This is a genomic window from Azospirillum tabaci, from assembly GCF_014596085.1.
In the GTDB taxonomy this organism is placed as follows: domain Bacteria; phylum Pseudomonadota; class Alphaproteobacteria; order Azospirillales; family Azospirillaceae; genus Azospirillum; species Azospirillum tabaci.
Window position 1 is genome coordinate 1 of sequence record NZ_JACCJY010000041.1, and the last position, 51,307, is coordinate 51,307.

Annotated in this window: 50 protein-coding genes and 2 pseudogenes; 17 read left to right on the top strand and 35 right to left on the bottom strand. The window is 66.7% G+C overall.

Going from position 1 to position 51,307, the window contains the following annotated elements:
• The 8 genes from H0B54_RS26495 to H0B54_RS26530 form a co-directional block, all read right to left on the bottom strand.
• A partial coding sequence (locus H0B54_RS26495) for a pyruvate formate lyase family protein (RefSeq protein WP_425490093.1) occupies window positions 1–1,253 on the bottom strand: 1,253 nt, incomplete at its 3' end.
• A gap of 322 nt (window positions 1,254–1,575) precedes the next feature.
• On the bottom strand, window positions 1,576–2,172 hold the full coding sequence (locus H0B54_RS26500) for a PqiC family protein (protein WP_246472834.1): 597 nt from the start codon (window positions 2,170–2,172) through the stop codon (window positions 1,576–1,578).
• Between the two features lie 8 nt (window positions 2,173–2,180).
• Window positions 2,181–3,875, bottom strand: coding sequence for a PqiB family protein (locus H0B54_RS26505; protein ID WP_246472836.1), 1,695 nt, complete (start codon window positions 3,873–3,875; stop codon window positions 2,181–2,183).
• Window positions 3,868–5,139: a paraquat-inducible protein A gene (locus H0B54_RS26510; protein WP_188262813.1), complete on the bottom strand. Its 1,272-nt coding sequence runs from the start codon at window positions 5,137–5,139 to the stop codon at window positions 3,868–3,870. Before H0B54_RS26510 ends, H0B54_RS26505 begins: the two co-directional genes overlap by 8 nt.
• A 160-nt stretch (window positions 5,140–5,299) precedes the next feature.
• Window positions 5,300–6,001, bottom strand: coding sequence for a hypothetical protein (locus H0B54_RS26515; protein WP_188262814.1), 702 nt, complete (start codon window positions 5,999–6,001; stop codon window positions 5,300–5,302).
• Between the two features lie 110 nt (window positions 6,002–6,111).
• On the bottom strand, window positions 6,112–7,806 hold the full coding sequence (locus tag H0B54_RS26520; protein ID WP_188262815.1) for a tetratricopeptide repeat protein: 1,695 nt from the start codon (window positions 7,804–7,806) through the stop codon (window positions 6,112–6,114).
• 65 nt (window positions 7,807–7,871) lie between these two features.
• Window positions 7,872–10,190 carry an NADP-dependent malic enzyme gene (locus H0B54_RS26525; RefSeq protein WP_188262816.1) on the bottom strand — a complete coding sequence of 773 codons (2,319 nt, stop codon included), beginning with the start codon at window positions 10,188–10,190 and terminating at the stop codon, window positions 7,872–7,874.
• Between the two features lie 176 nt (window positions 10,191–10,366).
• Window positions 10,367–11,668: a dicarboxylate/amino acid:cation symporter gene (locus tag H0B54_RS26530; RefSeq protein ID WP_188262817.1), complete on the bottom strand. Its 1,302-nt coding sequence runs from the start codon at window positions 11,666–11,668 to the stop codon at window positions 10,367–10,369.
• Window positions 11,669–11,961: 293 nt separating this feature from the next.
• On the opposite strand from H0B54_RS26530, the gene H0B54_RS26535 reads away from it, so the two are divergent.
• Complete coding sequence (locus H0B54_RS26535) at window positions 11,962–13,716, top strand: sensor histidine kinase (protein WP_188262818.1); 1,755 nt, start codon at window positions 11,962–11,964, stop codon at window positions 13,714–13,716.
• Window positions 13,713–15,092 (top strand): sigma-54-dependent transcriptional regulator, encoded by a 1,380-nt coding sequence (locus H0B54_RS26540; protein WP_211109572.1) that lies wholly within the window; start codon window positions 13,713–13,715, stop codon window positions 15,090–15,092. The genes H0B54_RS26535 and H0B54_RS26540 overlap by 4 nt, the downstream gene beginning before the upstream one ends.
• 7 nt (window positions 15,093–15,099) lie before the next feature.
• Here H0B54_RS26540 and H0B54_RS26545 read toward each other — a convergent pair whose 3' ends face one another.
• The 6 genes from H0B54_RS26545 to H0B54_RS26570 form a co-directional block, all read right to left on the bottom strand.
• Window positions 15,100–15,792, bottom strand: coding sequence for a DUF2161 domain-containing phosphodiesterase (locus H0B54_RS26545; RefSeq protein ID WP_188262819.1), 693 nt, complete (start codon window positions 15,790–15,792; stop codon window positions 15,100–15,102).
• A 72-nt stretch (window positions 15,793–15,864) separates the two neighbouring features.
• Window positions 15,865–16,047, bottom strand: coding sequence for a type II toxin-antitoxin system CcdA family antitoxin (locus H0B54_RS30585; RefSeq protein WP_425490095.1), 183 nt, complete (start codon window positions 16,045–16,047; stop codon window positions 15,865–15,867).
• Entirely contained in the window at window positions 16,047–18,200 is a 2,154-nt protein-coding gene (gene scpA, locus H0B54_RS26555; protein ID WP_188262821.1) for a methylmalonyl-CoA mutase, read from the bottom strand. The genes H0B54_RS30585 and scpA overlap by 1 nt, the downstream gene beginning before the upstream one ends.
• A gap of 185 nt (window positions 18,201–18,385) precedes the next feature.
• Entirely contained in the window at window positions 18,386–18,979 is a 594-nt protein-coding gene (locus H0B54_RS26560; protein WP_188262822.1) for a biotin transporter BioY, read from the bottom strand.
• 38 nt (window positions 18,980–19,017) lie between these two features.
• A complete protein-coding gene (gene accC, locus H0B54_RS26565) occupies window positions 19,018–21,018 on the bottom strand; it encodes an acetyl-CoA carboxylase biotin carboxylase subunit (RefSeq protein ID WP_188262851.1) in 2,001 nt (666 codons plus the stop codon).
• 23 nt (window positions 21,019–21,041) lie between these two features.
• Complete coding sequence (locus tag H0B54_RS26570; RefSeq protein WP_137141242.1) at window positions 21,042–22,574, bottom strand: acyl-CoA carboxylase subunit beta; 1,533 nt, start codon at window positions 22,572–22,574, stop codon at window positions 21,042–21,044.
• Between the two features lie 219 nt (window positions 22,575–22,793).
• Between H0B54_RS26570 and H0B54_RS26575 the strand changes: the two genes are divergently transcribed.
• The 8 genes from H0B54_RS26575 (at window position 22,794) to H0B54_RS26610 (ending at window position 31,108) form a co-directional block, all read left to right on the top strand.
• A complete protein-coding gene (locus H0B54_RS26575) occupies window positions 22,794–24,242 on the top strand; it encodes a helix-turn-helix domain-containing protein (protein ID WP_188262823.1) in 1,449 nt (482 codons plus the stop codon).
• A gap of 61 nt (window positions 24,243–24,303) precedes the next feature.
• Window positions 24,304–25,032, top strand: coding sequence for an aspartate/glutamate racemase family protein (locus tag H0B54_RS26580; RefSeq protein WP_188262824.1), 729 nt, complete (start codon window positions 24,304–24,306; stop codon window positions 25,030–25,032).
• 207 nt (window positions 25,033–25,239) lie between these two features.
• Window positions 25,240–26,175 carry an RNA polymerase factor sigma-32 gene (locus H0B54_RS26585; RefSeq protein WP_188262825.1) on the top strand — a complete coding sequence of 312 codons (936 nt, stop codon included), beginning with the start codon at window positions 25,240–25,242 and terminating at the stop codon, window positions 26,173–26,175.
• Window positions 26,176–26,722: 547 nt separating this feature from the next.
• Window positions 26,723–27,796 carry an ABC transporter substrate-binding protein gene (locus tag H0B54_RS26590; RefSeq protein WP_281390124.1) on the top strand — a complete coding sequence of 358 codons (1,074 nt, stop codon included), beginning with the start codon at window positions 26,723–26,725 and terminating at the stop codon, window positions 27,794–27,796.
• A 65-nt stretch (window positions 27,797–27,861) separates the two neighbouring features.
• The gene (locus tag H0B54_RS26595) at window positions 27,862–28,755 is read left to right on the top strand and encodes a branched-chain amino acid ABC transporter permease (RefSeq protein WP_188262826.1); all 894 of its coding nucleotides are present in this window, start codon (window positions 27,862–27,864) and stop codon (window positions 28,753–28,755) included.
• Window positions 28,748–29,638, top strand: coding sequence for an ABC transporter permease subunit (locus H0B54_RS26600; RefSeq protein WP_188262827.1), 891 nt, complete (start codon window positions 28,748–28,750; stop codon window positions 29,636–29,638). The genes H0B54_RS26595 and H0B54_RS26600 overlap by 8 nt, the downstream gene beginning before the upstream one ends.
• On the top strand, window positions 29,631–30,389 hold the full coding sequence (locus tag H0B54_RS26605) for an ABC transporter ATP-binding protein (RefSeq protein WP_188262828.1): 759 nt from the start codon (window positions 29,631–29,633) through the stop codon (window positions 30,387–30,389). The genes H0B54_RS26600 and H0B54_RS26605 overlap by 8 nt, the downstream gene beginning before the upstream one ends.
• Window positions 30,386–31,108, top strand: coding sequence for an ABC transporter ATP-binding protein (locus H0B54_RS26610; RefSeq protein WP_188262829.1), 723 nt, complete (start codon window positions 30,386–30,388; stop codon window positions 31,106–31,108). Before H0B54_RS26605 ends, H0B54_RS26610 begins: the two co-directional genes overlap by 4 nt.
• A 141-nt stretch (window positions 31,109–31,249) precedes the next feature.
• Here H0B54_RS26610 and H0B54_RS26615 read toward each other — a convergent pair whose 3' ends face one another.
• The gene (locus H0B54_RS26615) at window positions 31,250–31,711 is read right to left on the bottom strand and encodes an Lrp/AsnC ligand binding domain-containing protein (protein ID WP_094305433.1); all 462 of its coding nucleotides are present in this window, start codon (window positions 31,709–31,711) and stop codon (window positions 31,250–31,252) included.
• 141 nt (window positions 31,712–31,852) lie between these two features.
• Complete coding sequence (locus tag H0B54_RS26620; protein ID WP_188262830.1) at window positions 31,853–33,112, bottom strand: Glu/Leu/Phe/Val dehydrogenase dimerization domain-containing protein; 1,260 nt, start codon at window positions 33,110–33,112, stop codon at window positions 31,853–31,855.
• Between the two features lie 365 nt (window positions 33,113–33,477).
• Here H0B54_RS26620 and H0B54_RS26625 point away from each other — a divergent pair, with 365 nt between their 5' ends.
• Window positions 33,478–34,125, top strand: coding sequence for a GntR family transcriptional regulator (locus H0B54_RS26625; RefSeq protein WP_188262831.1), 648 nt, complete (start codon window positions 33,478–33,480; stop codon window positions 34,123–34,125).
• Between the two features lie 9 nt (window positions 34,126–34,134).
• Here the strand turns inward: H0B54_RS26625 and H0B54_RS26630 are convergent, their stop codons facing one another.
• The 13 genes from H0B54_RS26630 to H0B54_RS26685 form a co-directional block, all read right to left on the bottom strand.
• Window positions 34,135–34,578 carry a VOC family protein gene (locus H0B54_RS26630; protein WP_188262832.1) on the bottom strand — a complete coding sequence of 148 codons (444 nt, stop codon included), beginning with the start codon at window positions 34,576–34,578 and terminating at the stop codon, window positions 34,135–34,137.
• A gap of 42 nt (window positions 34,579–34,620) precedes the next feature.
• Window positions 34,621–35,526: an EamA family transporter gene (locus H0B54_RS26635; RefSeq protein WP_188262833.1), complete on the bottom strand. Its 906-nt coding sequence runs from the start codon at window positions 35,524–35,526 to the stop codon at window positions 34,621–34,623.
• Window positions 35,527–35,684: 158 nt separating this feature from the next.
• Window positions 35,685–35,981 (bottom strand): hypothetical protein, encoded by a 297-nt coding sequence (locus H0B54_RS26640; protein WP_188262834.1) that lies wholly within the window; start codon window positions 35,979–35,981, stop codon window positions 35,685–35,687.
• Window positions 35,978–36,658, bottom strand: a complete 681-nt coding sequence (locus tag H0B54_RS26645) for a GntR family transcriptional regulator (RefSeq protein WP_211109576.1) — start codon at window positions 36,656–36,658, stop codon at window positions 35,978–35,980. Before H0B54_RS26645 ends, H0B54_RS26640 begins: the two co-directional genes overlap by 4 nt.
• Before the next feature lie 14 nt (window positions 36,659–36,672).
• Entirely contained in the window at window positions 36,673–37,452 is a 780-nt protein-coding gene (locus H0B54_RS26650; RefSeq protein ID WP_188262836.1) for an amino acid ABC transporter ATP-binding protein, read from the bottom strand.
• Window positions 37,453–37,469: 17 nt separating this feature from the next.
• Window positions 37,470–38,216, bottom strand: a complete 747-nt coding sequence (locus H0B54_RS26655) for an amino acid ABC transporter permease (RefSeq protein WP_211109577.1) — start codon at window positions 38,214–38,216, stop codon at window positions 37,470–37,472.
• A gap of 107 nt (window positions 38,217–38,323) precedes the next feature.
• Window positions 38,324–39,229, bottom strand: coding sequence for an ABC transporter substrate-binding protein (locus H0B54_RS26660; protein WP_211109578.1), 906 nt, complete (start codon window positions 39,227–39,229; stop codon window positions 38,324–38,326).
• A gap of 132 nt (window positions 39,230–39,361) precedes the next feature.
• Window positions 39,362–39,862 (bottom strand): gamma-glutamylcyclotransferase family protein, encoded by a 501-nt coding sequence (locus tag H0B54_RS26665; RefSeq protein ID WP_188262838.1) that lies wholly within the window; start codon window positions 39,860–39,862, stop codon window positions 39,362–39,364.
• A 410-nt stretch (window positions 39,863–40,272) separates the two neighbouring features.
• Window positions 40,273–40,656, bottom strand: coding sequence for a type I CRISPR-associated protein Cas7 (locus tag H0B54_RS26670; RefSeq protein WP_246472838.1), 384 nt, complete (start codon window positions 40,654–40,656; stop codon window positions 40,273–40,275).
• Window positions 40,574–40,984: a type I-E CRISPR-associated protein Cas5/CasD gene (locus tag H0B54_RS29555; protein ID WP_343069036.1), complete on the bottom strand. Its 411-nt coding sequence runs from the start codon at window positions 40,982–40,984 to the stop codon at window positions 40,574–40,576. The genes H0B54_RS26670 and H0B54_RS29555 overlap by 83 nt, the downstream gene beginning before the upstream one ends.
• Window positions 40,985–41,596: 612 nt before the next feature.
• Window positions 41,597–42,400, bottom strand: coding sequence for an IS630 family transposase (locus H0B54_RS26675; protein WP_188262853.1), 804 nt, complete (start codon window positions 42,398–42,400; stop codon window positions 41,597–41,599).
• Entirely contained in the window at window positions 42,370–42,696 is a 327-nt protein-coding gene (locus H0B54_RS26680; RefSeq protein ID WP_188262840.1) for a COG3415 family protein, read from the bottom strand. The genes H0B54_RS26675 and H0B54_RS26680 overlap by 31 nt, the downstream gene beginning before the upstream one ends.
• 117 nt (window positions 42,697–42,813) lie before the next feature.
• Window positions 42,814–43,674, bottom strand: coding sequence for a LysR family transcriptional regulator (locus H0B54_RS26685; RefSeq protein ID WP_188262841.1), 861 nt, complete (start codon window positions 43,672–43,674; stop codon window positions 42,814–42,816).
• 266 nt (window positions 43,675–43,940) lie between these two features.
• Between H0B54_RS26685 and H0B54_RS26690 the strand changes: the two genes are divergently transcribed.
• The 5 genes from H0B54_RS26690 to H0B54_RS26710 all read left to right on the top strand — a co-directional run bounded on the left by H0B54_RS26690 (window position 43,941) and on the right by H0B54_RS26710 (window position 48,084).
• A complete protein-coding gene (locus tag H0B54_RS26690) occupies window positions 43,941–45,098 on the top strand; it encodes an NAD(P)-dependent oxidoreductase (protein ID WP_246472840.1) in 1,158 nt (385 codons plus the stop codon).
• Entirely contained in the window at window positions 45,098–45,922 is an 825-nt protein-coding gene (locus H0B54_RS26695; protein ID WP_188262842.1) for an oxidoreductase, read from the top strand. The genes H0B54_RS26690 and H0B54_RS26695 overlap by 1 nt, the downstream gene beginning before the upstream one ends.
• Window positions 45,923–45,972: 50 nt before the next feature.
• Entirely contained in the window at window positions 45,973–46,821 is an 849-nt protein-coding gene (locus H0B54_RS26700) for an alpha/beta fold hydrolase (RefSeq protein WP_188262843.1), read from the top strand.
• Between the two features lie 101 nt (window positions 46,822–46,922).
• Entirely contained in the window at window positions 46,923–47,453 is a 531-nt protein-coding gene (locus tag H0B54_RS26705) for a VOC family protein (protein WP_188262844.1), read from the top strand.
• A 172-nt stretch (window positions 47,454–47,625) separates the two neighbouring features.
• On the top strand, window positions 47,626–48,084 hold the full coding sequence (locus H0B54_RS26710; RefSeq protein ID WP_188262845.1) for a hypothetical protein: 459 nt from the start codon (window positions 47,626–47,628) through the stop codon (window positions 48,082–48,084).
• Between the two features lie 4 nt (window positions 48,085–48,088).
• Here the strand turns inward: H0B54_RS26710 and H0B54_RS26715 are convergent, their stop codons facing one another.
• Both H0B54_RS26715 and H0B54_RS26720 read right to left on the bottom strand, forming a co-directional pair.
• Window positions 48,089–48,577, bottom strand: a complete 489-nt coding sequence (locus H0B54_RS26715) for a hypothetical protein (RefSeq protein ID WP_188262846.1) — start codon at window positions 48,575–48,577, stop codon at window positions 48,089–48,091.
• A gap of 137 nt (window positions 48,578–48,714) precedes the next feature.
• Window positions 48,715–49,293 (bottom strand): TetR/AcrR family transcriptional regulator, encoded by a 579-nt coding sequence (locus H0B54_RS26720; protein ID WP_188262847.1) that lies wholly within the window; start codon window positions 49,291–49,293, stop codon window positions 48,715–48,717.
• Between the two features lie 284 nt (window positions 49,294–49,577).
• On the opposite strand from H0B54_RS26720, the pseudogene H0B54_RS26725 reads away from it, so the two are divergent.
• Window positions 49,578–49,904: pseudogene (locus tag H0B54_RS26725) on the top strand (transposase); the annotation flags it as partial.
• A gap of 4 nt (window positions 49,905–49,908) precedes the next feature.
• Here H0B54_RS26725 and H0B54_RS26730 read toward each other — a convergent pair.
• From H0B54_RS26730 to H0B54_RS30590, 4 genes and pseudogenes are all read right to left on the bottom strand, one after another.
• Window positions 49,909–50,172 carry a hypothetical protein gene (locus H0B54_RS26730; RefSeq protein ID WP_188262856.1) on the bottom strand — a complete coding sequence of 88 codons (264 nt, stop codon included), beginning with the start codon at window positions 50,170–50,172 and terminating at the stop codon, window positions 49,909–49,911.
• 102 nt (window positions 50,173–50,274) lie between these two features.
• Complete coding sequence (locus H0B54_RS26735; protein ID WP_188262849.1) at window positions 50,275–50,586, bottom strand: HigA family addiction module antitoxin; 312 nt, start codon at window positions 50,584–50,586, stop codon at window positions 50,275–50,277.
• Entirely contained in the window at window positions 50,586–50,840 is a 255-nt protein-coding gene (locus H0B54_RS26740) for a type II toxin-antitoxin system RelE/ParE family toxin (protein WP_188262855.1), read from the bottom strand. Before H0B54_RS26740 ends, H0B54_RS26735 begins: the two co-directional genes overlap by 1 nt.
• Before the next feature lie 105 nt (window positions 50,841–50,945).
• Window positions 50,946–51,307, bottom strand: a pseudogene (locus tag H0B54_RS30590) (IS701 family transposase); the annotation flags it as partial.

Sequence of the window (51,307 nt, forward strand, 5' to 3'; positions counted from 1 at the left end):
ATGCCGTAGTCGTCGCCCCAGTAGGGCCGCATCAGGTCGTCGTTCTCGTACTGCACCGAGCAGGTCTTGATGGAGGTCTCCGCACAGAACGTCTTGAAGCCTTCCGGCAGGCTCTCCGACCACAGCACGGTCAGGTTCGGCTCCGGCGCCGGGCCGAGATTCTGGAGCGTGTGCAGCATGCGGAAGCTGCCCTTGGTCACCAGCGTGCGGCCGTCGAGCGCCATGCCGCCGATGCACTCCGTCACCCAGGTCGGGTCGCCCGAGAAGAGCTGGTCGTACTCCGGCGTGCGCAGGAAACGCACCATCCGCAGCTTGATGACGAACTGGTCGATCAGCTCCTGAGCGCCCGCCTCGTCCAGGCGGCCTTCGCGCAGGTCGCGCTCGATGTAGACGTCGAGGAAGCTCGACACGCGGCCGAGCGACATCGCCGCTCCGTTGGCCTCCTTCACCGCCGCCAGATAGGCCAGATAGGTCCACTGCACCGCCTCGAAGGCGTTGGTCGCCGGGCGGGTCACGTCGAAGCCGTAGGACGCCGCCATCGCCACGAGGTCGCGGAGCGCGCGGATCTGCTCGGTGATCTCCTCGCGCAGGCGCAGCGTGTGCTCGTCGATGCGGTCGACTTCCAGGCTCTTGTACTGGGCCTTCTTGTCGGCGATCAGGAAATCGGCGCCGTAGAGCGCCAGCCGGCGGTAATCGCCGATGATGCGCCCGCGGCCGTAGGCGTCCGGCAGGCCGGTGATGACGCCCGACTTGCGGCAGCGCAGCATCTCGTCGGTGTAGACGTCGAAGACGCCGTCGTTGTGCGTCTTGCGCAACGCCGGGAACACGTCGTCCAGCTTGGGCGAGGGCTTGAAGCCGTAGGCCTCCAGGCCCGTCTTGACCATGCGCCAGCCGCCGAAGGGCATGATCGACCGCTTCAGCGGCTTGTCCGTCTGCAGGCCGACGATGACCTCAAGCTCCCGGTCGATGTAGCCGGGGGCGTGGCTGACGATGGAGGACACCAGCTCCGTGTCGGCGTCGAGCACGCCGCCCTTGGCCGCGCGCTCCTCCTTCAAGAGATCACGCACCTTGTTCCACAGCGACAGGGTGCGGTCGCTGGCCGGGGAGAGGAAGCCGCCGTCGCCGTCGTAGGGGCGGACGTTCTTCACGATGAAATCGCGCAGATCGACCGTGGTCCGCCAGGAACCGGGCGCGAAACCGCGCCAGGGGTTCGGCGTCTCGGCTTCGGCAACGGGGATTTTCGGTTCGAACATCAGGGAATCCATGACGCGCCTCTATTGGTCTGCGGCGGTCCCTGCCCTCCCCGGCGGGGGCCGCGCCACGTTGCGCGGCGCCGGACCGGACGGACCCGCCCGGCCAAGCATCGCGCTTGCCCAATCAGTAGGCGCCCAAAGCTCCCCCACCTCATTGATCCCAATCAATCAATCTCTGCGAAATACGCAGAGCACCATCCAAGTCACGTCCTGTCACAAAAGTTGAAAAAATGTCCCACTTCTGCGGCGCAGCATTTGAGACAATCCACCGAAAATCGAATACTTTCATTTGGATCGCCCCATTTAAAACAGACGACCCGGATCAGCGCAGCGCGCTTGCGATATCTTGCGCCAAGCGGGCCAGGGTGCGGCTGAGGGCGTCGGCCACGGCGCCGGGATCGCCGGCCGCACTCACCGGTTCCTGCGCCGCGGTGTGGCCCAGCCGGCGCAGCCGGTCGCCGCCCTGGTCGAAGACCCGCCAGCGCGCCTCCAGAACCGCCGGCCCGTCCTCCGCCGCGTCGAAGCGGTCCAGCGTCACCTCCACCACCTGCGACAGCGGAAAGTCGCGCTGAAGCGGCAGGCCGACGACCTCCGCTCCCGGCAGGTCCGTCTCCAGGTTCCGCAGCAGCGTGCGGGTCACCATCTCGTCGAGGGGGCCACCCCAGCGGTCGAACTCCATGACGACCAGCCGGTTGCCCGTCGCCCGCATCACCAGTTCGGAGCGGTCGAGATAGCCGGGGACCTTGACGCCCTCCAGCCCGATCACCCGGCGCTGCGCCTCGGCGGTCCGCGGCTGGGCGGAATCCGGAGCGACGGCGTCCAGATGGTAGAAGCGGCTGGGCGGCGTGCTGCAGGCGGCGAGCAACGCCAGGGCGGAGGCGCACAGCAGGAAGCGGCGGGTGTGAGCAATCGGAGCCATGGGAGTCCTCAACCGCGTTTGCCCCGGATCAGGGCTTCGGGATGCCGTTCGAGATAGTCGGTCAGGCCGCGGATGGAGCGGGCCGCCGCGGTCAGTTCGCGCACCAGCCCCTGCAGATCGCTGACGGCGGGGCGGGACGAGTTGACCAGCCCGTCCGTGCTGCTGAGTGTTTGTTCGGCCTGCCGGACCAGCTTGGAGGTGTTCTCCGCCACGTCCCGCAAGGCGCGGATGGTCGGCCCGCCCTCGCTGCCCAGCGCCTGCGTCGTCTTCTCCAGCTCAGCCAGAGACCGGCTGAGCGAAACCATGGCCTGAGCCACCTCCGGCGAACCGAGCAGGGCACCGGCCTTCTGAATGGTGGAGCGCAGTTCCGCCACCGTTTCGGCGATGGGCGCGCGGGCCAACTCGTTCATCAGGTCGGTGGCGGTTTTGGTCGCCGTGTCGAGCACGTTCGGCTGGGAGGGCAGCTCCGGATAGGGTCCGCCACTGATCAAGGTTTCCTTCGGTGCGTCGGGGAACAAGTCGAGCGTCACGATCAGCTCCCCGGTCAACAGGTTGCCGGTGCGCAGCTGCGCCCGCAACCCCTGTTCCACCAGTGCTTTCGTGCGGGAATAGGCGGTCTCGGTGTCGTGCGCCGCAGGCAGGTCGCTGCCCAGCCGTTCCGGCTCGATGTTCAGGGTCACCGGAATGCGGGCCTCGCCGGACACCGGGTCCACGTCGAGCCGAATGTCGGTCACCTCCCCCACCCGGATGCCACGGAACTCCACCGCGGAGCCCGGATGCAGGCCGCGCACCGACCCGTCGAAATGCACCAGGAAGGGCACCCGCCGGGTGAAGCGCGCGTCGCTGGCGGCGTTGCGGCTCTCATAGAGGGGGAAGGCCGTTCCCTCCGCGGCGATCTCACCGCCGTCCCCGGGTCCGCCAAGGCCGGGAGTCTCGAAGGACACCCCGCCGGTCGCCAGCGACTGCAACGATTCCAGTGCCACCGTCGGTCCTTCCGGCCCAATCGACACCGACAGGCCGCTGGCGTTCCAGAAACGGGTGTTGGGCCGGACGATCCGGTCGTAGGGGGCGTGGATGAAGACCGGGATGGTCAGCGATTGCCAGTCCTGGGAGAATTCGTAACCGACCACCTCGCCGACCTGGATGCCGCGGTAGTAGATCGGCGCCCCCGGCCCCAACCCGCCCAGCCGATCGGCACTCAGCGCAAAGCGCCGGCCCGGCGAACTGGAGCGGATCAGCGGCGGCTCCTCCAAACCGCGGAAGGCGGTGAGCGCCTCGCCGTTCCCGGTTCCCGGGTCCATGCCGATGTAGGCGCCCGAGACCAGCGTGCCGAGCCCCGAAACGCCGCCGAAGCCCAGCCGCGGCTTGACAACCCAGAAGCTGGTCCGGTCGTTGAGGTAGGAGGCAGCTCCCTTCACCATGCGCACGGTGACGATGACGTTCGCCAAGTCGGGCGAGACCGCCACCCCCTGCACGGTCCCGACATCCACGTCGCGGTAGCGCACGCGGGTCTTGCCCGGTTCCAGCCCCTCCGCCGTGTCGAAGGTGATGGTGATGGTCGGGCCGCGCTCGTTCAGCGTCCTCCAGGCCAGCCAGCCTCCGATCAGCGCCGCGACCAGCGGCACCAGCCAGATCAGCGGCAGGCCGCGGCGGCGACGGATCACCGGGCTGGCCGGCTCCACTGTGGAATTCGGATCAGTCATGGGAGGATTCCTGACGGTGCGCCTGCCGAGGCGGCGCATCCCAGATCAGCCGTGGGTCGAAGGACTCCGACGCCAGCATGGTGATGATGACGACGGCGGCAAAGGCGACGGCGCCCAGCTCCGCGTGGATGGTGGCGATGGCGCCCAGCTGGACCAGAGCCGTCAGAAGCGAGATCATGAAGATGTCCACCATGGACCAGCGCCCGACCCCCTCGATCAACCGGTAGAGTCGCGTGCGGTCGCGTTGCCGCTTCGGCGAACCCCGCTGCACCGTCCACAGCAGATAGGCCAGCCCGATCAGCTTCAGGACCGGCACGGTGATGCTGGCGAAGAAGACCAGCAGGGCCACCGGCCACATCTCCGCCGCGATCAGCGCCTCCACACCGGACAGGATGGTGTCGGGCTGGCCGGCGCCGAAATAGACCACCGTCATGATCGGCAGCAGGTTCGCCGGAATGTAGAGGATCGTCGCCGCGGAGATCAGCGCCCAGCCGCGCGGCAGGCTGTTCGGCTTGCGGTGATGCAGCCGGGCGCCGCAGCGCGGGCATGCTCCCTGCGATTCACCGCCATCGGGCCCGGCCACCACCTGATGGCAGTCGTGGCAGGCGGTCAGCCGCTCCGGGTCGGCGTTGGCCGCTTGGGCGACGCGGGTCTGCGGCGCGATCCGCTCCCACACCTCGAACGGGCTGAGCGACGCCTCCCCCCACACCTGCACCAGGATGAAGGCGACCAGGGCGGCCAGCGACGCCCCCGGCTCCAGTTCCGCCAGATCGGACAGCTTCACATAGGCGACGATCAGGCCGAGCAGGAAGACCTCCGCCATCGCCCAGCGGCGCAGCCGCGCCACCGTCCGGAAGGTCCAGGCCGCGCCCGGCGCCGCCGTCCGCCCGGCGGCGAGCGGCATCACGACGTAGAGCGTGCCGAGCACCTGCGCCAGCGGCGCCAGGAACAGCACGAAGAAGACCAGGACGCCCAGCACCTCGTAGCCGCCATCCCACAGCGCCACCGAACCGCTGAGCAGGGTCGCCGTCTGCGCCCGCCCCTCCAGCTCGAAGGTCAGGATGGGGAACAGGTTGGCGGTGACGAACAGGATCGTCGAGGCGATGGCGAGGGCCACCGCGTGCCCCAGTCCGCCGGTCCGGAAATGGCGCAGCACCGCCCCGCAGCGGTGGCATTCCGCGCGATGGCCGGGCAAGGCCGGCGGCAGGGCGTGCGGCGCCCCACAGTCGCGGCAGAGCAGGATCGGATGGTCCGGTGCGGTCATAGCGTTGGCTTAACATTTCCCACAGGCGAAAGGTCCGCCGATTGCGGGGTGCGCCTGCGGAGGGACACCGACCGGGGCGGACCATGGGCCCCGGATGGAAAAAGCCCTTCCCCCCTGGGTGGGGAAAGGGCTTCGGCCTTTGGTGGAGAACAGGACTCGATCAGACGAACATGTTGAAGCTGCCCAGCAGCTTTTGCGTGCCGGTCTGGCCGGTGGGGATCGAATTCAGGCTCGCCGCCGCCTGGCTCAGTCCGTCCAGCATGGCCTGCTGGCCGGTGGAGAGGTTGAAGGGGCTTTCGCCCTTCTTCGGCGCCTTGGCGACCGTGTCGTAGTCCTGGGTGTATTTGCCCATGCTGAGCTGGATGGCGTAGTTCTTCGCGTCCTTGGGCGACTGCCCCTTCTCGCGCGTCAGGCGCAGCGTGTAGTCGCCGCGATCGAGTTCGTACTCGCCCTGCATCATGCTCTTGAAGGCGTCGTAGTTCTTTCCGGCGCTCTTGTCGCTGTCGGCCAGAACCGTGCCGAACTTGGACATCACCTGGACGCGCAGGCCCTCGTCGCCGACCTGCCCCAGCGTCACTTCGCCCTTGGTGGTCACGCGGAACTTGTAGAAGTCGACGGGGTCGTCGGCGCCCAGCGCACCGACCACGTTGAGGCGGGTCACGTTCTTGGCGAGAACGCCCATGTCCGTGGCGAAGCCGGGGGTGTTGACGGAGGACTTGCGGACGTCCTTGCGGAATTCCTGCACGTTCGCGTTGGCGGCGGCCTCGGCCTCGCGCTGGGCATTCAGGCGATCGACGGCGGCGGACACGGACTTGTTGAGGTCCGCAACCATCTGACCAACGCCGGCCATTGCGTCTGACATGACACCCCCTCCCATCAGGCACGCCCCCGAATGGAGAAGCGCGAATGGATCGCTCGATCCTCACTTTACCGCAAAGCATGTAAAGTTGCGAATTGTTTTTCGCTGAAATTTCAGATAGGCCGCCGGGCGAGTTGTGCGGCCATCCGGTTCAGCACGCCATGGACGTCCTCCCCGCCCTGCGGCTGGAACAGGCGTTGCGCCGGAAACCAGGGGCGCACCGCGGTGCCGAGCTGGGTCCAATCCCGCCCGCCGAAGCGCCAGACCGGCACGCCGAGCGCCGCCGCCAACTCCCCCACCGCCGTGGCGGGCGCGACCACGAGGTCCAGGTTCGTCATCAGCGCCGCCGTACCGTCGAAATCGTCGGTCAGGTCGAGATTGTCCCAGCGATGGATGGTGACCCCGAAACGTTCTTCCGCCGCCGCCCGCTCGGCCTCGCACGCACCATACTGGAGAGTGACGAAGACCACCCCCGGCACGGCGAGCAGCGCTTCCCACTGGTCGAGCCGGCTGTAGGCGGCGCGGCGCGATTCGGTCATCAGCGCGCTGCGCCAGCCGATTCCCACGCGAAGGCCCGGGCCGAGCGCCGCCACCCGCTCCCGCCAGAGCGCCACCCGAACCGGGTCGGGGACCAGCCAGCCGCCGGCAGCGCCGGCGAAGGCGGACAGGTCGCGGCGGAAGACCCGCGCCAGGGAACCGATGGGCGTGTGAAGGTCGCAATCGGGCACGCCGCCCGCATCGCTCCGCGGGGCGCGGACCAGAGCGGCGGGGAAGGAGCGGGCGAACAGGGGCACCAGCCTACGGTCGGCCTCGATCACCACGGAGCGGGCGCGGGCGATGGCATCCGCGCAGAGGGAGGAGAACAGGATGGTGTCGCCCACCCCTTGCTCGCCCCAGATCAGCAGGCGCTTCCCCGCCAGATCCTCGCCGCGCCACGCGGGGATCCGTGGCTGACGCGCCCCGCCCGCCTGACCGGACGCGAAGCGCCAGCCATAGCCGGCCCAGCCCTCCACCAGCTCGCCGCGCTCCAGCCGCAGCAGGCCGCGGTTGAAATGGGCCAGCGCCAGATCGGGGCTCACGCGGAGTGCCCGCCCGTACAGACGTTCCGCCAGCCCTCCATCGCCCAGGCGCTGCACCGCCAGACCGAGATTGCACAAGGCCGCCGCATAGCCGGGGTCGAGCGTCAGGGCGCGACGGAACCAGCGGGCCGCCTCCGCGTGGCGGAGCCGGGCCTGCAGCGCGTGGCCGAAATTGTTGTTGGCCTGCGGTTCATCCGGCATCAGCCGCAGGGCGCGGCGGTGCGCCCGCTCGGCCTCGTCCAGCCGCTCCGCGTCGCGCAGCCCGCCGCCGAGGTTGGACAGTCCCTCCGGCAAGGCCGGATCGAGCAGAACGGCGCGCTGCCACCCCGCCAGGGCCGCTGCGGCCCGACCTTGCCGGCTTAGTGCGTTGGCCAGATTGTTCCAGAACCTCGCCCGGTCGGCGCCGCGGGCCAGAGCGGCGCGGTGGCAGGCTTCGGCCTCGGCGAAACGGCCCTGCCCGGCGCGCAGCGTGCCCAAGCCATCGGCCGCGTCCACGCATCCGGGGTCGAGGGCGAAGGCGGCCTCGAAGCATGTGGCGGCCCCGTCCATCTGTCCGAGATCGCGCAGCACCTGCCCGAAGCCGTAGAGCAGCGCCGGGTTGCGGCGGTCCAGCCGCAAGGCGTCGGTGTAGGCGGTCACCGCTTCTGCCAGCCGTCCTTCGGCGTGGTGACGCAAGGCCAGCGCGGTCAGGGTGGGCAGGTCATCGTGGGAAACAGCGTCGGGACTCATCCCGGCAGAGTGGCCCGCGGGACCGGAGCGGCGCAAGCGCCGTCCAGCCCCGCGGTCGCGGTTGCTCAGTCCTCGCCGTCCTGCAGCGCCGGGGGACGCGGGGCGGCGTTGACCGGGGCGGCGAGCTGGGCGTCGACCACCGCCACCGCCGTCATGTTGACCAGACCGCGCGTGGTGACAGACGGAGTGACGATGTGCACGGGGCGCGCGGCGCCCAGCAGCATCGGCCCGACATTCTGCGCGTCGGCCATGATCTTCAGCATGTTGAAGGCGATGTTGGCGGCGTCCAGGGTCGGCATGACCAGCAGGTTCGCCTCGCCCTTCAGGCGGCTGTCGGGCAGCACTCCCTTGCGCAGCACCTCCGACAGGGCGGCGTCGGCGTGCATCTCGCCGTCCACCTCCAGGTCGGGGTTCTCCTCGGCGATGAGCTGGTAGGCCAGCCGCATCTTGCGGGCGGACGGGGTGTCCGCGCTGCCGAAGTTGGAGTGGGAGAGCAGCGCCACCTTCGGCTCGATGCCGAAGCGCTTCACCTCTTCCGCCGCCAGCCGGGCGATCTCGGCCACCTGCTCGGCGGTCGGGTCGGGGTTGACGTAGGTGTCGCAGATGAAGTGCGTGCCCTTCTGCGAGATCAGACCGTTCATCGCGCCGGCGACCTTCACGCCCTTGCGCAGGCCGATCACGTCCATGACATGGTTGAAGTGGTCGCCGTAGCGGCCTGAGGTGCCGCAGACCATGCCGTCGGCCTCGCCCCGGCGGACCATCAGCGCGCCGAAGACGCTCGGCTGGGTGCGCACGACGTTCAGCGCGTTGGCCGGCGAGACGCCGCGGCGGCCCATGAGCTGCCGGTAGACCTCGGCGTAGTTGTGGCAGCGCAGATCACGGGCGGCCTCGATCACCTCCACGTCCTTGCCGATGCGGATGCGCAGGCCCATGTCGGCGATCGTCCGCTCGATCACGTCGGCACGGCCGAGCAGGACCGGATGGGCGATGCCGTCGTCCACCACCACCTGGGCGCAACGCAGGACGCGCGGCTCCTCGCCCTCGGCGTAGACGATGCGCTTGGGCGCCGCCTTCGCCTTGGTGATGACCGGCTTCATGACGAGGCCGGAGCGGAAGACATACTGGCCGAGGCTGTCGCGGTAGGCGCGGAAATCGGCGATCGGCCGCGTCGCCACCCCCGACTCCATGGCGGCCTTGGCGACCGCCGAGGACACCTCGATCACCAGACGCGGGTCGAAGGGCTTCGGCAGGATGTAGTCCGGACCGAAGCGCAGATTCTCGCCGACATAGGCGGCGGCGACCACGTCCGACGGCTCGGCCTGGGCGAGGCTGGCCATGGCGTGGGTGGCGGCGATCTTCATCTCCTCGTTCACCGTCGTCGCGCCGACGTCCAGCGCGCCGCGGAAGATGAAGGGGAAGCAGAGGACGTTGTTGACCTGGTTGGGGAAGTCCGAGCGGCCGGTGGCGATGATGGCGTCGGGACGGGCCTGCCGGGCGAGGTCCGGCATGATCTCCGGCTCCGGGTTGGCCAGCGCCAGGACCAGCGGCTTTTCGGCCATGCGGACCAGCATCTCCGGCTTCAGCACCTTGGCGCCGGACAGGCCGAGGAAGATGTCCGCCCCGTCGATGACGTCGTTCAGCACGCGGGCGTCCGTCTCCTGCGCGTAGGCGTCCTTGTAGGGGTTCATCTCCTCGTTGCGGCCCTTGTGGACCACGCCGATGCGGTCGACCAGCCAGACGTTCTCGCGCTTCACGCCAAGGCTGAGCATCAGGTCCAGGCAGGCGATGCCCGCGGCCCCGCCGCCGGTGGAGACGACCTTGACGGTGGAGATGTCCTTGCCGACCAGCTTCAGCCCGTTCAGGACGGCCGCACCCACCACGATGGCGGTGCCGTGCTGGTCGTCGTGGAAGACCGGGATTTTCATCCGCTCGCGGCAGCGGCGCTCGACCTCGAAGCAGGCCGGAGCGGCGATGTCCTCCAGGTTGATGGCGCCGAAGGTCGGCTCCAGCCGGACGATGGTGTCCACCAGACCGTCGACGTCCTTCTCGTTCAGCTCCAGGTCGAAGCAGTCGATGCCGGCGAACTTCTTGAAGAGGACGGCCTTGCCCTCCATAACCGGCTTGGCGGCCATCGGACCGATGTCGCCCAGGCCCAGCACCGCCGTGCCGTTGGTGATGACCGCCACGAGGTTGGCGCGGGCCGTCAGCTCCGCGGCCTGGGCCGGGTCGGCGGCGATGGCGCTGGACGCCGCGGCCACGCCCGGCGAGTAGGCCAGCGCGAGGTCGCGCTGGTTCGCCATGGGCTTGGTGGCGACGATCGCCAACTTACCGGGCTTCGGATTCCGGTGGTACTCAAGCGCCATCGCGTCGAAGTCGCCGGACATACGTCCTCTCCCCTTTTAACTTGATTTCAGTTAATTTGCCGAACGACGAACTGTTTCCCCTCCGGCTTATACCCGAATTGGCCGGGCACCGGAATGGGAAAGGGGCAGCCCATGGCGGACCGCCCCTTCCTTTTCACCCCCAGGGACCGGAGGCCGGACCGGAGGCCGGACCCGCGTCAGATGCGGGCCAGGGCCGGTTCCTTGAAGTGTTCCTGGTATTCGGCGACCGCCTTGCTCTCGTCGAACTCGCCTTCCATCTTGGCGACCACGATGGTGGCGACGCCGTTGCCGATCAGGTTGGTGATGGCGCGGGCTTCCGACATGAAGCGGTCGACGCCCAGCAGCAGCGCCAGACCTTCGATCGGCAGATGGCCGGTGGCCGAGAGCGTGGCCGCCAGCGTCACGAAGCCGCCGCCGGTGACCGCCGCCGCACCCTTCGAGGTCAGCATCAGCAGGCCGAGGATGGTGAGCTGCTGCCAGATCGTCAGGTCGATGTTGAAAGCCTGGGCGATGAAGATCGCGGCCATCGACAGGTAGATGGAGGTGCCGTCGAGGTTGAACGAGTAGCCGGTCGGAATGACGAGGCCGACGACGTGCTTGGAGCAGCCGAACTTCTGCATCTTCTCCATCATGCGCGGCAGCACGGACTCCGACGAGGAGGTGCCGAGCACGATCAGCAGTTCGTCCTTGATGTAGCGCAGGAAGGACCAGAGGCTGAAGTTGTACAGGCGGGCGATGCTGCCCAGCACGACGAAGACGAACAGCGCCATCGTGATGTAGACCGCCGCCATCAGCTGGCCGAGCGAGGTCAGCGACGACACGCCGTACTTGCCGATGGTGAAGGACATGGCGCCGAAGGCACCCAGCGGGGCGACGCGCATCAGGATGCCGATCACGCCGAACATGGCGTGCGACACCTTCTCGAACATGTCCTCGACCACCTTGCCCTTCTGGCCCATGGCGGACAGAGCGACGCCGAAGATCACCGCGAAGAACAGGATCTGCAGCATGTCGCCCTTGACGAAGGCGCCGACGACGTTGTCCGGGACGATGTTGACCAGAAAGTCGATGGTCGTGTGGTTCTGCGCCTCGGTCGCGTACTTGGCGACGGCGTCGGCCTTCAGCGAGCCGGCCTGGATGTTCATCCCCGAGCCCGGCTTCACCAGATTGACGACCAGCAGGCCGAGACCCAGGGCGAAGGTGGTGACGACCTCGAAGTACAGGATCGCCTTGCCGCCGACCTTGCCGACCTTCTTCATGTCGCCGATCGAGGAGATGCCGGTGACCACGGTCAGGAAGACGATCGGGCCGATGACCATCTTGATCATCTTGATGAAGACATCGCCCAGGGGCTTCATCTGCACCGCAAGAGCCGGATAGAAATGGCCGAGCAGAATGCCGATGGTGATCGCGGTCAGAACCTGGACGGTCAGGTTCGTGTAGAATGGCTTTTTCTGGGGCTGCCCTTGGGCGTGCATGGTCGTCTCCTCGTGGCGTTCCTTGGAAGGGGCTGCCGCTCTTGTCTCGCGGTCGGCGGCCGGCCCGTCATGCCCCTCTCAAAGCAAGCGGTGTGCCAAAATTAAAAATGAGGAATCGCAGCGCTCTGACGGAACGCGTGGGTCAGAATCCGCACGACAGGGGCGGAATCCATGTGCGAAAATCCGCACATCAAGACCTCTTGTTGCGGCGCAGCATGAACTGAGGACCGTTGGTTAGGATCGCCCCCACCCGCTGGACATTTTCGCAAAGCCGCGACTGGTTCGCCCGGCGGATGTCCGTCCTGTTCGCCCGTCCGCGGCGGGTGATGCTGGCCGTGCTGGTGGTCGGCATGCCGCTGGCCGCAGCGGTGGCCGCAGGTTTGGCGGCCGACAACGCCGGAGAATCCTTGCGCGAACAGGGGTTGGCGCAGCTGTCGCTGTACGAATCCAACCTGCGGACGGAGCTGGAGCGGCACGCCGCCGTGCCGATGGTGCTCGCCCGTGACCAGGAGGTTGCCGACCTGCTGCGTGACCCCAGCCCGGAGCGGGTGGACCGCCTGAACCGCAAGCTGGAGGCCATCGCGGCGACGCTGAAGGCCTCCGCCCTCTATGTGATGAACGCGGCGGGAACCACCGTCGCGGCCAGCAACTGGAACGCCTCGCCCAGCTTCGTCGGGCAGAATTTCAGCTATCGCCCCTATTTCCAGTCGGCCATGGAGCAGGGGGAGGGGCATCATTTCGCGCTCGGCACCACCTCGCTCGTCCCCGGTTATTACACGTCGCAGCGGGTGGTGGCGGAAAACCGCACAGACGGGCGGCCGGCTGGCGTCGTGGTCCTGAAGGTCGGTTTCCAGGAGCTGGAACGGGCTTGGTCGCGCGGTCAGGAGAAGGTGCTGGTCTCCGACCGCGACGGCATCGTCTTCATCACCAACGTGGAGGGCTGGCGCTACAACGCCCTGCCCCGCCGCCTGCCGGTCACGCTGCCCGCGGCGGCGGTCCCCGCGACCGAGGAGATCCCCACCCTGCCCTGGGCCTTCGGTGGGGCGTCCGACCGCATCACGCTGCGGGAGGGCAACGCGGAGCGGCGCTACCTCCTGCAATCCGCCGCGGTGCCCGGCGGCGACTGGACGATCCACGCCCTGACCAGCCTCGCCCCGGTCGCCACCCGCGCCCAGCAGGCCGGGCTGCTCGCCGCCGCGGTGGTGGCGCTGGCCGCCCTGACCGGCCACGCGCTGGCCCAGCGCCGCCTGAACCTCGTGGAGCGGCTGGCCCTGCAGGAGGAGGCGCGGGCCGAGCTGGAGCGCCGCGTGGCCGCCGCCACGGCGGAGCTGCGCGCCACCGAGAACGAGCTGACCCAGGCGGCGAAGCTGGCGGCGCTGGGCCAGATGTCGGCGGCCATGGCCCACGAGATCAACCAGCCGCTCGCCGCCATCCGCAGCTTCGCCGACAACGCGGTGGTGCTGCTGGAGCGCGGGCGGCCGGACTCGGTGCGCGACAATCTGGCGGAGATCGCCGACCTGACCGACCGCATGGCCGCCATCACCCGCAGCCTGAAGGGCTTCGCGCGGCGCGCCTCGGGCACGCTGGGCGCGGTGTCCGCCGCCGCCGCCGTCGGACAGGCGCTGGCCCTGCTGGAGGCCCGTCTGCGCCGCGATTCCGTGACGGTGGACACCGATCTGCCGCCCGGCCCCCTGCTGGTCACCGGCGAGGACGTGCGGCTGCAACAGGTGCTGGTCAACCTGATCGGCAACGCCGCCGATGCCATGCGCGCCTCGCCCCGCCGCCATGTCCGGATCGCCCTGGCCGCGGAGGGGGAGGAGGCGGTGCTGACCGTCCGCGACAGCGGCCCCGGCATCGCCGAGGCCGACCTGCCGCGCATCTTCGTGCCCTTCTTCACGACCAAGGAGGCGGGCGACGGCCTCGGCCTCGGCCTGTCGATCAGCCACGGCATCGTCGAGGATTTCGGCGGCAGCCTGACCGCCGCCAACCACCCGGAGGGCGGCGCCCTCTTCACCATCCGCCTCAAGCGCAGGGATTCCCAGACATGACGACCGGCAGCATCGCCCCGGGCGGCTCCGTCCTCTTCGTGGACGACGAGCGGTCCGTCCGCCTCGCCGGGCAGCAGGCGCTGGAACTGGCGGGCTTCGACGTCACCGCCTGCGACGGGGCGGAACGCGCGCTGCGCCATCTCGGCCGTGACTGGCCGGGCGCCCTGGTCACCGACGTGCGCATGCCGCAGATCGACGGGCTGGAGCTGATGGAGCGCGCCCTGGCGCTGGACCCCGAGCTGCCGGTCATCCTGATCACCGGCCACGGCGACGTGCCGATGGCGGTCGAGGCGATGCGGCGCGGCGCCTACGACTTCCTGGAAAAGCCCTTTCCCTCCGACCGGCTGGTCGAGGTGACGCGGCGCGCGGTGGAGAAGCGCCGGCTGGTGCTGGAGAACCGGCGCCTGCGCGACCAGTTGGCCGGCCTGCCCGCCGGGGAGGCCTCGCCCATCGTCGGGCGGACGCCGGGGATCGAGCGGCTGCGCAGCGCCATCGCAGCGGTCGCCGACACCGACGCCGACGTGCTGGTGCTGGGCGAGACCGGCACCGGCAAGGAGATGGTCGCCCGCGCCCTCCATGCCGGCAGCAACCGGCGCAAGCACCCCTTCGTCGCCCTGAACTGCGGCGCCATGCCCGAGGCGATCTTCGAGAGCGAGCTGTTCGGGCACGAGGCCGGGGCCTTCACCGGAGCCGGCAAGCGCCGCGTCGGGCGCATCGAGCACGCCAGCGGCGGCACGCTCTTCCTCGACGAGATCGAGAGCATGCCGCTCTCGCTCCAGGTCAAGCTGCTGCGCGTGATCCAGGAGCGGGTGGTGGAGCCGCTCGGCTCGAACGAGCTGATCCCCGTGGACCTGCGCGTCGTCGCCGCGACCAAGGTCGACCTGCGCAAGGCGGCCAGCGAGGGCAAGTTCCGCGAGGACCTCTATTACCGGCTCAACGTCGTCGTGGTGACCATCCCGCCGCTGCGCGACCGCCGCGACGACATCCCCCTGCTGTTCCAGCATTTCGTCGTCCAGGCCGCCGCGCGCTACAACCGCGAGCCCCGCGCGCCCAGCCCGGCGCAGGTGCAGCGGCTGGCGGCCCACGACTGGCCCGGCAACGTCCGCGAACTGCGCAACGCCGCCGACCGCTTCGTCCTCGGGCTGGATGACGCGCTGTCCGCGGTGGGCGGCACCGCTCCGGCGATGGTGGCGGGCCGCAGCGGCCTGTCGCTGGCCGACCAAGTGGACCTGTTCGAGAAAAGCCTGATCGAAAGCGAACTGGCCCGTTGCAAGGGCAGCGTGAAGGCCGCCATCGAGGCGCTGAACATCCCGCGCAAGACCTTCTACGACAAGCTGAAGCGCTACGGTCTCAGCCGCGAGGATTTCGTGGAGTGACGATTCGTCATTCGGCGGCCAGTGCGTGGGCGAAGGTCTCCACTCCCTGGACGCCGGCCGCGCTCAGCCCGTAGGTGCCCTTGGCGATCCGCTCGAACCAGCCGTAGACGTTGCGCTGGAGAATGGCCGCGGCGTCCTTCGGCGCACCGGCGGCACGCAGCGCCTTCAGGGACAGCGGCCCGGCGGCCAGCAGCCGGGCGCAGCGCAGCGCGTCCTGGCGGTAGGCGGTGACGATGGGCACGCGGGTGGAACCGCCGCGGTTGGGATCGCCGCAGCGCCGCGCGTGCTCTCCCAGCAGGCGGGCGGTGCGCGCCTTGTCCTTGCGCGGGCTGTAGGGAACGGGGTCGAGCAGAACCTCCACCTCATGCCCCGCGGCCCTGCCGGTGTCGACGATCAGCAAGCCGACGCCCAGCCGCCGGCACAGCTTGCGCACGCCGCTGTCGTGGGGCGACGCGCCGCTGGCCTTGCGCCCCGGCTGCGGCACGGCGAGATAGACGGTGTCGGTCAGGGCGAGCCGGTCCACCCCCTGAAGCAGCAGGTCCAGGGTGAAGCGCTTCTTCAGTTCGACGATCAGCGGCGGCTCGGCCCCACGCACCGCGACGAGGTCGCAGCCGTGGATCTCGGCCTTCACGTCGTAACCCTGGGCTTCGAGGAAGGCCTTGACGGGTGCGTAGAGGTCGGTTTCGGCGGTGATGGACAAAGGAAGAAACTCTCGCTGCGCTCCCCACTCTATCCCCTTCCCCCACAGAGCGGGGAGGGACAATGAGGCCCTTCAGAATAGCCGCTTGCCTTCGCTGAACACACCATGCTTCTCAACGAACTCATCATAAGCATTCAGCGCTGGGTGGTTTTCCTCCACCCAACGCCGCTGCCCATCGGTCAAATCCCGGACTCGAGGGGCCACATCGGCCCCTGGCTGGGGAGCGCGAGGGAAGGACGCCCCCTCGGCCGTCATCACGCCGCGGCCTTCTGCTTGCGCAGGATGGCCAGGATGTCGGAGGCGGCCTTCGGAATGTTGGTGCCGGGGCCATAGATCGCCGCGGCGCCAGCCTTGTAGAGGTAGTCGTAGTCCTGGGGCGGGATCACGCCGCCGCAGACGACCAGGATGTCCCCGGCGCCTTGGCGGCGCAGTTCCTCGACCAGTTGCGGGACGAGCGTCTTGTGGCCGGCGGCCTGGGACGACACGCCGATGACGTGCACGTCGTTCTCCACCGCCTGACGGGCGGCCTCCTCCGGGGTCTGGAACAGCGGCCCGATGTCCACGTCGAAGCCGATGTCGGCGAAGCTGGTGGCGATCACCTTGGCGCCGCGGTCGTGGCCGTCCTGGCCCATCTTCACGACGAGGATGCGCGGGCGGCGGCCCTCCTCGGCGGCGAAGGCGGACACCTCCTCCTGGATCTTCTTGAAGCCCTCGTCGCCCTCATAGGCGGCGCCGTAGACGCCGGAAACCGAGCGGATGACCGCCACATGGCGGGTGAAGGCCTTCTCCAGCGCGTCGGAAATCTCGCCGACCGTGGCGCGGGCGCGGGTGGCCTCGACCGACAGGGCGAGCAGGTTGCCGGACTTCTCAGCGGCGGCCTTGGTCAGGGCCTCCAGGGCGGCGCGGCACTTGGCGTCGTCGCGGCCGGCGCGGACCTGATTGAGGCGGGCGATCTGGGATTCGCGGACCGCCGTGTTGTCGATGTCCAGCACGTCGACCATCTCGGGGTTTTCCGGGCGGTACTTGTTGACGCCGACGATCACCTCCTCGGCGCGGTCGACACGGGCCTGCCGGCGGGCGGCGGCCTCCTCGATCAGCAGCTTGGGCATCCCGCTGTCCACCGCCTTGGTCATGCCGCCCAGATCCTCGACCTTGTTGATGAGGTCGAGCGCGGCCTTGGCGAGGCTGTGGGTCAGGTTCTCGATGTAGTAGGAGCCGCCCAGCGGATCGACCACGTTGGTGACGCCCGACTCCTCGGCGATGATGAGCTGGGTGTTGCGGGCGATGCGGGCGGAGAATTTGGTCGGCAGGCCCAGCGCCTCGTCGAAGGCGTTGGTGTGCAGCGACTGGGTGCCGCCCAGCACCGCGGCCATCGCCTCGATGGTGGTGCGGATGACGTTGTTGTAAGGGTCCTGCTCGGTCAGGCTGACGCCGGAGGTCTGGCAGTGGGTGCGCAGGGCCAGCGAGCGGGCGTCCTTCGGGTCGAACTTCTGCTTCATCAGGGTCGACCACAGCAGGCGCGCGGCGCGCAGCTTGGCGATCTCCATGAAGAAGTTCATGCCGATGGAGAAGAAGAAGGACAGGCGCGGCGCGAACTTGTCGACCGGCAGCCCCTTGGACATGGCGGCGCGGACGTATTCGAGACCGTCGGCGATGGTGAAGGCCAGCTCCTGCACCGCGGTCGCCCCGGCTTCCTGCATGTGATAGCCGGAAATCGAGATCGAGTTGAACTTCGGCATGTTCAGCGCCGTGTACTCGATGATGTCCGCGATGATCCGCATCGAGGGTTCGGGCGGGTAGATGTAGGTGTTGCGGACCATGAACTCCTTGAGGATGTCGTTCTGGATGGTCCCGCTCAGCTTGTCCTGGCTGACACCCTGTTCCTCCGCCGCGACGATGTAGCCGGCGAGGATCGGCAGCACCGCGCCGTTCATGGTCATCGACACCGACATCTTGTCGAGCGGGATGCCGTCGAAGAGGATCTTCATGTCCTCGACGCTGTCGATGGCGACGCCGGCCTTGCCCACGTCGCCGACCACGCGCGGGTGGTCGCTGTCATAGCCGCGGTGGGTGGCGAGGTCGAAGGCGACCGACAGGCCCATCTGCCCGGCCTTCAGGTTCGCCTTGTAGAAGGCGTTGGATTCCTCGGCGGTCGAGAAGCCGGCGTACTGGCGGATGGTCCAGGGCTTCACCGCGTACATCGTGGCGCGCGGGCCGCGGGTGAAGGGCGGGAAGCCGGGCAAGCTGTCCAGCTCCAGCCCTTCCAGATCGTCGGCGGTGTAGAGGGCCTTGACGTCCAGCCCTTCCGGAGTCTTCCAGACCAGATCGTCGAGCGTCCCGTTGGCGCCCAGGTCCTTGGCGGCCAGGCTCTGCCAGTCGGCCTGGGTCTTCTTCGGGAACTCGCTCATGGGACGTCTCCTCGACACGGCTTCTTGGTTCGAATGATTTGAAACGATCAATCAATGGGTGGGGCGCTAGCCCCCACCCAGGCCCTCCCCCGCTGACGCAGAGGAGGGAGATAGGGCACCCCAAGTCCCCTCCCCCGCCCAGCGGGGGAGGGTTAGGGTGGGGGCAAGAGCGCGCCCCCTTACTCTCAGCCCTGCGACCGGCGGGCGACGACCTTCCAGGCGGCCTGCATGATCGCGGCACCCAGAGCGGTCTTCAGGACCGTGGCGGCTAGGAACGGCGTCAGGCCCAGCGCGACGGCCTTCTCGCCGCCGAACAGGACGGCCATCCAGGCCACGCCCGGAACGAACAGCACGGCATGGCCGATCGCCAGGGCGGCGACGGCCTTGACCGGGCTGCGGTCCCAGCCGCGCTCGGCCAGCCAGCCGGTGACGCCGGCGGCCAGGACGAAGCCCAGCAGGTAGCCGGCGGTCGGGCCGGCCATGTAGGCCGGGCCGGCGCCCGGACCGGCGAAGACCGGCAGGCCGGAGAGGCCTTCGAGCAGGTACAGCAGGACCGTCGCCGTGGCGAGGCGGCTGCCATAGGCCATGCCGAGAAGGATGACGACCATGCTCTGCATCGTCATCGGAACCGGCCAGAAGGGCACCTGGACCTTGGCCGAGGCGGCCAGGAGCAGGCTGCCCAGAACCGCCGCGGTGGCGGCGGTGAGCAGGCCGCCCCGCGGGGCGACCGTCTCGAGAAGCGAAGCGGCACGCTGCGTCAGCGTGTTTGCGAAAGCCATCGTCCTTACCTTTCCCTATATGTCGGAGCCCGCTTGGCTCACGCGAACTCCAGGATCTTCTGATCGACCGCCAGGCTGGAGCCGGGCGTCGCGTGCACCTTGGACACCGTGCCATCCTGCGCCGCACGCAGGATGTTTTCCATCTTCATCGCCTCGACCACGGCCAGCACCTCGCCGGCCTTGACCTCCTGCCCTTCGGTCACGGCGACCGAGACGAGCAGGCCGGGCATGGGCGACAGCAGGAACTTCGACATGTCCGGCGGCGCCTTCACCGGCATCAGCGCGTCGAGCCGCGCGGCGTTCGGCGTCAGCACCTTGACCAGCGCCTGGCTGCCGGAATGGGACAGGCGGTAGCCGACGCCGACGCGGTCCACCTGGACGCAGACATGCGCGCCGTTCACCGTGCCGCGGAACAGCGGCTGGCCGAGCGTCCAGTCGCTCCACACCACGTGGTGCTTGCCCTCGAAATCGACGGTGTAGCCGATGCGCTGCGGGCTGCCGTCCGTCGGGCGGACATGGACCGGGTGCTGCGTGCCGTCCATCACGACGACCCAGTCGTCACGCACCCGGACCTTGTTCCCCGGCATCTTGCCGGTGATCTGGATGTCGCGGTCGTTCAGGCAGCGGTGGATCACCGCGGCGACGGCGATCAGAATCGCCGGCTCCTCCGGCGGCAGGTCGGAGGCGTGGAAGCCGTTGGGGTATTCCTCGGCGATGAAGTTGGTGGTCAGCCGGCCTTCGACGAAGCGCGGGTTGGCCATCAGCGAGGCGAGGAACGGGATGTTGTGGCTGACCCCGCGGATGTAATACTGGTCCAGCGCCTCGCGCATGCGGGCGATGGCGGCGTCGCGCGTCGACCCCCAGCTGCACAGCTTGGCGATCATGGGGTCGTAGTACATGGAGATCTCGCCGCCCTCGTAGACGCCGGTGTCGACGCGGACATGCGGGTCCTCCGACGGCGGACGGTAGTGGGTCAGCCGGCCGGTGGAGGGCAGGAAGTTGCGGAACGGGTCCTCGGCGTAGACGCGGGACTCGATGGCCCAGCCGTGCAGGTGGATGTCTTCTTGGCGAAGCGTCAGCTTTTCGCCCGCCGCGACGCGGATCATCAGCTCGACGAGGTCGAGGCCGGTGACCAGCTCGGTGACCGGATGCTCCACCTGGAGGCGGGTGTTCATCTCCAGGAAGTAGAAGTTGCGCTCGGCGTCCACGATGAACTCGACCGTGCCGGCGGACTTGTAGTCCACGGCGCGGGCCAGCGCCACGGCCTGCTCGCCCATCGCCTTGCGGGTGGCGGCGTCGAGGAAGGGCGACGGCGCCTCCTCGATGACCTTCTGGTGGCGGCGCTGGATCGAGCATTCGCGCTCGCCCAGGTACAGGGCGGTGCCCTGCCCGTCCGCCAGCACCTGGATCTCGATGTGGCGCGGCTGCTGGATGTACTTCTCGACGAAGACGCGGTCGTCGGCGAAGGAGGAGCGCGCCTCGTTCTGGGCCGAACGGAAGCCTTCGCGGGCCTCCTCGTCGTTCCAGGCCACGCGCATGCCCTTGCCGCCGCCGCCGGCCGACGCCTTGATCATCACCGGGTAGCCGATGTCGCGGGCGATGGTGACGGCCTCGCTGTCGTCGGCGATGACGCCCAGATAACCAGGCACCGTGCTGACGCCCGCCGCCTTGGCCAGCTTCTTGGACTCGATCTTGTCGCCCATCGCCTGGATGGCGTGGGCGTCCGGGCCGATGAAGGCGATCCCGGCGGCGGCCAGCGCCTCCTGGAACTCGCGCTTCTCCGACAGGAAGCCGTAGCCGGGATGCACCGCCTGGGCGCCGGTCTTCTTGCAGGCGTCGACGATGCGGTCGATCAGCAGGTAGCTCTGCGCCGAGGGGGCGGCGCCGATGTGGACGGCCTCGTCGGCCATCTCGACGTGCAGGGCGTTCTTGTCGGCGTCCGAATAGACGGCGACCGTCTTGATGCCCAGGCGGCGCGCCGTGCGGATGACGCGGCAGGCGATCTCGCCGCGGTTCGCGATCAGGATCTTTGAGAACAGGGTCGTCATGGGGCGGCGCGCCTTCAGAGCGGGATGTTGTCGTGCTTGCGCCAGGGGTTCTGGAGCTGCTTGTTCTTCAGCATGGACAGCGCCTTGATGACGCGCCGGCGGGTGCCGTGCGGCATGATGACGTCGTCGATGTAGCCGCGCGACGCCGCCACGAACGGGTTGGCGAACTTCTGCCGGTACTCCTCGGTGCGCGCCTCGATCTTGGCGGTGTCGCCGATGTCGCCGCGGAAGATGATCTCCACGGCACCCTTCGGCCCCATCACCGCGATCTCCGCCGACGGCCAGGCGTAGTTGATGTCGCCGCGCAGATGCTTGGACGCCATCACGTCATAGGCGCCGCCGTAGGCCTTGCGCGTGATGACGGTGATCTTCGGCACGGTGGCCTCGGCGTAGGCGAACAGCAGCTTGGCGCCGTGCTTGATGATGCCGCCGTATTCCTGCGAGGTGCCGGGCATGAAGCCGGGGACGTCCACCAGGGTCAGGATCGGAATCTCGAAGGCGTCGCAGAAGCGCACGAAGCGCGCGGCCTTCTTGGAGCTGTCGATGTCCAGGCAGCCGGCGAGCACCATCGGCTGGTTGGCGACGATGCCGACCGTGCTGCCGTTCATGCGGCCGAAGCCGATGATGATGTTCTTGGCGTAATCGGGCTGAAGCTCGAAGAAGTCGCCCTCGTCGACCGTCTTGAGGATCAGCTCCTTCATGTCGTAGGGCTTGTTCGGGTTCTCCGGCACCAGCGTGTCGAGCGACAGGTCGTCACGGTCGATCGGGTCGGTGCAGGGACGCTCCGGCGCCCGCTCGCGGTTGGAGGCCGGCAGGAAGTCGATGAAGCGGCGCAGCTGGAGCAGCGCCTCAACGTCGTTCTCGAAGGCCATGTCGGCGACGCCGGACTTGCTGGAATGGGTGATCGCCCCGCCCAGCTCCTCCGCCGTCACCACCTCGTGCGTGACCGTCTTGACCACGTCCGGGCCGGTCACGAACATGTAGGAACTGTCCTTCACCATGAAGATGAAGTCGGTCATGGCCGGCGAATAGACCGCACCGCCGGCGCACGGCCCCATGATGAGGGAGATCTGCGGGATGACGCCCGAGGCGTTGACGTTGCGCTGGAACACCTCGGCGTAGCCGCCGAGCGAGGCCACGCCCTCCTGGATGCGGGCGCCGCCGGAATCGTTCAGGCCGATGACCGGCGCGCCGACCTTCATCGCCTGATCCATGATCTTGCAGATCTTCTCGGCGTGGGCTTCCGACAGCGAGCCGCCGAAGACGGTGAAGTCCTGGCTGAAGACGAAGACGAGGCGCCCGTTCACCGTGCCGTGACCGGTGACCACGCCGTCGCCGGGAACCTTCTGGCCTTCCATGCCGAAGTCGTTGCAGCGGTGCTGCACGAACATGTCGAACTCCTCGAACGAGCCTTCGTCGAGGAAGAGTTCGATGCGCTCCCGCGCGGTCAGCTTGCCCTTGGCGTGCTGCCCGGCGACGCGCTTTTCGCCGCCGCCCAGCCGCGCCCCGGAGCGCATGGCGTCCAACTTGGCCAGAATTTCTTGCATCAGGCGTTTCCCACTTTGGCGAGCGGCGGAGGACCTTGCGAACCTTGTGGCAGCGGTCCCCTCACCGGAACGCCTGGATTATTCACAAGATTTGCAACAGGGCAATTGGCCGGGCGGGAAAAATGTGCGAAGTTGCGAACATCTTTGCAAACGCAGCGCGCGGTTTGCCAAGATTGCGAATATGCACTTCGGCATAATCTTCGGGTGATAGGCGGGTCCATGCAGAAGCTCTTCCTCGGCTACAAGCTCCGCCGCCTGCGCGAGCAGCGCGGGCTGACCCAGGCGGCGCTGGCCAAGACGCTGGACCTGTCGCCGAGCTACCTGAACCAGATCGAGAACAACCAGCGCCCGCTGACCCTGCCGGTGCTGCTGAAGATCTCCGCCGTGTTCGAGGTGGACCTGTCCAATTTCGTGGAAGACGAGGACAGCCGTCTGGTCGCCGACCTGCGCGAGGCCCTGGCCGACCCGCTGTTCGCCGGGGCGCCGCTGACCAACGCCGAGCTGCGCAGCGCCGTCGGCTCCAGCCCGGAGCTGGCCCGCCGCGTGCTGAGCCTGCACCAGGCCTACCAGAAGCTTCACGAGCGGGTGCAGTCGCTGGCCGACAGCCTGTCGAACCAGGAACCGAGCGACGCCTTCGCCGGACCGCAGTTCCCCTACGAGGAGGTCCGCGACTATTTCCACTACTGCAACAACTACATCGGCCCGCTGGACGAGGCGGCGGAAAAACTGTGGGACACGGAGAAGATCCACTCCGGCGCCCTGCTGAACGAGCTGGCCGCCTATCTGAAGCGGCGGCACGACGTGCGGGTCAAGATCGTCGCCGACGACGGCGAGACGGCCATGCGCAGCTACGACGGCAGCACCGGCACGCTGCGCCTGTCCGCCTTGTTGAACGGCCCCAGCCGCGCCTTCCACATGGCCCACCAGATCGCCCTGCTGGGCTTCGGCGACGTGATCGAGGATCTCGTTGCCCAGGCGAAATTCTCCAGCGAGGACGCGCAGTCGATCTGCCGGGTCGGGCTTGCGAACTATTTCGCGGGGGCTCTGGTCCTGCCCTACCGCGCCTTCGCCGCCCAGGCCCGCGCGCTGCGCCACGACGTGGAACAGTTGCAGAGCCGCTTCGGCGCCAGCTTCGAGCAGGTCTGCCACCGGCTGTCCACCCTGCAGCGGCCAGGGGCGCGCGGCCTGCCCTTCTACTTCGTGCGGGTGGACATGGCCGGCAACATCACCAAGCGCCATTCGGCGACGCGCTTCCACTTCGCGCGCTTCGGCGGCGCCTGCCCGCTGTGGAACGTGCATGAGGCCTTCGCCCAGCCCGGCAAGATCCTGGTGCAGTTCGCCACCATGCCCGACCGCACCACTTACATCGGCATCGCCCGCACCGTGACCAAGCGCGGCGGCGCCTATCTGAAGCCGTCGCGCCAGTTCGCCGTCGGGCTCGGCTGCGAGGCGACCCACGCCGGGGAGATCGTCTACGCCGCGGGCATCGACACCTCGAACGAGGCCGCCGCGGTGCCCATCGGCGTGAACTGCCGCATCTGCGAGCGCACCGACTGCCAGCAGCGCGCCTTCCCACCCATCGGCAGCCAGCTGTCGGTGGATGAGCACCACCGCAGCTTCGTCCCCTACCTGTTCACCCAGGAGGGACGGACCGTGGAGAAGGCCTGAACGGTTGGCGAACCGCGATGGCCGCCCTATCATCCGCGGCGTCAACCGACGGGATCACGACATGACGAAGCCCACCGCCCGGCCCCTGCCCCAGAAGACCATCGGCGTCCTCGGCGGCATGAGCAACCAGGCCACCGCCGAATATTACCGCCTGCTGAACGACGGGCTGAACGCCCGCCTCGGCGGCTGGGACAACGGCGAGATCGTCATCGTCAGCGTCAATTTCGGCAACATCGAGCATTTCGTCCGCCAGAACGCCTGGGACGCCGCGCACCGCTACCTGTCCGGCAAGGTCGATGCGCTGGAGCGCGCCGGGGCCGACGTGGTCCTGTGCGTGTCGAACACCATGCACCGCGTGGTCGAGCCGATCATGGCGGAGCGCGCCACCCCCTTCATCCACATCGCCGACCCGACCGGTGCCGCGATGCGGGCCGCCGGCCTGTCGCGGGTCGCCCTGCTGGGCACCATGCCGACGATGCTCTCCGAGGATCTGCGCCGCCGCTACGAGGAGCGCTTCGGGGTGGAGATCATGGTGCCATCCGACGCCGACAAGGCGACGGTGGACCGCATCATCTTCGACGAGCTGGTGCGGCGCGATCTGCGTTCGGAGTCCAAGGCCCGCTATCTGGAGATCATCGACCGGCTGGCCGCCGAAGGGGCGCAGGGGGTGATCCTGGGCTGTACGGAGATCTTCCTGCTGGTCGATCAGGCTGACCGGCCGGATTTTCCCATGTTCAACACGACGGCGCTCCACGCCGCCGCCGCGGTGTCCTTCGCGCTGGGCGAATAGGAAGAAACCTTGCAGCGTCTCGGTTAACCTCTTGATCCGACACGGAGCCTGCTTACATACGCTCTCGTCCCCGACATCATTGATGGAAACTGGCTGGCTCTGAGCCACACGCTGGCCACACGTCGCTGCCCTGGTTTTGCGGCTGACCGGAGCGACGTGCGGAAGCCTTGCAGAGCAAAGGACCGATGCCGGGGCAAGGAGCAACTCATGAAGGAGCATGAACGTTCCGCCGAGCCTCTGACCCTCTATTTGCAGGATCTGCGGAAATACGATTACCTGTCCCCCGAAGACGAACAGGACCTTGCCCGCCGCTGGCGCGACGAAGGCGACGCCGGGGCGCTTGACAAGCTGGTGGGAAGCCATTTGCGCCTCGCGGTGAAGGTGGCGAAGGATCACCGACGCTACGGGTTGCCGCTTGCCGACCTTGTCGCCGAAGGCAACATGGGGCTCATGCACGCCGCTCGTAAGTTCGACCCTGACAAAGGCTATCGCTTCTCGACCTACGCGTTTTGGTGGATTCGCGCGGCCATTCAGGAGTACGTGCTGCACAACTGGTCCATGGTGAAAATTGGAAAGACCACGGCCCAGCGCACCCTGTTCTTCAACCTGCGCCGGATGAAAGCGCGGATGCGGGAACTGGACAACGGCGACCTGTCGCCGGAAGCGGCCAAAGCGATTGCCAGCGAGCTGGGGCTTCCGGAAAACGACGTCGTAGAGATGAATCGTCGCTTGTCCGTGGACCGTTCTCTGAACGCTCCGTTGAGTTCGGACGGCGAGACGGAGTGGCAGGACCTCCTGGCCGACGAGCGGGCAAACCAAGAGGTGCATCTGGCCGAGTTGGAGGAGCGAAACCGGCAACGGCAGCTCATCAAACTCGGTCTTCAGAAGCTGAACGACCGGGATCGCCAGATATTGATCGCCCGGCGCTTGCTCGACACACCGGTCCCGGCCGATGAACTGAGCCGGCGTTTCAACCTGTCGCGCCAGCGCATTGGACAGATCGAAGCCAAGGCATTCAAAACAGTGCAAAAGGCTATTGTTGCGAACCGCGCCGAGCGGCGTCTCAACGCGTCGCCGAACGAGAAAAGGGTTCCGCTCCGGGTCGGTGGACCCCATCGCCGGGAATCCGCCGGCGGCCGATGAGGCGTCCGAATGGGAGGGCGTCCGGGGGAGGTGACGGACAGGGGCGACCGGCGGATCGACAAAGAGCCGGTCGTTCCACGCCCCGATCATCCCGCCTGTACGTCGGCACGGAGTAAGCACCTCGCGAAATGGCAACGCGCCTTTGGAATCTCGTGAAGGCGGGGCTCGTTGGCCTTGTACGGCGTCGGACTCACAGCTTCAGCCTGGCCGTTTTGTCCTTTCCCCTTTCAAACGCCGTCAGCCGCCTTTCGGCATCATCATCGGGGTGGAAGTGAACCGCGCCATACGCCGCTCACGTGGTCGTGTCGGCATCATGAATTGTTGGCTTCGGCGGTGAGGCTGGACCGGGAGCACAACCGGGAAATATCCGGCTGATCGACAGATTTCCGCAATAAATAAGGCGGAATTCTAATAAAACCGTATACAAATGCGGAATTTTGCCCGCTAACCTTGCCTGTGGGACAAGCGCATCAGACGCACCCATAATCAAAGAACAGGGGGCCATTTCATGATTTCTTCAATCAAAAAAATCAGCTTTACGCTTGCCATGACATTGTTGTGCGGAACGTATGTTTCTTCCGCGCAGGCCGAGCCGGTCTCCATCGGCGCAGTGATTCCTCTGTCCGGCGCCAGCGCCACCATCGGCGCCGACCAGCTCCGCGGCATCGAGATCGCGACGGAGGAGGTGAACGCCAAGGGCGGCGTGCTCGGCCAGCCGCTGAAGGTGATCGTGGAGGACTCCGGCGGGCGCCCGCCCTCCGCGCTCGACGCCGCGCGCAAGCTGGTGACGGTCAACAACGTGCCGCTGGTGATCGGCGAATATTCGTCGGGCAACACCCTGCCCATCGGCCAGTATCTGGTGCAGCAAAAGCGCATCCACCTGAACCCGGCCAGCACCAGCGGCCTGCTGCGCGACCTGGGGGAGGGGCATTTCAGCTTGGTCGGCCTCGACCATGTGACCACGAAGTTCGCCGCCGACGACATCATGGCCCAGGGCTGGCGCAAGGCGGTCATCATCGCCCCCAACAACGCCTTCGGCCAGGGCGTGATCGAACAGTTCACCAAGCATTTCAAGGCGGCAGGCGGTCAGGTGCTGGCCTCCATCGCCTATCCGGAAGGGCAGACCACCTACCGGCGCGAACTCCAACAGCTCGCCCAGGCCAAGCCGGACGTGTTCGTCTACTCCGCCTACAGCCGCGAGGGCGCCGTCATCAACCGCGAGGCGTCGGAGCTGGGTCTGAACGAGACGCCCTGGTACGGCTATCTGCTGTCCATGTCGACCGCCGACAGCGACCCGAAGACCAAGCAGGGCCAGTACGGGCTCGAGGTCAACTACATCGGCCCGAACGGCGGCGCCTACCAGGACGCCTACAAGAAGAAGTACGGCGAGGATTTCCGCACGACCTGGAACGGCTACACCTACGACGCCGTGAAGATCGCCGCCGCCGCCATCAACAAGGCGGGCAGCACCGACCCGGCCGCCATCGGCGCGGCGCTGAAGGAGCTGGGCAAGGGCTATGAAGGCGCCACCGGCCAGATCACCTTCGACGCGAACCGGATGCGCGACAGCCAGCCCTATCTGAAGATGAAGGTGGACAACGGCAAGCTCGTGCTCCGCTGAGCGCGCCGGGGCCGGGCGCCGCGGCGTCCGGCCCCCGACCGGATCGCACGAGGGGTCTTCTCACGATGGTACAATTCTTTTCCGACGTCCTCATCCGGACCGTCGATCTCGCCCTCATTGCGGTGGGGCTGAGCTGCGTCTACTCCCTCATCCGCTTCCCCAACATCGCGCTCGTCCAATACGCGGTCGCCGGGTCCTTCCTGGCGCTGCTGCTGCAAGGCGCCGGGCTGCCTCTGCCGGTGGCCGGGCTGCTCGCCTGCCTGCTGGTCGGCGGCCTCGCCGTGCTGCTGAACGTGACGGTGTTCGAACGGCTGCTCGCCTCCGGCTCGGCCATCGCCATGGTCGGATCGCTGGCCGTCACGATGATCCTGTCGGCGGTCTTTCTGGTGGTCTTCGGGCCGGACTCCCGTCGTTTCGACCTGGACAGCCACCCGGTCATCCGCGTCCTGGACGCCCGGCTGACGGTCCACCAGCTCACCGCCGTCGGACTGACCGCCGGCGCCGTGATCGTTCTGGCGCTGCTGCTGTTCCGCACCACGCTGGGCCGCTCCATGCGGGCGACGGCGACCAACCGGGTGCTGGCCGCCGCCACCGGGATCGACGCGCGCCTCATCACCAACACGGTGGTCTTCCTCAGTGGCGTCCTGGCCGCGCTGGGCGGCATCGGGCTGGCGCTGAAGGGCGAGATGAACATCCAGCTCGGCATGGACGTGCTGCTGCCGGTCTTCGCCGCGGCCATCCTGGGGGGCCTCGGCAACGCGCTGGGCGCGGTGGCCGGGGCGGTCATCATCGCCACGGCGGAGACGCTGGTCACCAACGTCAACCTCGGCCCGCTGGTGGGAGAGCCGCTTCTGTTCCTGCCAGCCAGCTACGCCACGGCGATGTCCTTCCTGATCCTGGTCGCCGCCCTGCTGGTCCGCCCGCACGGCCTGTTCGTCAACGAGGTGAAGCGTGTTTGAGTTCCTGATCCACGTCTCCACCATGGCCTGCCTGTTCGGGCTGCTGGCGCTCAGCCTCAACCTCCAGGTCGGCTTCGCCGGTCTGGTGAATTTCGGCCACATCGCCCTGTTCGGCTGCGGCACCTACGGTGCGGCCATCGCCTTCGCCAACCAGTGGGGCCCGGTGGCCGGGCTGCTGCTGGGCGGTGCTGCGGCGGCGCTGCTCGCGCTCGCCTTCGCGCGGTTGGGGCGCAATCTGGGCGCGGACTATTGGGGCATCGCCACCCTGTCCATCGCCGAGATCCTGCGAACCTTCGCCACCAACGAGCAGTGGCTGACCGGCGGCGCGCAGGGCATCCACGGGCTGCCGATGCTGTTCGGTTCCCTGCCGGCGCCCTGGGGGCCGCTGGCCACGCTCGGGCTGTGCGCCGTTCTGCTGGCGGTCTGCTGGGCGCTGTGCCAGCGCCTCGTCAACGGGCGTTACGGGCTGGCGTTGAAGCTGCTGCGGGAGGAGCCTCAGTTGGCCTCCTCGCTCGGCTACGACCTCGCGGCGCTGCGCCGCACGCCGCTCGTCATCAGCGGGCTGATCGCCGCCGTCGCCGGCTTTCTGTTCGCCCATTACACCACCTTCGTCGGGCCTGACCAGCTCTACAGCGCCGAGACCTTCCTGATCTGGTCCATGCTGATCGTCGGCGGGCTGGGCAACAATCTGGGGGCGGTGGCCGGAGCCTTCCTCATGCAGTTCCTGCTGGCCTACGTGCCCTTCGTTAAGGACGCGCTGGGCCTGCCGTCGGAGTTCGTGGCCGCGATGCGGCTGACCCTGGTCGGCGGCGGTCTGCTTGCATTCCTCCTCTGGCGCACCCAGGGCCTGATCCCCGAGCGCATCGGAGGGCGCCATGCTTGAGACGATCCTGTCCACCGAATCCATCCGGAAATCCTTCGGCGCCCATTGCGTGCTGGACGGCGTGTCGCTGTCGGTCCGCAAGGGGGAGATCGTCGGGCTGCTCGGCCCCAACGGCTCGGGCAAGAGCACGCTGCTGAACATCCTCTCGGGCTTCACGCCCAGCGACGGTGGCGCGGTCAACGTGGACGGCCACGACGTGACCGGCCTCCCGCCTCACGCCATCGCCCGGCTGGGACTGGTGAGGACCTTCCAGTTGCCGTCGATGCCGCACCGCATGACCGTGCGCGAGGTGCTCCAGGCCGGCTGCCGGCGCGAGGCGGGCCTGGGCGGCGCGCTGCGGCGCTGGCGCTACGACGCGGAGGTGGCGCGGCTGCTTGACCAGTTCCTGCTGACCCGCGTGCAGGACCAGCCGGCCAGCGCCCTGTCCGGCGGGCAGAAGAAGCTGCTGTCCATCGCCACGGCGCTGCGCAGCCGGCCCAAGCTGCTGTGCCTGGACGAGCCGACGGCGGGCGTCCACCCCAACCTGCGCAGCCGCATGGTGGAGCTGCTGAAAGAGGTCAACGCCCAGGGCGTCACCATCCTGGTCGTCGAGCACGACATGGAATTCATCCGCGAGCTGTGCGGCCGTTGCGTCGTCCTGGACCGTGGCGCGCTGATCGCCGATTGCGCCCCGCGGGAGCTGGTGGAGAACCCGCGGGTGGTCGAGGCCTATCTCGGCAAGGCCGTGGAGAAGGGGAAACTGACGGCATGATCGACGTATCCAACGTGAGGGCCGGCTATGGCGACGGCGCCGACATCCTGAACGGCATCTCCCTCCACGCCGCGGGCGGCGAGATCGTCACCATCCTGGGGCCGAACGGCTGCGGCAAGTCCACGCTGCTGAAATGCATCGCCGGTTTCCTGGCCCCGCGCGCCGGCACCGTCGCCATCGACGGCGAGGACGTCGGCGCGGTGCCGGTCCACCGCAAGGTGCGCGGCTACGGCGTCGGCTTCGTGCCGCAGACGGACAACGTCTTCGCGACGCTGAGCGTGTCGGAGAACATCCGCCTGGGCGCCCGCCACCTGCCGCGGGCGGAGCGGGAGGGCCGCTTCGACGCGCTGATGCGCCAGTACCCGACCCTGGCCGCCAAGCAGAACCGCAAGGCGTCGGCCCTGTCGGGCGGCGAGCGGCAGATCCTGTCGCTGGTGCGGGCGCTGATCGCCGGGCCGAAGATCCTGCTGCTGGACGAGCCCTCGGCGGGGCTGTCGCCGCTGATGATGCACGAGGTGTTCGACGCCATCGCGGGAATCCGCGACGACACCGGCATGTGCATCGTCATGGTCGAGCAGAACGCCTTCGAGGCGCTGGGCATCGCCGACCGCGCCTATGTGCTGACTCTCGGCACTGTGGCGATGGAGGGCCGCGCCCGCGATCTGCTGGCCGACCCGTCGATGCGGGAGCTGTATCTGGGCGGCAGCGTCGCCGGCTGACGAAACGGGAAGGGCGCGCCGTGGCCGCTAAAGCGGATTGTGATCCGCTTTTGGACCGTGACCGCGGTCCCGGCCGCCCCTGCGGCCGTAGCCCGGCCGGCAAGTGAGGCCATTTGAATCTAAAGCGAACGGAGGTTCGCTTTAGAGCGGCAGCGGCGCGTCGTTCTTGACCTCCTCCATCACCGCGTAGGTGCGGGTTTCCCGGACGCCGGGCAGGGGCAGCAGAACGTCGCCCAGGAAGCGCCGGTAGGCGGCCATGTCGGCCACGCGGGTCTTCACCAGATAATCGAAGCCGCCGGCTACCATGTGGCATTCCAGCACTTCCGGCGCGCGGCGGATGGCCTGGGCGAAGCGGTCGAACACGTCGGGCGTGGTCTTGTCCAGCAGCACCTCGACGAAGACGAGGAGTCCGAAGCCCAGCCTCTGGGGCGCCAGACGAGCGCCGAATCCCTCGATGTAGCCGTCCTTCTGCAGGCGCTTCAGCCGCTCGCCGGTCGTGGTGGGCGACAGGCCGATGCGCTCCGCCAGTTCGACCGCGGCGATCCGCCCTTCGACCTGCAGGACCGACAGAATGCGGCGGTCGATCTTGTCAATGTCCGACATGCTCAGTTTCCCGATACACCATGACGTATATTATATCGTATACCATCAAGGGTGAAGGGCATTCTGCGGCTGCCACGGCAAACGTCCGGGAGGGATGCGGCGGGTGCCGCTCCCTTCCGGACATTCTCGCCTAGGCACGGTTCAGGGGAACAGGCCGCGGGTCTTCTTGGCGTCGCGGACCTTGGACACGCCGATGGCCATGGCGGCGACGCGGGTGGACACGCGCTCACGTGCGGCGCGTTCGGTGACCTGATGGAACACGCGGTCGAGATGGCCGTACAGCCGCCCGATCACTTCGTCCCGGCCCCAGAAGAACTGCTGGAGATCCTGCACCCACTCGAAATAGCTGACGATCACGCCGCCCGAATTGCACAGGATGTCGGGGATGACGAACAGGTCGTCGCCGCGCTCGGCCAGGATGCGGTCGGCTTCCGGGGTGGTCGGGCCGTTGGCGCCTTCGGCCAGGATGCGGCAGCGCAGGCGGGCGGCGTTCTTCTCGGTGATGACGCGCTCCATGGCCGCCGGCACCAGCACGTCGCAGGGCTGGAGCAGCAGCTCCTCCGGGTCGATGGCCAGTTCGGTGGAATAGCCGGCGAGCACGCCGTGGGTGGCGACGTGGCGCAGCAGATCCGGAATGTCCAGCCCCCGCGGGTCGAAATAGGCGGCCGTGTGGTCGCTGACGCCGAGGACGCGCACCCCTCGGGCGTGAAGCTCCTCCGCCGCGACGCCGCCGACGTTGCCGAAGCCCTGCACAATGGCCGTCGCCTGCGCCGCCCGCATGCCCAGCCGCTCCATGGCACTGCCGACCAGATGCACGACGCCCAGGCCGGTGGCCTCGCGCCTCCCCTCGGTGCCCCCGGTGGCGACCGGCTTGCCGGTGACGATCTCGGTCACCGTGCGGCCCTGATACATGGAATAGGTGTCCATGAACCAGGCCATGACCTGCTCGTTCGTGCCCATGTCGGGCGCCATCACGTCGGTGTGGGAACCGACGAAGGGAATCATCTCCTGCATGTAGCGGCGGGACAGCGCCTCCAGCTCCCGCCGCGACAGCGAGGCGGGATCGACCGTGACGCCGCCCTTGGCGCCGCCGTAGGGGAGCCCGGCCAGAGCGCATTTCCAGCTCATCCATACGGCCAGCGCCGCGACCTCGCCGATGTCCACGCTGGTGGAGAAGCGGGTGCCCCCCTTGGTCGGCCCGAGCGACAGGTGGTGCTGCACCCGATAGCCCTGGAAGACCGCCACCGACCCGTCGTCGCGGTGGATTGGGCAGGAGACGGTGATCGCCCGCTTCGGGTAGAGCAGCCGGTCGCGCTCGTCCTCCGGCAGGCAGAGATGGTCCGCAATGGCCGTGAACTGCTGACGGCACATGTCGAAGACAGGTCCGGTGTAGATGGTCACGCTGTTTCCCTTGGTCTGTATTTCGCCGTTGTGGGAGAAATTCTTGTTTTTTCTTGGCGCTTTCGGCATCGCCAGACTATGGGGAGGTTGAGCGCAGTTCCATAAGCGTTTTCGGAACTCTCCCTGATTAAGCGCGGTGCTGACGGAGAGTCGCCGATGAAACAACGGCGGTGCCGGGAATGGACCGGTGCATATGCTCGACCGGCGGAGGCGTCCGTGCCGGCGGTGCTCTCTGACCGGGTGGACGCCGCCGCCGGAGCGTTTGCCAAACCCGTGGTCTTTATGCTTCAAGGATGGGCAATGCAGCGTGTCCCAGGCGGCGCTGCGCGGGGTCACAGGTGCGGGATCACAGGGGAACGGAACTCATGAGCAAGCGGAACGGCACGGACTTCCTGGCCGCCGACGTGCACGCCCGGCTCCGGGCGAAGATCCTGACCTTCGAGATCAAGCCCGGCACCCGTCTGGTGGAGGACGAGATTTCGACCTCCATGAATGTCGGCCGCACCCCGGTGCGCGAGGCCCTGCTGCGCCTTCAGGGCGAGGGGCTGGTCAGCCGCGAGAAGGGCTGGGTGGTGGAAAGCACCGACCCGTCCAACATGGACGCCATCTTTGAAAGCCGCATCGCCATCGAAGGCTACGCCACGCGGCTCGCCGCCACACGCGTGACCGACGCGGACATCACCGAACTGGCCGCCCTGGTGGACGAGATGGCCCGGTTCGAGCAGATGAACCGCGCCCAGTTGAACCAGCTCAACCGGGCTTTCCACCGCCGCATCATCGAAATGGCCGGCAATCCCTTCTTCCTGGATATGCACGAGAAGACGCTGTTCTATTATTGGAACATGCGGCTTCCCGTCATCTTCACGAAGGACCAGACCCAGGACGCGAACGACCAGCACAAGGTCATTCTGAGTGCGCTCGCGGATCACCGCGCGGACGCCGCCGAGGAGGCCGCGCGGGAGCATGTCCGGACCACCTACCGGATCGTCAAGGACGCCCTGGAAGGCTTTTGAACCGTCGTCTCAGGGCGCCGTCTTGCGGATCTCCAGAACGATGCCGGCCTCCGCACGCGTGTCGAAATAGCAGAAGCCCGACCCGTCGGCGCGGCGCCCGCGGGCGATCACCCCCATGCCCAGACGGCGGCCCTCCGCCTCCGCGGCGTCGCGGTCCGGGACCTCGAAGCCCAGGTGGTAGACGCCCTCGCCCTGCGCGTCGAGAAAGCGGCGCTGCGGGGAATCCAACTCTCCCGGATCGCACAGTTGGATCTGCACATTGGCGAGGTCGGCGCATTTGTAGCGCATGGCTTTGGACGCGGCCTCGTTGGGAACCTCGAACTCCACGTAGGGGCCGCTCTTGGGATAGTCGTACCAGGGTCCGACGCCAAGAGATTCATAGTAGGCGACGGCCTTGTCCAGGTCGCGCACGACGATGCAGACATGGTGCAGCGTGTCGAAGATGGTCGTCATGGGGCGTCGTGGCTCCTCGTTTGTGTGAGTGGTCATCTGCGGTCATGTGTTCGGAAGTCGGGAAGCGCGAGCGTCGAGCCCGGCGCTTCGGAAGCGTCGGGGATGGACGGCGGCCAGCAGCCCGCCCGCCAGGATCAACGCGGAACCGGCGAAGGCCATGGCGTCCGGCAATTCGGCGAAAGCCGCGTAGCCGAGGATCACCGCCCAGACGACCTGCGCGTAGGAGAAGGGCGCCAACTGCCACGCCGGATAGCTGCGGTAGGCGAGCACGATCAGGAAATGTGCGCCGGTCCAGGTCGCCGCCATGCCGGCGGCGGCGATCGTCTGCGCGCCGTCCAGCGGCGAGAAAACGAAGGGCACCGCCAAGCTCGCCGCGGCGAAGCCCACGGCGACCGACCAGACCAGCGTCGTCACGGAGGAGTCCGAGCCGCCGATCCGCCGCGTGCAGATCATGCCCGCCGCCCAGCCCAAGGAGGACAGGATGGGCAGAGCCACCGCGGGCGACAGCGTGCCGAAGCCGGGCCGCACCACCACCGCCACCCCGGCCAACCCGATGGCCACCGCCGTCCAGTGGGCGCGCGACACCCGGTCGCCGAAGATCAGCGCCGACAGCGCGGTCAGGAAGAAAGGCGACATGAAGACCAGCATCGTCGCCTCGGCCAGCCCGAGGGTGCGGAACGCGGCGATCAGCAGCGTCGTCGAGACGAGCAGGCAGAGTCCGCGCAAGATCTGAAGGCGGGGCTTGGCGCTGCGCAGCACGGCGGGTCGCGCAGCCACCACCGGCGCCAGCAGCAGCACGGCACCCAGGCAGCGCAGCCACGCGATCTCGATGGCGTGCACCGACTGCGCAAGCTGCTTCGCGAAAACGTCGGACAGCGTGAACAGCAGCATCGAAACGACGATCAGCGCGATGCCCCGGGCGAGGGGCAGAGGATGATTCTGGTGCACGTCCCGGCACTCGGTTTGCTGTGATTTGGAGGGCATTGACTTTGCCCCCACCCCGGCCCCCCCCCCGCTATCGCAGGGGAGGGAGATTATCGCGAAGCGGCGGCAGTCCCCTCCCCTGCGATAGCGGGGGAGGGTTTAGGGTGGGAGCTCGTAAGTGCCTAGGTCAGCTTCGCCTTCGCCCGAAAGGAGAGCGTCCCGCCGATGCAGGTCATCTCGACCAGCCACCGCTTCGCCGGGATGGCGGTGCCGCGGGCAGTGGTGTAGCCGTCGACGGCGAGCTGCCATTCCGTGCCGCCTTGGGGCGTCAGGGTGCCGGCGGTGAAGACGCCGTCGCTGAACACCACCATGCAGGGAGGCGGCTTGACCGACGGGGCCGCCGACAGCCGTCCGTCGCGGACCGTGCCGCGCGCGCCGACATAAAGGTGCGTGCCGCCCGCTTCCAGGGTGATGGTCATCCGTCCAGCGCATCCCGGACGATCCGGTGGGTCGTCTCGACATGCTCGCGCGCGTGCCGTTCCGCGGCGTCCGGGTCGCAGGCCTCCAGCGCGTCAATGATCCGCTTGTGCTGCTCGTTCGCCACAACCGCCTGTTCGCGGGTAAAGAGGACGGGCAGGCGCATGTTCCAGTAATGGAACTGCGTGCGCTCGTGCATCTCCACGAAGAAGGGATTGCCGGACAGCCCGACGATCCGCTCGTGGAATCGCCGGTTGAGCAGGTTGAGCTGGGCGCGGCCCATCGCTTCGAACCCGTCCATCTCCTCGGCCAGCGCCCGCAGCTCCCGGATGTCCGCAGGGGTGGCGCGCAGCGCGGCGACGTGGGTGGCGTAGCCTTCGATGGCGACGCGGCTTGCGAAGACATGGTCGATGGATGCCGCGTCGGTGCTTTCCACCACCCAGCCCTTCTCGCGGCTGACCAGCCCCTCGCCCTGAAGGCGCAGCAGGGCCTCGCGCACCGGGGTGCGGCCGACATTCATGGAGGCCGAAATCTCGTCCTCCACCAGACGGGTGCCGGGCATAATCTCGAAGGTCAGGATCTTCGACCGGAGCCAACCATGCACGTTGGCCGCCAGCAGGTCGCTGCCGACCCGTTTGCGGGAGCGGTCGTTTGGCAGGCGTTCGATGCCGTCGGGCATGGTCATCCCTCCCTTCAGCCCGCGTGGCGGGCGACGAATTGGCGGCTGCGCTCGTGCCGGGGCGCACTGAAGAAGCTGCGGGCGGGCACGTCCTCCACCACCTCCCCCTGCACCATGAAGATGACGCGGTCGGCGAATTCCTTGGCGATGGCCATTTCGTGCGTCGCGATCAGCATGGTGTAGCCCTGCTCCGCCAGATTCCGGATGGTCAGGATCACCTCCTGCGACAATTCCGGGTCGAGTGCGCTGGTCGGCTCGTCCAGCAGCATGACGCTGGGCGACAGGGCCAGGGCGCGGGCGATGGCGACGCGTTGCTGCTGCCCGCCCGACAGTTCGGACGGGTAGCGGTTCGCCTTGTCGGGCAGGCCGACCTTCGCCAGCAACTCGCGCGCCAGCGCCTCGGCCTGGGGTTTTGACATGCGCAGCACATGGACCGGGCCGCTCATCACGTTGTCGAGCACGGTCATGTGGCGGAACAGGTTGAAGCTCTGGAACACCATGCCGATGGAGCGGCGCTGGGCGCTGATCTCCTTGTCGGACATCTCGTGCAGGGTGTCGCCGACCTCGCGGTAGCCGATGAGCTGGCCGTGCACGTAGATGCGGCCCGCGCTGATCGTCTCCAGATGGTTGATGCAGCGCAGCAGGGTGGATTTCCCGGCTCCGGACGGGCCGAGAAGGGTGACCACCTCTCCCGGCGCGATGGAAACCGAAACGTTCTTCAGGATCTCGACCGAACCGTAGGATTTCGAGACGGAGTCGAGAACCACGGCCGCGGCCTTGACGGGTGTGTCCATAGGGACCTCTGGGGGGCTTACCGCTGGGGGAAGGTCTTTTCGAGCGCGGTCTGAACGGCGGTGGCGAAGGCGGTCATCACCAGATACCAAAAGGCCGCCACGGCCAGCAGCTCAACCACCATAAAATTGGACGAGTAGATGTCCGTGGTGATGCGCAGCAACTCCAGGAAGCCGATCGCCGAGGCCAGCGAGGTGGACTTCAGCAGCATGATGTACTGGTTGCCGCCCGCCGGGATGATGATGCGCCCGGCCTGCGGGATGACGATGTGGCGCAGCACCTGATACTCGGTCATGCCGATGGCGCGGGCCGCGGCGCGCTGCCCCTTGTCCACCGCCAGGATGCCGGCGCGGATGATCTCCGCCATGTAGGCGCCTTCGGCGAGGGCGAGGCCGGCGAGCGCCGCCACGAAGGGCGTGACCACCGCCGTGGTCGGCGCGTCCACCACCACGACGTCGGTGAAGGGAACCGCCAGATAAACGCGCTGGAACATGGTCGGCAGCGCGTTGAACCAGAACAGGAGCTGGATCAGCATCGGCGTGCCGCGGAAGAAATACACGTAGGTCGCCGACAGGGCGGCGAGGATCGGGTTGCCGCTGACCCTCATCAGGGCGACGACCAGACCGATGACGCTGGCCACCACCAGCGCCAGCGTGCCGAGGATCAGGGCGTTGCGCGCGCCGATCAGCACCTGCTCGCTGGTCAGGTAGGAGAGGAACACCTCCACATTCATGATCTTCGCGCGGACACCCGCGCTGATCAGCATGAACACAGCCAGGAGAACGATCGCGCTGAGGAGCCAGGCTCCCCAACGCCACCGGTGCTTGACGCGGACAGACCGTGGTTCGGCCATGGCGCAGCTCGCAGCCACTGTCACTTCCTCTTGCTGGCGGGCAGGTTGATGGTGATCTCCGGCAGCGCGCCACCCTCGATCTCCCATTTGGAGAGGATGGCCTTGTAGGTGCCGTCGGCCAGCATGCTCTGCGTCGCCTTCTGGACCGCATCCTTCAACGTGGAGTTCTTCGGAAAGCCCCAGGACGTGACATAGGGGGTCAGAATGTGGTTGCCGCCGGCGATGGCGTATTTGCCGGGCATCTGGCTCTTCATGTAGACCAGCGCCGGGAAGTCGCCCAGATAGCCGTCCACGCGCCCGAGGTCGAGCTGCATGCGGGCGTCCGGGGCGGCGGGAAGCTGGTTGGCGGTGATCGGCTGCTTGCCGCCGGACACGCAGGTCTCCGACGCTTTTTCCACCGCGGCCATGATGACGCGGCTGCCCAGCAGGGTGGCGACCGACTTGCCGCAGAAATCGGCGATGGTCGTGTACTTCTCGGCGTCCGCCGCCCGCACCAGGATGCTGCCGCCGGACATCATGTAATTGACGAAGTCGACCTTCTGCTCGCGCTCCTCGGTGTCGCTGATGCCGCCCGACGCGACGTCGAAGCGGCCCGCCTCCAGGCCGGGGATCAGCGCCGCATACTCGCCGTGCACGAAGGTGATGGAGAGGCCCAGGCGCTTGCCGATCTCGTTGAGCAGATCGACAGAAACACCCACCGGCTCCGTCTTGCCGTCCTGGCGGAACTCCACCGGAGGGAACGTCTGCTGGGAGCCGACGCGCAGGGTGCCGGCGTCGCGGATCGGCTTCGGGACCAGGCTGGCGGCTTCGGGTTTGGTGGGGGCCGCACCGCCTTGAGCGTGGGCGGCCGTGTGCAGCGACATCGAGAACACGCAGGCGGCCAAGGCCGCGAAGACGGCGGGCTTGGCATCACGGGATAGGCGCATTGCAGAAGTCTCCTGGTTCCGAAAGCGGTGAGAACGTGAGGTGCTGCACACGGCGCGGGGTTGCGGTCCCGCCCCGGATCGTGGTTCGGCGGCGCCCGCCCCGGGTGTCAAGCGCGGAGCGGGCGCGGCACCTCACCGCGTCTCGGCGGAGCGCCCGGGAATGGCCGACGGATTCGGACGATCGGCGCGCGGGCAAGGCCCCGCCTCTTCATACATGGCCAGAACGGAGCGGACGTAATCGTCCGGGAAGCCCCAATGCTTCATGCCGGCGGGAATGTGGTCCCAGTAGAAATTCGGCGGACGCATCGCCACGCCCGGCGTGATCAGGCGGTAGGTCCAGCAGTCGTAGACCTTGCCGTCGTCGCCACGCGCCGAGACGAAGCAGCGCTCGAAGTCGTCATAATCCTCTTCGAAATGGTGCTCGGGATGCTCGACGACGATGCCCAGCACGTTGTTGCCCCAGGCACGCCCCGTGTTGGACAGGTGGCACCAGCCGCGGTCGGTGCGCGTGCCGGCGGCGTGAAACTCCAGCTTGTGATTCGCGACGTGGCCCTTGGTGATCACCTTGGCGTCCGGGAAGTACCGGTGAAGCTCCGGCGGATTCAGCCACGTGCAATATCCGAAGTAGTACATCTCGACCTCAATTTGGGTGGTACGGAGTGGGCTGGTCGATCCGTTCTCCGATCGCCGCATTCCGTATATGTTACGATATACGGAAACGGATACGATGGCAACGCGGAATCTGGCGGCGTTGTCGCGGTGGCGGTTTTCAGGTGATGGGACCGCCGTTCAGGCCGGCAGGCACCGGCCTCGGCGAGCCTCCTCCGGATCAGTGGACAGCGTTGTTGAGCCCACGCTGGGAGCGGAGGGATGCACATGACAACGAAGCGGTGCTTCTTCACGGATGAGATCAGGCGGTGGGCCGTGGCCCTGTTGGAAAGCAGAGGCCGGCCCCTGGAGCAGGTTGCCGAGGACCGGTGCCTTCCGTCTTGCGGGGGCATCCGCCCACACCATCGCGCTCGGCCTGCTTGGCCGAGACGCCGTCATGGACCCGGTACGGTGCCTAGGACACCCAGTGCCTGCGCCCCATCGTTCGGTTCTCGAACCGCACGCCGTCCACGGCGCCCCCGCCTCCGGGGCGGATCGGTGTCGGAAGCCGGGTTTCGGCCGCTGCCGCTCCGCTTCCCCCGCTGTTTCTTCCGACCCCGTTCCTCCGACTTCTCGGTGGCTGCCAAAAGGGTGTTCGTCAGTTCCTGCGGCAGGATCGGCTCGAGCGACGGAGCGAACGACAACCGCACCGGTCCCAGAACCTGGCCGCAGTTCATGCCCATGCGCATCACCGCTTCAAAAGTGCGGATGTCGAAGAAGTGGCCGCATATGAAACGGCGCACCGCCTGACCGGTGGTGCCGTGTATCCGGTTGAGCATTCGCTGCACCGGGCGCGGCCAAGACGGTGGCGGCGCGTCGTTGCCGGTTGTCGGCGAAAGTTCGCGGCGGAATCTGAACGTCGCCGTTCCGCATGGCATGGCGCACGGAGGCAACCGGAATGCGGTCGATGATCCAGCGCAGCCCGGGGCGCCAACACACGGCGTCGCAGATACCGTGAGCGGTGGGCAGAGCAATCACATCGTAGGAGACGCGTCCGGTCTCGAACTCCGCGCGACAGAAGCAAGATCGGATCCCCGAGGAGCGCAATGCAACGCTGCGCGGCATGGAGAGCCTCCTGCGGTGAGCGTTCACCAGCAGGGCATTCATTTTTCATTTCGCTGAGAGCACACGGTTGTTGCGGACCATTTTATGGTTCCGCGGAGTGCGGTTTATGGGTGCTCTCGCAACAGTTTACGGTTCCATCCAGAGGTCCTCTGCAAGGAACCATATAGTACATCCACCACCTGTTGATTCCATTGAAAAATTCAGAGAATTTAGAACCATAAGATGCCTCATCGGAACCATAAAATGGCCTCCAGAGACGCCCCTGGAACCATAAATTGGTTTGGCGAAAAACCAAAATAAACAAATCTGATTAGTGAAATTCAGCGCGCGCTCACATACACGTTATGCGAGCCACCTGTCAATTTCTGAAGTGGACGGCACTGCCGTTCAAAAGGCAATTGCATCAAAACCTTCTACTCTTTAATAATTTTACCAGCTTCTCTTCCCCTCCCGCAGATCAAGAAGTTCGGGCGATACGGACTGAGAGCACGTCAGTGAGTAGGTCTTGAACAGCGCAGTGCAGGAGTTCAATGGTATGGCCATTCTGCGATTGGAGCGAAACGGCGCAATTACCGTCGCTGAGCACGGCGAACCAGACCGTGTCCTGGACCCCACTGATACCGACGGCGCGTGAAGGCTTCCATTGCTTGGAAATCAAGCGAATTGCGGCCACCAGTGGAACCATGTCGCGGCTCGAATGCGATCGGGATTATCGGCGAGACCGCAGCAGCGATCGGCGAGTGCTTGATCGAGGGCATCGAGATCCTCGAAGTAGGTGTTGGCGATCGTCTCGTTAGTCAGTGGCCAGAGATGCTCGGCGGGCTGCAGTTCGGGGGAATACGGGGGTAAGAACTCCAGCGTGAGGCCCTCCGGGATGTCCAGCGTGCCGGCGACATGCCAGCCCGCGCCATCGAGGACGATGAGCACGTTCTTGGTGGGCCCGGCTCCGACCTCGCGGGCAAAGGCGTCCAGGATGGCACCGAACATGGGCGCATCGAGGCCATCGGCGAGGAACCAGATCACCTGTCCGGTGCTCGGCCGCACGAAGCCCGCGAGATACATCCACTCGAAGCGCTGGTGGCCGCGCGCGACCGGCCGGTGGCCGCGCGGCGCCCACACCCGGCGGAGCACCGGCTTGAGCCCGACGCGATGCTCGTCCATTGCCCACACCTCCAAGGGTGTGTCCGGGTCTTCCTGCTGGAGCGCCTGCACACGGCGGCGAAATCGAGCTTTGAAGACCTCCTGGGCCAAGGGATCGGCTTCGGCGTGGCGGGGGCGCGGCACTTGGCGGGTGAAGCCGAGACGGCCCAGATAGTCGGTGCCGCGCCGGGGGGAGACGAGCCGTCCGAGCATGCCGGCGATCCACTGGGCGACCGAGCGGCCCGTCCACAATCCGCGGTCGGGCGGTGGATCGGCCAGGCTAGTCCTCAGGCTTTGTCGCTGGTTTTCGTCGAGCAGCGGTCTGGCGTCCCTTGCGGCGGCAGGCGGATGCCCCGCATCCGCTGAGAGCCGGGGTTGAACTGGCGCTGGTCACCCAGCCCCGCAACCCCGGCCTCGTTATAGCGTCCCACGATGACGCTGACCCAGCGCGGCGTGTACCCCGTCACCTCGGCCCCGAACTGGGCCGAGCGCCCGCTGGTCAGCAGCCAGATGATTTGTAGATGCGTCCGCTCCGTCGCATCTGTTGCCGCCTTGTACAGCCGATGCAACTCATCGGCTCCAAGGTGATGAACCAGGTGAACCTTGCTGCCCATACCAAATCAGGTGGATTGGCACAGCCTCATTGGAAGCCTTCAAACGCCGGCCGTATCAGACGACTGCAGCGATCTTGGAGTTTCTCGGGCAACCTTGAATCATCTTCGGGCCGTACATCATGCGGTCGCATTCACGAGATGGCCCGATACGGTCGAGATGAACGCACGAAGACGCTGAAGACGCCGTAGGTCCCGGTGATATCCCATCCAGATGTCTCGCGCCGGCGGCGGCGTCGGCAGGTCCAGTCTGCGAATACCCGGGATCTGATTGCCGACCACGCGGGGCAGGACGGCGATTCCGACGCCTTGCCTGCACATGCGCCCCTGGACGTTCCGGTTGTTCGATCGCAGGACCGGCCTCGCGTTGGGGAAACTCTCGATAAGCCACGCGATGTCAGGGAAATGGCCGGTGGAAGTGTCGTGGGTGATCAGCCGGAAACCGGTCCCATCGCCATATTTCGGCTCCTGCGCCTCTTCCGCGATGTAAACGCCGTACTCAAGGCGGAAGAGCCGTCGCTGAACAACGTCAGCGGTGTCGAACGGAACGATACGGAAAGCGACGTCAGCCTCCCGCTGGGCGAGATTGAACAGGCGCGTGCCGGTCAGGATCTCGACGTCGACATTGGGGTAGGCTTTGGAGAAATCCGCAAGGATGGGAGGCAAGACATAGGCCCCGAACCAGTCCGCGGATGAAATGCGCAGACTGCCTTTGAGGTTCTGCTCCTGCCCCGCAAGCCGGCGCTCCATCGCCAGCGCGCTTTCCTCCATCTGCTCCGCCAACGCGATGATCCCGTGGCCCTCTTCGGTCAGAACAAGACCGTCCGCGGTGCGCTGGAAGAGCGTGTGACCGATCGCCTGCTCAAGTGCGCGGAGGCGCCGGCCGACGGTCGGGTGGCTTGTCTGAAGAGACCGCGCGGCGGCGCCGAGCGTGCCGGATCGCGCAATCGCGAGAAAGACTCTGACGTCACTCCAATCCATGACAACCACCCACACAAATCTGAACGCCAAGAGTACAGTTATGTCACTTATTGAACAAATCTAAATACCTAGATTGCCTTCATCGTCTGGAGATGCGTCCTGCTGCGGATCCGCCAGACCCATGCGGGCCGCCGCTTGGGTGAAGGAATGGTGACCCTGGCTGTGGGGCCCAAGGAAAGCTCGTCCGGACGGAACAGAGAGGATTTTCCTGATGGGTCGCGGAACGCGGCGGCCCGCCTCGATACTCGCAAATGAGGACCTCGACGATGATCCAGCCATGCCTGTCGATTCTGAGAACCGCTGATCTCTCCAGGTCTGCGCCCCGGCGCGTCGCAGCGATCGGCGGTGCCCTCAATGCGCTCTGCGGGGCGTGCGCCGATGCTGGCCAACTTGCTCACGCCTTCGTTGGGGCTCTCCTCTGCATCGCCACCAGCCAAATCGTCGGCGCAGGTCTCGGCCTCACGATCGCCTGGCAGCCTGCGTCCGATCCCGCACACGGCCCTCATCCGAACAACAGGAGAAAGAACATGCAGATCGGGTTTGTCGGTCTCGGCAATATGGGCTCGGCAATGGCCCTGAATCTGGTGAAGGCAGGCAATGACGTGCGGGCCTGGAACCGCAGCAGGGTCGCGCAAGATAGCATTCCCAGGGTAACGCTGGTCAAGCGCGCGGCGGATGCATTCCAGGCTGACACGGTCTTCACGATGCTATCCGACGACCCTGCCATTCGGGAGGTGATCCTTGATGCCGGCCTGCTGGCAAGCGCGCGACCAGGGCTGACCCATGTCGTCACATCGACGATCTCGGTCGCCTTCGCGCGGGAACTGGAACTGCTGCACGAAGAGGCAGGCCTTGGCTATGTGTCCGCACCGGTCCTCGGGCGACCGAACGTAGCGGCGAGTGGCCAGCTTAACATCCTGGCGGCCGGGAAGGCCGATGCCGTCGCCGCGGTCGAACCGCTGCTCGCTTCACTCAGCAAAAAGGTCTGGAAGTTGGGGGAGAGCCCCGCTCGGGCGAATACGGCGAAGCTCGCCTGCAATATGATGATCGCCATGGCTATCGAGGCGATGGCTGAGGGTGTCGTGCTGACCGAGAGTGTCGGCATCGACCGTGCGGATTTCTTTGAACTCATCCTGGGCACCCTTTTCTCGGGGCGCGCCTATGAGAGCTACAGCGCGCAGATCACGGAACGATCATTCGAGCCGGGTTTTAAAGCCGAGCTCGCGCTTAAGGACATGCGTCTCGCGACTGAGGCCAGCAACGAGATCGGACGCACGCTCCCAATGCTCGATGCTGTCCGCGAGGGGCTCAGCAAAGCTGTCTCGGCGGGCTTTGGGAAGAAGGATTGGTCGATCATGGCCGACATGACGGTTCGCGACGGCGACAGCTTGGCGTCGTCTGAAAGCAACTCGGAGAAAAAATAATGAAGACTTGGCTCATCACCGGCTGCTCGAGTGGCTTCGGACAGCGCCTCGCGCTCGCCGCGGCACAACGCGGCGATCAGGTCATCGCGACAGCCCGCGATGTCAAAACGATCGATGAAATGGCCGAGCCTTTCGGCGGCCGTATGATCACCTTGCCGCTGGACGTGACGGATGCGGCGGCAGCCAAGGCGGCGGTCGCAAAGGCGGTCGAGACATTCGGCGGGTTTGACGTGCTCGTGAACAATGCCGGCTACGGACTGTTCGGCGCGATCGAGGAAGGCACGCCCGAAGAATATCGGCCGATGTTCGAGGTGAATGTCTTCGGTCTGATCGAAACCACCAGAGCCGCCCTGCCCGTCCTGCGACGTTCGGGCGGAACGATCGTCAACATGTCGTCAGGCGCCGGCATCGCGGGCAGCGGCGGCGGAGGTTATTACAACGCCGCCAAGTTCGCCGTGGAAGGGATTTCCGAAGCGCTCGCCAGCGAGTTGGAGCCGTTCGGCATCCGCGTGCTGATTGTCGAGCCTGGGCCGTTTCGCACCGATTTCCTTGGCCGTTCGATCAGGATGGCGGCCAACGAGATGCCGGAATACGCCGCGAGCTCGCGCAAGCACTATCGCGAAACCAACAACGGCAATCAGGCGGGCGATCCCGACAAGGCGATCACGGTGATCCTGCAGGCAGTCGACGCCGATGACGCCCCGCTTCATTTGCCACTCGGTCCCATCGCGCACGCGATCGCCGAACGAAAGCTGGCTGCGTTCCGCAACGATATCGACGCTTGGCGCGACATCTCGATCGCCACCGACTTTGATCAGCACTGAGCGCTGGCCGCGAGCTTTGTTCAAGCGTCAACATCGACCGGAAAGCGATCATGATCGCAACTTTGAAGGGGTTTACCCAGCAGCTGGTGCCGGTGAATGGCATCAAGATCAACGCTATCACGGGAGGCTCGGGCCCGCCGATCCTTCTGCTTCACGGCTGGCCGGAAACATGGTGGGAATGGCACAATGTGATGCCGCTGCTGGCCGAGCATCTCAGCGTGGTGGCCATCGATCTGCGCGGCGCGGGCTTTTCCGACTGCCCGCTCGACGGCTATGACAAGGCGACGATGGCGCGCGACGCGCACGAGGTCATGATTGCCCTTGGGCATGAACGCTATGCCGTGTGCGGGCATGACATCGGCGGAATGGTCGCCTTGCCGCAAGCCGCCATCCACCGGGAGGCTGTCACCCACCTGGCCGTCCTCGACGTACCGCTCCCCGGCTGGACCGGATGGGAGGCGACGACCGCGGGGCTCTGGCACTTCAGCTTCCATATGAACCGGGATCTACCCGAGCGCCTGATCCATGGCCGTGAATATGACTATGTTTCGACCTTCATGGCAGAGCGTTTCTACGATCACAACACCTTCAATCCGGCGGACATCGAGATCTACGCGAAGGCGATGGCTCTTCCTGGCCGCACGCGCGGCGGCATGGAATGGTATCGCACCCTCGCCGCCGATCATGCGGCGGCTCTCGAGTACAAGAAGCACCCCCTCGGGATACCGGTGCTCGGTCTGGGTGGGGACCAGCGGTTCGGTGCGCAGATGGTGCCGATGCTCAAAGAGTTTGCCAGGAACGTGACAGGTGGCTCGATCGCGCGGTGCAGCCACTATGTCGCGGATGAGCGGCCCAATGAAGTCGCGGCCGCCCTGATCGATTTCCTCAAGGCCAACTGAAACTCTGCGCCCGCGCCGTCGCGGGCCGAACGGATCGCGACGCTGCGTGCGAATTGCACCCGAAGCGGCCGCGATGGATCGACAAAATCAAGGAGACTGTCATGACCGCACCCCTCATTCGCGGCGTCAATCATATCGGCATTACGGTGCCCGACATTGAAGCGGCAAAATCGTTCCTGGTGGAAGCTTTTGACGGCCAGGTGATCTACCAATCCTTCGGACCGCAGGATCCGCCGCGGCAGGGACCCGAATTCGAGCGGGCCGTCGGCGCTTTCCCCGGAACGGTTGTGCGTGCGCAGGCGATGGTCAAGATCGGAACCGGACCCGATATCGAGCTCTTCGAAATGCACGGCCCCGAGCAAGCCCAGCCGATCCGGGCGAGCGACTTCGGCATCACGCACTTCGCTCTCTACACCGACGACATCGACGCATCAGTCGAGCGCTTCGAGAAGGCTGGAGGCACACCCCTTACCGCGCCGCGCGCTATTCCCTATGCAACCGAGAAAGGTCCTGGAAACAAGGTCTGCTACTGCCGCATGCCCTGGGGCACGACGATGGAATTCATCACCACGCCGGACCGCATGGCCTATCATGACCAGACTGATCTGCGCAGGTGGCAGGACGAGGACTGAGCAGGGCGCGATCGGACAGTACAGCGCCGTGCGGGATTAGGGAAACCGGCGCCGGCGACAGGATGCGCCCGCCGAACCAAGGGGCGCCTCGGATAAACCGGTGTCGGCGAAGCGGTCCGAACCTCCGACGCCCCGGCATGCGGTTCGGCTCCTGGCTGGCGATCCCGACAAATTGACCGACGAGGACCGCCGCTTTGTCCGGGCGTTGCGGGAGCGCTCTCCGTCGATCGCGACGGCCGCCGATCTCATTACCCGTTTCCGCGAGACGGTGAAGGGCACGTTGCCCAACCCATTCGATGGCTGGCTGCGCGAGGCAGAGGTCAGCGCGAAGTCACCGTTCACCGCCGAGCGGGAGGAATCCACACACGCATCGCTGACAATGGCGGACGGAGAACATGCAAGACAACGAACAGGATTTTCTCGCATGACCGAACAGACATCCGGCTGGCGTCTCGCCGCCCGCGCCGTCATCGTAACAATATCGGCAGGACATTGTCCCATTAACTTGGGTGAGGCCAGGAGGGAGCCCGCAGCTACCCAACTGCGCTTTACCGTATTGCGTTGGATACCCGTTGATACGCGGACATCGAGAGCTCGAGCCTCCTCACGGGGCGACTGGGTTTTCCGTTAGCCTCCTACTTCGCGGCCGCCCTACCCTGCCTTGCCAAGTGGAGGAGCTGGGCAGTCAGGCCAACCACCAGGATAACCGCCAAGCTGCCCTGGGCGCCAAGGAGCAGCGGCGACTTCAGGTCAGTCACCAAAGGGTGGCCGTCCGGAAAACGGCGCAGGATTTCGCTGACGGTCGGCACCATCAGAAGAAACGTGCTCACGCTCAGACAAACGATCTCGATGTATTCGGCCGAGCGCCCCGCCCCGAGAACTCCCTTGACCCCATAGCCCGCAAACAGGAGGAGGATCGTCACGGCGCCGATGACGTTGCTGACCGGCTGATGCGCCACGAGGAAGACCGTCGAAGCGCCGATCAGCATGGAAACGAGATAGACGGCGCCTGCCTTGGACCGGGGAACGATCCGGCCATGGCGGGCAAACATATAGAAGGCCATGGGAATGGCCGGCAGGCTGCCGAGCGTATGGGCCCAGCCAAGCGGAGAAATTCCGAACATGAGGGATTTCCTTCCTTATCCAGTGGGGCAGAGCGGCAAAGCAGGCAACTCGGCAACGCCGTCATAGGCCGCCATTTCTACCTATCAGTCGGTAGGTGAAACAGGCATGCGTGCATTCTCCGGGCGAAGTGCCGGCTTCAAGCGACGATTCGTTGCAGCAAAGGACGGGCTATCGCTCCGAAGGTCGTGGCGTCGCCATAGGCGCGAGCGGATAGCATCGCGCCATGCACGCCGGCCATGAACAGTTCGGCATCGCTCCTGGCGGTTCCGACCAGCCGGAGACGGCCTTGTGCGGCGCCTCGCTCAAAGACGGAGGTGAGCCAGTCTGCGAGCTTGCGGAAATGCGCCCGCACTTCGAGAGCGACCGCTTCGGGAAGTACCGGACTCTCGCCCGCCAGGAGCGCGCAGACGCAGAACGGGTCGGTCGTGTCGGCGAAGCACCCCTCCCAATAGCCGAGATAGGCGCGAAGCTGCTCGAGCGGATCGGCGACGTTCCGCTCCAGCTCGGCAAGCCCGGCCTCGACCTCCTGCCGGTATTGCGCAACCAGCACGCGGACCAGATCCGCCTTGCCGGGGAAATGGTGGTGGATGCTCGCGGTGCGGATGCCGACGACCTTGGAGATGTCGGCGTAGCTGAAGCTGTTGTAGCCGCCCCTGGCGATCAGGGTGCGCGCACAGCTTAGGATGTCGTCGGCTCTGGTCGATGTGTTCCTCATATCTTTATCTACCAACTAGTAGGGAGTTCGTCAACGCAAACGTGATGTCCGCATATCAAAGGGTATCGCCACGTAAACCGTGGGTGTGGCGAGCCGGAGGTGCACCAAGTATGGTAGCGGGATGAGACGCAAATCTGCTCCCCAGGTCGGGCTGTTGCATGGATAGTGCTGATGCCGTAGGCCATGGTCCCAGTGTTGGTGCACGGAGGCCAGCCGGACCGGTTGGCGGGGGCGAACGCGCCGTGTAGAAGGGCGGCCCCGTTGCCCTGACCACCACGCCCGCCATGCCCTTCAAGCACAACGCTGCCCATCGCCACCGCATCCCCAAGATGCGGTTCACGGTGACGAATTGGTCCTCGTATGAAGCGGGGCTGCGCTGCCGCGGCAGCCTGACCTTCTGGATCGATGAGGCCGCGCTTGCCGGCTGGCGGGCGGCTCCTCGGACCACCCCGGGTGGTCAGGCACGTTACGCGGACCTCGCCATAGAAACCGCCCTCCTGGTCCGCGTGGTGTTCCACCAACCGCTCCGCCGGACTGAGGGGCTGCTTTGGTCTCTACTGGAGCTGCTTGGGCTCGATCTTCCGGTGCCCGACCACACGACCCTGAGCCGCCCTTTCACGACAGGTTGCCGCCGGCCTCGGCGTCACGATCATCCCACCAACGGTCAATGGCCGCCTCTGCATGCCGCAGGGCGGCGGCCGAACTGGTGAACTCCATGTCGGCGTCGATCTCGTACATATCGACGTCGATCTCTCCGAAGCCCCACCCGCCGACCATGGGCGCGGTGGTGTAGCCGCTGGCGCCGTAGTTGATATGCCAGCCTCGGTATTCCGCGCTCATCTCCTCAGCCATCATCGCGCCTTTTCGCGACAGCACCATGACGGGCGAGCCCGCCCATTTCCGCTGCAGCTTGAATCAGCTTCTGCTGAAGCGGACAGCCGAAACTGATCCATGGTGTGTCCGCCAACCCTCGTTTCAGCGTCAGGCGGCGTTGAGGGTGGGGATGGTGGCCAACTCGTCCTCCAATTCGGTGGCGAGGCGGGCCAGATTATAGCGGGCCTGGAGGTTGACCCAAAGATCCGGCCCGTTGCCGCACAGCTTGCCCAGGCGCAGCGCCATGGCTGGGGTCACCGGCGCCTCTTCGCGTAGGATGGCGTGCAAGGTCTGTCGGGAGACCTTCAGCAGCTTGGCGACGTCGGACACCGGACGGTCGAGCGCCGGCAGCACGTCCTCGCGCAGCAGGGCGCCGGGGTGCATCGGGGCGAGGCCCCGCTTCAGAGTGGTGGCGGTCATCAGTGATAGTCCTCCAGGTCGACGTCGATGGCGCCCGGGGCGTCCCAGGCAAAGGTGATGCGGTAGTTGGCGGTGACCCGCACCGACCAGCGCTGTGGCGTCCCTTGCAGGCCGTGGAAGTGATAGCCGGGAAGGTTCATGTCCTCAGGCTTGGTCGCAACATTCAATGCCAGCAGGATGCGGCCGACACGGGCAACGGCGGCACCCTGGACCGGCAGCTTGTCGGCTTTGCCGGTTTCGAAACAACGCCGCAGCGCCTTAGTCCTACAGTTGAGGTTGCTTGGTCATAAGCTGGCGGCCCCAGTGAAACGCACGGGCGACGGCCTGATGGGTTCGCCGCCACACCGACCAACCGAGGATCAGAGCGAGCCCGGGTGGACACTGCCTTTGGAGGGCGGTGATGAGGTGGCGGATCTCCGGCATGCTGTAGGCAATCGGCTCGAATGGCGCGCGGCTGCCGCCCCCCTTGCCGTGTTGAGCCGCCGGCGCATGGCGGCGAGAAAAGTGAGCGCCAGCATCGAGAGGGTGATGTGCCGGTACCAGCCGTGCCAGCTGCGGACCTCGTAATCGGCCAATCCGCAATCCTGCTTGGCGATCTCGAAGCATTCCTCGATCGCCCACCGCCGGTCAGCCACCCGCGCCAGATCTGTCAAGGTGGTTTCCATCGGCCCGAAGGTGACGTAGTAAGCCTTGTCGGCGTGGTCCTTGCGGTTGCGGCGGA

What these genes read in the sequence shown, in the direction of transcription:
- H0B54_RS26680 (WP_188262840.1), bottom strand. Translation starts at nt 42,696, where the DNA reads ATGGGCAGCAAGGTTCACCTGGTTCATCACCTTGGAGCCGATGAGTTG.
- H0B54_RS26735 (WP_188262849.1), bottom strand. Translation starts at nt 50,586, where the DNA reads ATGACCGCCACCACTCTGAAGCGGGGCCTCGCCCCGATGCACCCCGGC.
- H0B54_RS26645 (WP_211109576.1), bottom strand. Translation starts at nt 36,658, where the DNA reads ATGCCCGACGGCATCGAACGCCTGCCAAACGACCGCTCCCGCAAACGG.
- H0B54_RS26650 (WP_188262836.1), bottom strand. Translation starts at nt 37,452, where the DNA reads ATGGACACACCCGTCAAGGCCGCGGCCGTGGTTCTCGACTCCGTCTCG.
- H0B54_RS26520 (WP_188262815.1), bottom strand. Translation starts at nt 7,806, where the DNA reads ATGAGTCCCGACGCTGTTTCCCACGATGACCTGCCCACCCTGACCGCG.
- H0B54_RS26510 (WP_188262813.1), bottom strand. Translation starts at nt 5,139, where the DNA reads ATGACCGCACCGGACCATCCGATCCTGCTCTGCCGCGACTGTGGGGCG.
- H0B54_RS26730 (WP_188262856.1), bottom strand. Translation starts at nt 50,172, where the DNA reads ATGGTGCTGTCGCGAAAAGGCGCGATGATGGCTGAGGAGATGAGCGCG.
- H0B54_RS26660 (WP_211109578.1), bottom strand. Translation starts at nt 39,229, where the DNA reads ATGCGCCTATCCCGTGATGCCAAGCCCGCCGTCTTCGCGGCCTTGGCC.
- H0B54_RS26575 (WP_188262823.1), top strand. Translation starts at nt 22,794, where the DNA reads ATGCAGAAGCTCTTCCTCGGCTACAAGCTCCGCCGCCTGCGCGAGCAG.
- H0B54_RS26500 (WP_246472834.1), bottom strand. Translation starts at nt 2,172, where the DNA reads ATGGCTCCGATTGCTCACACCCGCCGCTTCCTGCTGTGCGCCTCCGCC.
- H0B54_RS26715 (WP_188262846.1), bottom strand. Translation starts at nt 48,577, where the DNA reads ATGTTCGGAATTTCTCCGCTTGGCTGGGCCCATACGCTCGGCAGCCTG.
- H0B54_RS26700 (WP_188262843.1), top strand. Translation starts at nt 45,973, where the DNA reads ATGATCGCAACTTTGAAGGGGTTTACCCAGCAGCTGGTGCCGGTGAAT.
- H0B54_RS26625 (WP_188262831.1), top strand. Translation starts at nt 33,478, where the DNA reads ATGAGCAAGCGGAACGGCACGGACTTCCTGGCCGCCGACGTGCACGCC.
- H0B54_RS26690 (WP_246472840.1), top strand. Translation starts at nt 43,941, where the DNA reads ATGATCCAGCCATGCCTGTCGATTCTGAGAACCGCTGATCTCTCCAGG.
- H0B54_RS26585 (WP_188262825.1), top strand. Translation starts at nt 25,240, where the DNA reads ATGAAGGAGCATGAACGTTCCGCCGAGCCTCTGACCCTCTATTTGCAG.
- H0B54_RS26695 (WP_188262842.1), top strand. Translation starts at nt 45,098, where the DNA reads ATGAAGACTTGGCTCATCACCGGCTGCTCGAGTGGCTTCGGACAGCGC.
- H0B54_RS26630 (WP_188262832.1), bottom strand. Translation starts at nt 34,578, where the DNA reads ATGACGACCATCTTCGACACGCTGCACCATGTCTGCATCGTCGTGCGC.
- scpA (WP_188262821.1), bottom strand. Translation starts at nt 18,200, where the DNA reads ATGAGCGAGTTCCCGAAGAAGACCCAGGCCGACTGGCAGAGCCTGGCC.
- H0B54_RS29555 (WP_343069036.1), bottom strand. Translation starts at nt 40,984, where the DNA reads ATGAATGCCCTGCTGGTGAACGCTCACCGCAGGAGGCTCTCCATGCCG.
- H0B54_RS26615 (WP_094305433.1), bottom strand. Translation starts at nt 31,711, where the DNA reads ATGTCGGACATTGACAAGATCGACCGCCGCATTCTGTCGGTCCTGCAG.
- H0B54_RS30585 (WP_425490095.1), bottom strand. Translation starts at nt 16,047, where the DNA reads ATGACGGCCGAGGGGGCGTCCTTCCCTCGCGCTCCCCAGCCAGGGGCC.
- H0B54_RS26610 (WP_188262829.1), top strand. Translation starts at nt 30,386, where the DNA reads ATGATCGACGTATCCAACGTGAGGGCCGGCTATGGCGACGGCGCCGAC.
- H0B54_RS26665 (WP_188262838.1), bottom strand. Translation starts at nt 39,862, where the DNA reads ATGTACTACTTCGGATATTGCACGTGGCTGAATCCGCCGGAGCTTCAC.
- H0B54_RS26590 (WP_281390124.1), top strand. Translation starts at nt 26,723, where the DNA reads ATGACATTGTTGTGCGGAACGTATGTTTCTTCCGCGCAGGCCGAGCCG.
- H0B54_RS26670 (WP_246472838.1), bottom strand. Translation starts at nt 40,656, where the DNA reads ATGCTCAACCGGATACACGGCACCACCGGTCAGGCGGTGCGCCGTTTC.
- H0B54_RS26505 (WP_246472836.1), bottom strand. Translation starts at nt 3,875, where the DNA reads ATGACTGATCCGAATTCCACAGTGGAGCCGGCCAGCCCGGTGATCCGT.
- H0B54_RS26605 (WP_188262828.1), top strand. Translation starts at nt 29,631, where the DNA reads ATGCTTGAGACGATCCTGTCCACCGAATCCATCCGGAAATCCTTCGGC.
- H0B54_RS26570 (WP_137141242.1), bottom strand. Translation starts at nt 22,574, where the DNA reads ATGCAAGAAATTCTGGCCAAGTTGGACGCCATGCGCTCCGGGGCGCGG.
- H0B54_RS26515 (WP_188262814.1), bottom strand. Translation starts at nt 6,001, where the DNA reads ATGTCAGACGCAATGGCCGGCGTTGGTCAGATGGTTGCGGACCTCAAC.
- H0B54_RS26655 (WP_211109577.1), bottom strand. Translation starts at nt 38,216, where the DNA reads ATGCTGATCAGCGCGGGTGTCCGCGCGAAGATCATGAATGTGGAGGTG.
- H0B54_RS26595 (WP_188262826.1), top strand. Translation starts at nt 27,862, where the DNA reads ATGGTACAATTCTTTTCCGACGTCCTCATCCGGACCGTCGATCTCGCC.
- H0B54_RS26560 (WP_188262822.1), bottom strand. Translation starts at nt 18,979, where the DNA reads ATGGCTTTCGCAAACACGCTGACGCAGCGTGCCGCTTCGCTTCTCGAG.
- H0B54_RS26720 (WP_188262847.1), bottom strand. Translation starts at nt 49,293, where the DNA reads ATGAGGAACACATCGACCAGAGCCGACGACATCCTAAGCTGTGCGCGC.
- H0B54_RS26530 (WP_188262817.1), bottom strand. Translation starts at nt 11,668, where the DNA reads ATGCACGCCCAAGGGCAGCCCCAGAAAAAGCCATTCTACACGAACCTG.
- H0B54_RS26685 (WP_188262841.1), bottom strand. Translation starts at nt 43,674, where the DNA reads ATGGATTGGAGTGACGTCAGAGTCTTTCTCGCGATTGCGCGATCCGGC.
- H0B54_RS26540 (WP_211109572.1), top strand. Translation starts at nt 13,713, where the DNA reads ATGACGACCGGCAGCATCGCCCCGGGCGGCTCCGTCCTCTTCGTGGAC.
- H0B54_RS26640 (WP_188262834.1), bottom strand. Translation starts at nt 35,981, where the DNA reads ATGACCATCACCCTGGAAGCGGGCGGCACGCACCTTTATGTCGGCGCG.
- H0B54_RS26705 (WP_188262844.1), top strand. Translation starts at nt 46,923, where the DNA reads ATGACCGCACCCCTCATTCGCGGCGTCAATCATATCGGCATTACGGTG.
- H0B54_RS26580 (WP_188262824.1), top strand. Translation starts at nt 24,304, where the DNA reads ATGACGAAGCCCACCGCCCGGCCCCTGCCCCAGAAGACCATCGGCGTC.
- H0B54_RS26525 (WP_188262816.1), bottom strand. Translation starts at nt 10,190, where the DNA reads ATGTCCGGCGACTTCGACGCGATGGCGCTTGAGTACCACCGGAATCCG.
- H0B54_RS26535 (WP_188262818.1), top strand. Translation starts at nt 11,962, where the DNA reads ATGTCCGTCCTGTTCGCCCGTCCGCGGCGGGTGATGCTGGCCGTGCTG.